Genomic DNA, 57671 nt, shown 5'->3' with positions numbered 1-57671 from the left:
GCATAGCTCAACTTTATCGGTCATGGACATGGCCAGAGCCTGCATAGCTGCAACGTAGGAGGCATCTTCAAAGCCAACATAAAATCCGGCAATCATGCGACTGAAAACATCAATCACAAGATAAACTGTTGGTCGTCCAACAATATTTCCCCGGTCACTGTCTGACACCAGATAGATATCAGCAATAGTGGCATCTATCTCAAACCTGGACCCAGGCCCCAATACCTGAGTGTTAGCGGTTGCCGATAAGGGTCTGATATCTTTATTGAACTCAATCCTGGTTGCTTGTTTCTGGATCTTCTCAACCTGGTCATACTCCCTCTTGAAGAAGTGCATCATCTGCCATTGGGAAGGTATTTCTGACTCAGGTGTATCCGGAAAATAATTTTCATAAAGAGTTTTAAACTTCCGGTGCGCTGCTGGAAAAGACCTTTTTTTCTCATTGAGTACATAACGGTCAATCGCGATACGAAACAGCTTCTCAACTTCAGCATCAACAATCGCGCCAACACCCGGCGTGTACTCTCTTGGTCTTCCCAGTTTCTTACCAGAAGAGTGTCGCTTTTTTCCTTTACCTCCGGAGTTTTTATAGTCAGGCAGTAAAGCATTCGGCGTTTGCCCGCGTTGCCAGTAACGTCTGGCCAGGCGGTACAGAGTCTGTTTGGTAGAACCCTTTTCTTTGATAATGGCCTGAATGATATGCGATCTGACCTTCGGGTCATAAAAATCCGGAGCACTTACCAATGGCTTTATTAGCTGATAGTTGCTTTCGCGCTTTACATATGCTGCTGTCCCTTGCTCAGGGGACAAGTATGAAAGTTCTTCATATGGGTCATCTATGCGAGTAAGTGTTTCATCAATAATGGCTGCTTCTAATTCATTCTGGAGTACTAGCGAAGGAAACGAAACTTCATCTTCATCTTCAACTTTGATCCAGACTAAATGATCCTGAAGCAGTTTCAGCACCCGATATTTCTCAGCGTCGAAATGCAGCACTTCATTGACTCGAAACACTCTGTACCTCCTCTGACACAACGGCTCTACCAACTCGGAGGTCGGAAGATTTGAGCTTTGTATGTGGAATAAGGATATCGAATATCAAACTGCGTCTTGCCATGAGTTGCCGGATTTCCAAAAGGGATTGCCCTGCTGGCAGGTCATAGGCCATATCCAACTGCTTTGCGACTTCTATTAGAGGGTCATGGGGCTTTTTGTAGAAGTGGTGAGTGTAGAAATCCACCCTTTCCAGTACTGTTTGGCTTTCCAATTCATCCCGTTGCGCAGGATATAACCAGCCAATATTTTGAAAGACGACTTTCGGGATGTCTTTTTCAGTAACCAGCATCCATGGAACATTTTTCTTTATCCAGTAACGACGTTCAAGCTCCAGCTTCTCTACGGTTCTGGTGTCATGAAACGCTTCTTCATACTTTGCCTGAAGCACAAATTTTGGATTTATCCTGTCAGAAGTATTCACCAGAAAATCAGACGACATAATCTGATTGACACCACGCAGAGATGGATGGGCAATACCGGCCTCAACGGCTACGGACAGGGTATCTTCCAGACGAAGAGGAAATTGTTCTCTGATATCTGTAGTTTTGGTAGACCACTCAAGCAGCAAAAAGACGGCAAGCTCAAGATCAGATAAAAGGTGATGAGTTCGTTGCGATTTGTGACCAAAGACACGGTGAGAGCGACCCTCTGATGGCAAATCCCTGACCGTCAACCAAGGTTTATAATCTTTGCCTCGACCAGAGCCCCGGCCTTCTTTTATCCATCGCCGGTTTTTCGCCTCTGAGTTACCGTACTGCTTTTTTGCCATAACAAAAACCGTCCAGCCCAACCCTCAAGTAACATAGGGTAACGCTGGACGGTTTCAGTATGCAACTTTATTACTTGGTATGATACTTTATTACTCAGTATGATACTTTATTACTTGCCCACAACATTACTGCCACCAAATACCCGAATTATTCAACCGTCACACTTTTGGCCAGGTTGCGCGGCTGATCAACATCGGTACCCTTGATAATCGCCACATAATAAGAGAGCAGCTGCAGGGGAATGGTGTAAAGAATCGGGGCAACCACTTCCGGCACCTCGTCCACGGGCAGAACCCGGACACCTTCGGTCTCGGTCAGGTTGGCCTGTTTATCCGCAAAGACAAACAGCTGCCCGCCTCTTGCCCGCACCTCTTCCATATTGGATTTCAGTTTTTCCAGCAGGTCGTTGTTCGGTGCCACCACAATTACCGGCATATCGTTATCGATCAGGGCCAGTGGGCCATGCTTCAGTTCACCGGCGGCGTAGGCTTCGGCATGGATATAGGAAATCTCTTTTAGCTTCAGAGCCCCTTCCATGGCGATGGGGTACTGGGTACCACGGCCCAGGAACAGACTGTGATGTTTATCGGCAAAGGCTTCCGCCATGGCTTCAATGTCATCACTCAGGGCCAGGGTACTCTTCAGGATGTGTGGCAGATTCCGTAACGCTGAAACAACATTGGATTCCTGTTCCGGAGTCATTCCCGTATGTCGGCCAATGGCCGTCACCAGCATCAGCAGTGCCGTTAACTGGGTGGTAAATGCCTTGGTGGATGCCACACCAATTTCTGCACCGGCCCGGGTCATCATGGCGATATCCGATTCCCGCACCATGGACGAGCCCGGCACATTACAAATGCTCAGTGAAGCCATATAGCCCAGTTCTTTTGCCAGTTTCAATGCCGCCAGCGTATCGGCGGTCTCACCGGACTGGGAGATGGTGACAAACAGGCAATCCTCCGGCACAAAGAATTTCCGGTAACGGAACTCAGAGGCAATCTCAACACGGCAGGGAATACCCGCCAGCTCTTCAAACCAGTAGCGAGCCACCATACCGGCATGGTAACTGGTACCGCAGGCAACGATTTGCACGGCACGGGTTTTATTGAGGATCTCCTGACCTTCTTTGCCCAGGATATCGAGATTCAGCTGATGCTCGCCCAGTCGACCTTCCAGGGTATTGGCGATGGCTTCCGGCTGCTCATAGATCTCTTTCAGCATGTAGTGGCGATAAGGGCCTTTATCACCAGCATCATGTTCTATGTCGCTGTCCCGGGCATCTCGCTCAACAGGGTTGCCAGCAGCATCCAGAATCGTCACCCCGTTGCGGGTCACTTCCGCTACATCGCCTTCTTCCAGGAACATGAATCGGCGGGTCACCGGGAACAGTGCCAGCTGGTCGGATGCGATAAAGTGTTCGCCAATACCGACCCCAATCACCAGTGGGCTGCCGGAACGGGCAACCACAAGACGTTCATTGTCGTTGCAGTCCATCACCACCATGCCATAGGCACCTTCCAGCCTGGCTACCGCTTTCTGCACGGCGTCGAGCAGGGAGTCGCTGCCCTTGAGTTCCAGGCTGACCAGATGGGCAATAACTTCCGTATCGGTATCCGAGGTAAAGACATAGCCTTCGCCCTGCAGAAACGCTCTTAATGTTTCATGGTTTTCAATAATGCCATTATGGACAACGGCAATATGATCTTCTGATACATGAGGATGGGCGTTACGCTCACTGGGTGCCCCATGGGTGGCCCAGCGGGTATGGGCAATACCGGTGCCGCCCCGAAGCGGGTTCAGAGAAACCGCTTCGGCCAGCTCAGATACCTTGCCGGTACGCCTTTCTCTGTGAAGTTTGCCATTGTCGTTAATAATAGCGACACCTGCTGAGTCATAGCCCCGGTATTCCAGACGACGAAGCCCTTCCAGCAGAATATCTGCGACATCTCTTTGCGCTACAGCACCAACAATCCCACACATAGTTGTCGATCCCCTGGGTAATCATAAACGTTGCAAAAATCATCGGGGAGTGGATGACCTGAGAGTCATCTCCCCCCTTCCTGTAAATCTCAGTCTTTCTTTACCGGGCGCTGCCAGCCTTCGATATTGCGCTGCTTGCCACGTGCCACGGCCAACTGATCATCGGGAATATCTTTGGTAATGGTGGAACCAGCACCGGTGGTTGCACCACGCCCAATGGTCACAGGAGCCACCAGCGAACTGTTGCTGCCGATAAAAGCGCCATCGCCAATCACCGTCCTGAATTTATTGACACCATCGTAATTGCAGGTAATAGTGCCAGCACCAACATTCACCTCATCGCCAACTTCAGCGTCGCCCACATAGCTGAGGTGATTGACCTTGCTGCCTTTACCAATCACGGTTTTCTTGATTTCCACAAAGTTGCCAACCCGGGCTTTTTCCTTAAGTTCGGTGCCTGGCCTCAATCGGGCAAACGGACCAACCTCACACCCGGCAGCGACAACCGCATCTTCAAGAATGGAGTGTGCCTTGATAATGGCACCTTCCCCGATAACAGAGTTGCGAATCACACAACCGGGTTCGATATAAACGTTATCTGCCAGCTCAACCTTGCCTTCGAGAACCACATTGATGTCCAGGGTAATGTCATGGCCAGTCTTGACGTCGCCACGAATATCCAGACGATGTGGGTCAATGATCGTGACACCATTCACCATCAGGTTATTGGCCAGCTGATGTTGCCGAGCGCGTTCCAGCTCCATCAGCTGGACACGGCTGTTCACACCTTCCACTTCAATTGGGAGCTGCGGCTGGACATGAATGACCGGGGTATCTTCGGTCACGGCCATCGAGACAATATCGGTGAGATAGAACTCATGCTGGGCATTTTCATTCTTCAGACCATTGACCCAACCACTGACCTTATTGCCGGGAATGGCCATGATGCCCGTATTCACTTCATTAATGGCCAGCTGCTCCGGGCTGGCGTCCTTATCCTCAACAATGGCCTGAATGTTGCCAAAGCCATCGCGGATAATCCGGCCATAACCGGAAGGGTTGGCCAGGTTGATGGTCAGCAGGCCGAGGCGCTCACCGTTACTGGCCGCCAGCAGTGACTGCAGGGAAGAGGAGTGAATCAGGGGAACGTCGCCATAGAGCACCAGCACCACATCGGCACCTTTGCAGCCCGGCAGTGCCTGCTGCACAGCATGGCCGGTACCCAACTGCTCTTCCTGAACCACCCAGTTCAGATCGTAGTGGCCCAGTGCCTGTTTTACCTGCTCTGCGCCGTGACCAATCACCACGTGAATCTTGCCATCACCGACTTTTCTCTGCGTGTGCAGGGCACTGAGGATCACATGCTCCAGCATGGGCTTGCCAGCGATACGATGCAGCACCTTTGGCAGTTTGGATTTCATACGGCTGCCCTGCCCGGCAGCAAGAATAACGATATCAGCTCTCATGGTAGCCTCGGTCGACAAAGTGCCCCAACGGGAGCATCTGCTTTATAACTGTTTCGTCTGGTAACGTAAAAACAGAAGCACTTTCAGGTATTAAGCCTGATAAATCGGAGTGCTCTTTGGGAGAAAGGTACCAGAACAGAAATTATGTTTTTCTGAAATGTCAGGAATATTGAACGGTTGGAGTCATTGGAATGACTGTCACAGTTATCCAACCACTGACTCCTGAATGCTCGAAAATCTACTTCACATCAGTAGGTTAATCACAGTGCGTAAAAAGACAACCCTTTATGTCATAAAATAATTGACAACAGTGCAAGCAACAGCAGTACCGACAGCACGGTTTACCCGGTGTTTGACCCGGGTGTTCCGGCAACAGGATTCATACTTTGCCTGACCACTTTTTCCAGCCGGTCAAGCTCATGCACAATCACTGGTTGTCTTTTATAATAAGTCCTGCATTCAGCAATTCTGCACAGGGGATTGACGCCTGAGAACTCTTCATCAATGGTATGCTCACCGGTCTGATCACTGATCAGGCGACCATAGTCAAACTTTAATTGCTTCACCAGATCCCTGACCTCTCGGGTGGTAAAATTCTCCGGCTTCAGACGGGCAATGGCCGCAGAAAAACCTTCCGCTTCCCGGTAGATAACAGAAACCGGCAAATGGTCAGATAACCCGCTTTCCAGATCATCAGCAACATCCAGCCCCAGTTGCCGTATTTCGGTATGGGATGCCCATTTTTTTTCAATGTCTCTGTAGACCAGCTGGCGGTCATAAATACAGTGCCTTGCCACCTGGGGATGTGCTTTCCAGCGCTTGCTGCCCCACGGGTAACGCACTTTGTTTCCGGCTCCGAGATACCATGACCCATCCGGCTCCCGACGATTTGCCGTCTTGATGGCTGCCTGGTCGCTATTGACAAAAAATGACTCGCTGCGCTCAACCAGCCGGGTATCATTTCCTTCATCATGGGTCTCGTAGTAACTGTCAGTAAATTTTTCCCCCAGTGCTTTCCTGCCCTGTTGATACTGTTCGTTTTTAATGCCCCCCCCCCCCCTGCTCATCTGACCGGGCAATGTTCAGGTCTCCCATCAGGAAGATGCCATGATGGTGTCTGTTATTCTGCCTGTCGTTCTTGCTATCCGCCTCAACCCACCGTCTGATCTGCTTCAACTCACCAACGCGGATCGCATCATAGGTTTGACCGTCCTTAGCCTGAAGGTGGGTATTGTAAACCACGGCCGTTTTATCGTTACCGAGATCCAGTACGATGCGCAGCAGCCCTTTATTGGCCAGCAGGTCTTCTGCGGCCAGATCAGAGAACGGCCGGAATGACACCTCCTGAACGGGATATTTGCTGGCAATCGCCAGGCCACTGTTCAACCCGGTTTCCCGGGGGGCGACACTGTGCACAATATGATGGTAGTGGCCACTGAGCTCCTGACAGAGTCGCTTCGCCGCCTGCTGGTCAAACACTTCCTGGAAGCAGACAACATCAGGGATAACGTCAGGATTGCGGGTTAATGCTGCGGCAATCTCCCCACTGCGCAGCTGTGATGAGCGCAGGTCGTTGAGATTACGGATAAACGACGGCATCAGGCCGGTGTTGTAGGTCATTAAATGCAGGCCCCGCTCAGGATAATAGACGGCGGGTGGCACATAAGACTGAATCAGGGAAATGTCCTTCCTGAACAGGTTGCCAATCATGCGCAGGGAGAACCCCAGGATTCCCAATGCCAATGAAGGCACCAGAAATAAGGTGACGGCAGTCACCCGGGCTACTTTCCTGGCCCACAATGATAGATTTTGCGTCTGTTTTTCACCCTCGGAAGACGGGCTGCTTTTGCCGGGTTGGTCATGGGCAAACAGCCTGGTTGCCGAATCGGCGACCAGAGAAACCGGTCGGGACAGAAACCGGCCAAGGTAATGGCAACCACGGCCAAAGCGGTTGTGAGAATAAACATAGTGATTATCTCTGGAAACATAATCGGTCTGAGCTTGCGCTGGCCGGACTTCAGGCATGAAATCTCCACGGGTTTGTCTGCTGCTTATATCAGCCATCGACAATTACGCTCACCACTTAAAAGACTGCCGCACCGTTTTGCCTCCAAACTGCCTGCACCATCGAAAAAATACGATTCCCGGATATTTTTTCAGCAAGAAACAGTAAGAGGGCTATTCTTGCCCAAGGTCAAAAACCTTTGGCGCGCCGGGCTGGTTGCCAATCCTCCTGCCCTTGGTGAAAATGCGGGTTTTCTGACAGGCACTGTTTATGACTCCGACCACATTAACCCGATACCCGCGCTATGAATCTTGATACTCTGGAAAATCTTGGTCTTAGCCAACGGGAAGTCAGTACTTATCTGGCCCTTTTAAAACTTGGCTCAGCATCCATCCGGGATATTGCTGCGCAAACCGGCATCAATCGAGGCACCACCTACGAAACCCTGAAAGACCTCGCTGGCAAAGGTGTTGTCAGTTACTTCCCGAAAGGTAAGCGTCGCATCTTCTCGGCTGAACCTCCGGAAAAGCTGCTGGAGCTGGCGGAGGAAAAACGACAGTCTCTGGACACTACCATTGAAGAGATGAAGCTCAGGCTGATCCCGCAGCTGAATCATCTCAAGCCGGATTTCAGTGCAGGGAATGTCCGCTTCTACGAAGGAGACAGTGGCATTGAGTTTGTACTCAAAGACATTCTCAATACGGTAGCCCGGCAACAAGACCGGGAATACAGTGTCTTTTCCTCCAAATTGATTCGCCAGCACCTGTACCGCCCGTTTCCCAACTACACACAGCAGCGTATCCGCAAGAATATCAAGGTGCGGGTGATTGCCATTGGTGAAGGCGGGGAGGATGCCGGGCTGTCTGAGCGCAAGTGGATTGACGCCAAAGGGCGCATGGATGCCAGCTATATTGCGATATATCCACCAAAAGTTGCGATGATTTCCCTGGGTTCCAGAAATTACCCGGTCGCTGTCGTGCTGGACTCACCGGAAATTGCCGCCGCTCAGCAAATTATCTTCGAGACACTGTGGAGTACGCTTTAATTGGCCACTCTGGATTGATCGGGCAGCTGGCAAGAATTCATCAAAATCTTTTCTATACTTGTCACACATTGGGCCTGTGTTACTAGTACATGGTTTCAATGAGTTTGAGGTGTACAATCTCCGTTCACCCTGAGCGGAGTCGAAGGGTGCTTGGCACGATCTATCAGAGTCCTGAGTTTCCGCCTTTAGGCCCTATGGGTCCTTCGACAGGCTCAGGACGAACGGAGTGCGGTGGCACGGCAACCCGTCAAACTCGTTGAAACCATGTACCATGAGGTTTCACAGGCTCCCCTCTTCAATGTCACTGCTCACTGTTGAGTCTGAAACGGAGTCTGATTGTGAAAAGCTACTGCCTGAAATTATGGTGGCTAATCTGTGTCGCCGCTCTTGTTCCCCTGCTTACTCCCACCGCCCTGGCCACAGACCATAACGATGGAACGCCCCTCAGTAATGACTTCAAGTGGATGAATCTGAACCTGATGTATGCCTACAAAGAGCTACCTCGAAGAGAAGATGAAGCCAATGATGGGCATGACTATCTGGAGTTGGAGTTTGGTGGGCGTTCCGGCATTCTTGATCTGTATGGGTATGTGGATGTGTTTAACCTGACCAATCGGGATAACAGTGATAAGAAAGACAAACCCAAAATGTTCATGAAGTTTGCCCCACGGTTATCACTGGCAGGGTTATTTAATAACTTGCCCTGGGGGCCGGTGACAGATATTTACCTGGCTACCCTGTTTAACTGGGGTGGTGGGGGGTGGCGCTAACTTCGACCCTGACAGTGAAAGAAACATTCCGGGAGAAGATGCTAACAGCTCATTCTGGGGTATTGGCTCCGACCTACAGGTTCCCTGGTTTGGCAAGATGGGGCTCAACCTGTATGGATTTTATGATCTCAATCGAAAAGAGTGGAATGGCTACCAGGTTTCCACTAGCTGGTTTACGCCATTTTATACCTTTCAGAATGGCTCATTTATCAGTTACCAGGGATACCTTGATTATCAGTTTGGAGGTAAACAGAACAAGACTCTCTATCCCAACAGTAAAAATCCTGACAAGGATCATGCAACCAGCGGTGGGGCAATGTTCAATGGTCTTTACTGGCACTATGACAAGTTTGCACTGGGTTATGGTTTAAAACTGTATTCAAATGTTTACCTGATAAAAGATGGAGGTAACGCATTTGGAGCCAAAACCAAAGCAAGCGGCACCAGCCATTTCTTTGCGATCAGCTATAAATTTTAATAACCATTGCTGATAATTCTGTTCCTTTCATTTTACCCGGCAAGGATGCCAGCCTTGTAGAATCCCTATTCAAATCGATAATTCATTGCTTACAGAATACTTGCAGGATAATTAACTCATAAAGACACAAGTACCAGGGAACAGATGTTATATTGGAGATAACTCTTCCCGGAAGTCATCTTTATGCAGTCAAAACCGGCGTGTACAGCAGTTACGCAGCATAAATCCTGGCCGAAACTGATCATCAATGCCTTATTAGCTTCTGTGCTTGTTGCATTGGCTTATTTCTGGGTCCCACAGGAAAACCAGAAACCCGGTTACATTTATGATAAGACTTACAAGCTGACCATTCTTAACACCAGTGAGCTTTCCCACGAATATGACAATGGAAAGTCAAACAGCGGTGATCAACTGATTCAACGCCAAGAGCTGATCAATAAAATACGCAAAGAAGTAGAAGCCGATGGCGGGAAATTATTGTTACTCTCCGGAGGAGAACTCAGCACCAATGATGACATCCTGAACCTGAAACAGCTGAACCAGCTGGGCTATAACGCCATGGCGGTGAGCCCATTATTATTTGATGAGCCGCTGAACAATATCCGTAATCAGGAAGCCGCTGCTGACTTTCCTTTTTTGTCCGCCAACCTTTATGAATCTGAAACAGGCCGCCCCGTGTTTGATGCCTATGCCCTGTTTGACTTCGATGGTCTGCGCATTGCCGTTATGGGGATTACCAGGCCGGGCGCTGTTAATGATGTCATTTCAGAGTACCGCCGGGGTATTGAACTGATTGATCCGGCACTGGCAACGTCGGAGCTGATACCCTATCTGAGAAGACAGGCAGACATCGTTATCGTTGCCACTCATGCCATCCATTACCCAAAACTGATCAAATCTGGCAGTAAGCCAGTGTTTCCGGTAGCCAAAATGGAAGGCATTGACCTGCTGGTAGGTAATAGTGCCCTACCCCACCATGAGTCTTACCATAGGAATGAAACCGGTACACCTTTAAATGCATCTGAATGCTGCTCAGCCATTAAAAGAATTGATCTGGAATTTCGTAATGGGGAGTTAAAGAAAATAAACTCGTTAAAAATCAATCTTATTAGCCAATTAGAATCCGGACCTGGCTATTGAGTACACCATTTAATTCAGGCATGGTTATTAATGAGACTATAGTAATAAAATATTTTTTACATCCGCTGAATCAAACACCATTATCTTATTCTATCGGTTAATTTCTCTCAGCTTTTGATAAAGCATCTATACTTGCTCTACTCAATCACAATCATTGATTAAGCAGGTATCTATTTTGACCCGTTTAAAACCCTATTTATTATCTTATGCTGTTGCTCTTTTCAGTGTGCCTGTTATAGCCAGTGACAGTTATGATTCATTTATCAGTGATGCCAAAATCGATGGCAAAGTACAGAGTTTATTTTTCGATGATGAGAATACCACTGACAATATAAACAAAGGTGCATGGACAGGTGCTGTATGGCTTAATGCAGAGACCGGCTACCTTGCTGACGTTGTCAGTGTTGGAGGCTCGGCCTACCGGGTTGCCAAACTGGATATGAAGCATGGTAACGCCACCTCCAGCAACCTGCTGAATGCTGATAACGAAGGCTTTGGTAAAATCGGTCAGATATGGGTGGATTTCAAACTGCCTGACAGCTACGAAGGCCTGTCTGCCGATGTCAAAATTGGTCGTCAGCTACTTGAAACCGGTCTGGTCACTATCTCAGGCTCCCGTTCAGTTCCCAGTGCCTGGCAGGGAGTGGATGCCAGTGTTGCAATGGACGGTTTCAAAGGCAAGATTGCCTGGTTAAATGAAGTTTCCGGAAGAACTCAGTCAGGCTTTCACCCTATTGTGAATGAAGACGGTGATAAAATTGACTGGGTAATGGGCATGCAGCTGGGCTACACCTTTGAATTAGCCAACCAGAACAGCCTTGAACTCCAATATCGTAATGGTCTTGCAGATAACTATTTAACGGCTCATAACGGTAATGTCTGGTTAAAAATGCCCCTTTATGATGGTTCAGAGCTGACTCTTGGAGGGATGTACTTCTATGCCAAACAGGATGGAGACCTCTGGGGAGCAAGTGAGCGGGATGGCTCATTTGAAAACAAGGCGGAATTAGGAAATCTGAATGCAACCCTGAACAGCGGTCCATGGACATTTAATGCAGCCTTTAATTATACAAAGGCCAACACAGCATCTAACTCTAATGGTTATCACACTATAGGCCATTACAACTATAACTTTGGTGATAACACCCACGGTGTCTGGGATGTCCCCACTTCCGCCAACATATCCGACTTTAATTTCAATAAAGAGAAAGCCTGGCTGATTGGGGCTGAATATGATTTCAGTGATATTGGGCTTGAAGGTTTATCACTGAGTTACAACTTCGTCTATGGATCAGGAATGAAGGCAAAAGAACTGAATGGTACTGCACATGACGTTGCCGAGCACGAGCATGACCTGACCATGAAATACAATTTTTCCCAGTGGGGAATGAAAGACCTGCAATTCAAACTTGAATATGGCTATTACAGGAATGATGAGGCATTCCGTAAGGCTACAGGTCAGAATGAATCAGAAAAACTGCGAGCCTGGTTAAGCTACAACTTTACTATCTGATCAGTTATGTCCATCTGATTCGTTTTATCAGGCAGCTCTAGCTCTGTAGAGCTGCTTTTTTATCTACTGATTTAATTCAATATTTTGGGTTTTCAGATACTCTTTTGATAGCTGACAGGCACTATAATCAGCGATAATTATCGTTATTTTTTTGTCTTAAATCGGTAGCCTGCCGGAGTTATCAATGAAAATTGCGCAGTTTGGGGTTGTAGTAATGTCTGTACTTCTAACCGCCTGTAGTACCCTGCCTGAAGGTCGATGGCAGGAAGTCAGCCCTACCCCCATTACCCTGGATATCAAAGATGATCGCATTGCTGCCCATGCCGGGTGCAACCGTCTGATGGGTTCGGTCAAAATGCATGGTGATCGGCTGGTCGTAGAGCAGCTCGCCAGCACACTGATGATGTGTCATGGTGAAGAAGCCGAAAAGGAAGAAGCTTTAAAACAGCTATTGGGTGAGAAACCCAGGGTTCATATGTCCGGTGATCAACTGATACTCAGTACCAATACTTCCAGCTATGTCTTCAACAAGCAGCCCAACATGGAAGATGGCGTGACCCGCTTTATTTATGTTGCCCCGGAAAAAACACCCTGTACTGGCGTAGCCCCAATGGAGTGTTTGCAGATTCGTGAGTCTAAAGAGGATCCCTGGACCCTGTTTTACGGTGATATCGAAGGTTTTGAGTTTACGCCCGGGATTGCCTATCGCCTGCGTATCAAAGAATTTGATATTCCAAACCCGCCAGCTGACGCCTCCAGCAAACGATGGATATTGGACCTGGTTGTAGAGCAAGAGTGGTTTGACAATCAGTAATCCCTCATGTCCATGCAGAGCATGGGAACGAAGGGATAAGGCACAGCCCCTGAATAAAGACTGAAGCAACCACCCTTTCACTCCGCTCAAGGTGAGCGGAGGTTGACCTATCAAACGCATTGAAATTACAGCAGGGACTTCAGCGCAACTTCAATCATCTCATTGAACGTTAACTGACGATCTTCCGGTGGCAGTGCTTCTCCGGTACGGATATGGTCACTGACAGTACAGATGGCCAAACCCTGTGCGCCAAACTCAGCACAAACGCCGTACAGGCCAGCCGCTTCCATCTCGACACCCAGTACACCGTATTTCTCCATGGTATCAAACAGGGTTGCATCCGGGTTGTAGAACAGATCCGCAGAGAACAGGTTGCCCACTTTCACTGGCAGGTTCATGGCACGGGCAGCATTCACGGCATTTTCCAGCAGCCCATAATTGGCAATTGCCGAAAAGTCGTGGTCCCGAAAACGCATGCGATTCACTTTGGAATCCGTACAGGCCCCCATACCGATCACAATGTCGCGAACCTGAACGTCCCTGGAAATAGCCCCACAGGAACCGACGCGGATCAGACTCTTAACACCGAACTCGGTAATCAGCTCCTTGTAGTAAATAGACGCCGAAGGAATGCCCATACCAGACCCCATAACAGACACCCGGACACCCTGGTAGGTGCCGGTAAAGCCCAGCATGTTACGCACATCCGTTACCTGTTCGGCACCTTCCAGGAACGTTTCGGCGATATGTTTGGCCCGCAAAGGATCCCCTGGCATCAGGCAGACATCAGCAAAGGCACCGGGCTTGGCATTAATATGAGGTGTCACGGTTAAATCCTCGTTCTCGATAAAACACGACGATCAAAGTGCATCAGGAATGGTTTCCTTGACGCGGATAAGGAATTGTCCCGAACTAATTTCGACATTTTGAACTCGATCTCCGTTCATCCTGAGCTTGTCGAAGGATGCTTGGCACGATCTATCAGAGTCCGGAGTTTCCGCCTTTCGACAGGCTCAGGACGAACGGAGTGCGGAGGCACGACACCCCGTCAAGCTCATTGAAACCATGTACTAGCAATGGCCAAACTTAGCCCTGCCTGAAGATCTCAGGCAAAAACGATGTGCCGTAGTCCATAGGCTCAAGCTCAAAATAGCTGGCCAGTGTCTGACCAATATCGGCAAAGGTTTCCCGCTGACCCAAGGCACATGGCATCAACTTTTTACTGAATGCCAGAACAGGAATGTGTTCACGGGTATGATCCGTTCCGGGCCAGGTTGGGTCACAACCATGGTCTGCCGCGATAATCAGAAGATCATCGTCGTTCATATAATAAAACAGGTCCGGCAGCATGGCATCCAGCTGCTCCAGTGCACCGGCGTAACCGGCTACATCTCGGCGGTGCCCGAACGAGGAGTCAAAATCCACAAAATTGGTGAAGATAATGGTGCGATCACCCGCTTCAATCAATGCTTCACGGGTTGCTTCAAACAGGGCTGGAATACCCGTTGCCTTGACCTTTCTGGTAATCCCCTGATTGGCAAAATATCGGCAATCTTGCCAATACTGACCACTTCGCCGCCACTGGCTACCAGCTTATCCAGTACCGTGGGTGCCGGGGGCAATACAGAAAAGTCCCGACGGTTGCCGGTGCGCTGAAAGTCCCCTGCATCATCACCAATGAATGGTCGGGCAATCACACGTCCGATGTTGTATGGTTCAAGAATCTCACGGGCAATCTTGCAGACGTCAAGCAGACGATCAAGGCCGAATGTTGCTTCATGGCAGGCAATCTGAAAGACGCTATCGGCCGATGTATAGACAATCGGCTTGCCGGTTTTCATGTGTTCTTCACCCAGCGCTTCCAGAATGCTGGTACCCGAGGCATGACAGTTACCCAAAACCCCCGGAAGTTCGGCTTTGTCGATCAACTCATCCAGCAGTTCCTGCGGGAAACTGTTTTTCTCATCGCGAAAATAGCCCCAGTCAAACAGCACCGGAACACCTGCCATTTCCCAATGGCCGCTGGGTGTGTCCTTGCCACTGGAGAGTTCTTTGGCATAGCCATAAGCACCGATAATCGGCATATCATTGACCATCCCCTTGGGGAACTCACCACAGGCGTCCCTTGCCGCATGAACCAGGCCAAGACTGGACAGCTCCGGAAGGGTTAACGGGCCTTGTCGACCAATATCTGCCTCGCCATCGGCACAAGCCCGGGCAATATGTCCAATTGTATTGGAGCCAACATCGCCAAATTTATCAGCGTCTTCCGTAGCTCCAATACCGAATGAATCCATAACAAGGATAATTGCACGTTTCATTCGCTACTCCTGACCTGCAATGGTTATGACCGCTATTTGTTGATAAAAATGCACCTTCCGGCTTGTTTCCAAACCCGTGACCAGGAGCCTGACCGAGAATAGACTGCCCTACTGCGGTGGCAGCAAATTGGTCTAAAAAGTCGGAAATTTTTAGCAAATAGAACCACTATTCACTAAAAATTTCCGACTTTTTATCCTCAATTTTCTGCCATCCTCGCTACGGGCGCTATTCTCGGTCAGCCTCCTAGAAGGTGCATTGTCAGCTTAAAGCTGTTGGTAAACCAGAGAATGGGTTGGCGGCACCTGTTCAGTAAAACTGAGTGCACCGCGAAGCATATCTGCCGCCTGGTTCCATGACGTTTCTGAACTGGCATGAAGCATGGCAATGGGCTGTGAAGGATCAATCCTGTCACCCAGTCGGCAAATTTCCGTAAAGCCTACTCCATAATCAATGGTATCAGAAGCAACTTTTCGACCTCCACCCAACTGCACCACGGCCATGCCCACTTCCCGGGTATTCATGGCGGCAAGATAACCCTCGGCTTCCATATACACGGGCTTAACGATGGCCGCAGTGGGCAGGTAATGGTTGTACCGTTCAACAAAGTCCGACGGACCACCAAGACCGTGCACCATTCTGCCGAAGACATTAGCCGCCTGACCATTGTCCAGTACTGACTGCAGCTTTTCCCTGGCTTGCTCAATTCCGGCAGCAAGCCCACCGGATACCAGCAGCTCTGCGGATTGCGCCATGGTAATTTCCAGCAGACGGTCATTGCGATATTCACCCGTAAGGAACTGCACGGCTTCACGCACCTCAACCGCATTGCCGGCAGAAGAGGCAAGGCACTGGTTCATATCCGTCAGCAATGCCGTTGTTTTCACCCCGGCCCCATTGGCTACCTGAACGATACTCTGCGCCAGCTCCACCGACTGCTCGAAAGTTGGCATAAAGGCACCGCTGCCCACCTTGACATCCATTACCAGGGCATCCAGCCCTTCTGCCAGTTTTTTCGACAAAATAGAGGCGGTAATCATGGCAATGGATTCAACCGTTGCCGTCACATCACGAACACCATAAATCCGTTTGTCCGCAGGAGCCAACTCGCCAGTCTGGCCGACAATCGCAACACCGGTCTCCCTGACCACTTTCCTAAACAGCAATTCTGAGACGCTGGTCGTATAGCCGGGAATACTGTCCAGTTTGTCCAGCGTGCCCCCGGTATGCCCAAGACCACGGCCTGAAATCATCGGCACAAAACCACCACAGGCGGCTATCATGGGGCCAAGCATCAGGCTGACCACATCGCCAACACCGCCGGTGGAATGTTTATCCAGTATGGGGCCCGGGAGATTATCTGACGACCAGTCCATCACCTCGCCGGAATCACGCATGGCACAGGTCAGGGCAATTCGCTCATCAATATTCATCCCCTGAAAGTACACGGCCATGGCGAGCGCGCCGATCTGGCCCTCCGACACCGAGTTATCCGTGACACCGGCAATGAAACTGCGAATCTCCTGCTCGCTGAGAGCCTCACCTTCCCGCTTACGTCGAATAACTTCCTGTGGCAGAAACATATCAATACCCTTCTTTGCTGGCTTCACCCTGTTTCAGGCCCAGGGCAATCAGCAGATTTCCCAGCAGACTGCTGGCTCCAAACCGATAGTGACGTGAGTTTACCCAGCCATCGCCCATAATTTCATCCGCCATGTCCAGGTGTAGTGCCGCATCTTCTGCGGTTCTGATACCTCCGGCAGGCTTGAAACCAACCTGTGTGTTGCCACTGTCGCGGATGGCTTCCAGCATGATCCGTGCAGATTCTGGTGTCGCATTGACCGGCACCTTGCCAGTCGAGGTTTTAATAAAATCAGCACCGGCTGCAATGGCGATATCGCTGGCCTTACGAATCAGGTCAGGATCCTTTAGCTCACCGGTTTCAATAATCACTTTCAGCAGGACTTGTTTCTGGCCACTGTCGTCAACACCGCAAACATCTTTGCAGCGGCGAACCAGCTCGGCACCAACTTCTTCGTTGCCCGCCATCAGCGCCCGGTATGGGAATACCACGTCAACCTCATCAGCACCATAGGCAATCGCAGCCCTGGTTTCTGCGACAGCGATTTCAATATCATCATCACCGGCAGGAAAGTTGGTGACCGTGGCAATAGCAACGTCGTTCAGGCCGAGGGCGTTCAGTGTTTTACGGGCAAGAGGGATGAAACGGGGGTAGATACAGACAGCCGCCGTGTTTCCGGCTTCGGTATGGGCCTGATGGCACAGAGCAATGATTTTCTCCGGGGTATCATCGTCATTCAGGGAAGTAAGATCCATCAATTGCACAGCCTGACGGCTACGGGCATTAAGATCAGTCATGGGGCAACCCCTCTGGATAAATGGACATTGACGGGTAGTTGAGAGTAGCAATGAACGGGAAGCCTCACTTCCATTCATTCGCCAGTGGAGCCTGATTCAATAGTATACCAACCAGTAATCTAAACCATTTTCTTTTATGAAATTTGTAGTGAAAAATTCTGAATAGAAACAACGCCGATCAGGTATTATTGTCAGCCTTATCTACTCAACTCATTGTCGCCTTCTATGATCCCAACGGAAACGCTACAGATTGTTCGGGCAGTTGCCCATTTTCGTAACTTTACGGCGGCCGCCAGGCATCTGCATAAAGTGCCCTCAGCAATCAGCTATACCGTTCGGAAACTGGAAGACCGCCTGGGCGTACAGCTGTTTCTGCGTGATAGCAAACGCGTTGAATTGACACCTGCCGGTGTACACTTTATCGAACATACCGATAAACTGCTTGCCGACCTGGAGGAGCTTGAAAACAGCACACGACAACTGGCTACCGGATGGGAGAAGGAGCTGCGTATCGCCCTGGATAACGTGGTCAATCAGGGCAAGGTCTACGACCTGGTCAATGATCTGCAGGAAGTTCGACCGGAAACCGAGCTGGTGATCAACACCGAAGTCTATAACGGTTCCTGGGACTCCCTGTTTCATGGCCGCTGTCAGATTGTGATTGGTGCCCCCCAGGATATCCCGGAAGCCATTCTCAACCAGGATCGTTTTGCCTGGCGCTCAATGGGTAATATGACCTGGGACTTTGTGGTTGCGCCAAACCACCCCCTGGCCGGGCAAAATGAACCTCTTTCCATGGCAGAGCTTCAGGGGCACCGCTCCATCTGTATCCAGGATACCTCGCGGTTTTTCCGTCATGGCTACAACCTGCTGCTGGAAAACCAGCAGGTGCTTCTGGTACCCAGTTTCAGAGCCGCTATTGAATGCCTGCTAAGAGGACTGGGGGCCACTATTCTGCCCAACCACTTTGCCAGACCCTATATCGAAGCAGGCTTGCTGGTTCGCAAAGAAGTGCCAGACCTGCACTATAACGACGGCTGTCTGCTGGCCTGGAACCAGGAAAACATGGGGCAGGGCCTGAAGTGGGTTCTTGACTGGCTGGGCTCTGAGGCATGGCTGAATAAAGTCTGGCTGCAGTACGATGAACGGATGCCAATGGGCTATCACGTCCCCTGAATGGTGTCACCCGCAAAAAGTCAGTAATACTGGCGGAGTTGTTAGACAATCTGCTGCAAAATCAATGATATAAATGACTGACATTGACTTGCAGGGGAGTACCGCCATGGAATCGATCAGGCCATTTTTCGGTCAGCAGAAGTTAACCATACAGGACCTGAGCCAGGATATGGTTGGCCTGCACAGTATGGATAGTATAGATAACCCGCTGGGCTGCCATGAGAGCACACTGGTGCAGATTGAGATGTACAGCCGGATGATCTGCTACGGCTTCAATAACCCATTCCCTCATTCACGTCTGCACCTTGCTTTCGCACTTCTCAGCATTAAAAGCCTGTTGCATCAGATCAGTCTTGCCGAGCTGGTGATGGGTTCTGCCGAGATTAAAGAGACACCGGTCAAACAGGTACGCCCGGATATCCAGCATATGGAAAAGCTTGAAAAGCTGTTGGACTGTCCGATGATTGCCGGCAGTCTGCCAACGCTGAGAGAAGCACTTCGGTTTGTCCACAGCAGGGACCAACAGGAAATTTACAACATTCTCAGGCGTAAGCTGAAAGGAGAAGGTTAAATCCAAATGGGGGCACTTGCCCCCTTGACTACCGACTTAACGTGCCGCAACCACTTTCACACCACAATCATTCTCAACAGGCAGGCTTGCGTCCATTGCCGTCAACAACGAACCCGTGCTATTCAACAGGCGGAACTGGTTAAACAGCAGATCATAACGGGCATTGATTTCACTCTGACGGGCAGATGTGTACTCATTCTGACTGTCCAGCAGATCAATGAGCGTACGGTTACCAATCAGGAACTGTTTGTCATAAAGCTCTCTGGATTTGCTCGCCTGAACCACATGCTCTTCCAGCGGCCGCAAACGCCGGGATCCATAATCAATCGCCACCCAGGCCAGACGAATCTCTTCCTCCACCTGACGACGAGCCCGGTTGCGCACTTCCATCGCCTCATTCACCAGTTTGCTGGTCTGGCTGCGGCGAGCCTTATCACCACCGCCGTTGTAGAGGTTATACGTCATATTCAGTTTAGCTACATGGCTATAGGTATCCCCTTTGCCACCATTGGCATCGGTATCCCAGTTGGCCCCCACCTCCAGCTCCAGGCGGGGCATAAAGGCACTCTTACTCGCTTCATATTGAGCTTCGGCCGCCTGCACATCTGCGCTGGCCAATTTCATCACCGGATGAATTTCTGTGCCCAGCTTTAACGCTGCCTCCAGAGAAGCCGGTGTACCTGCTGGCACTTCAGGCAACGTATAAGAAGCCGGGAGATTACCCACCAGACGCTGGTATTGTGTTTTTACATCACGAAGTACAGACTCGGCACTGATCTCATTGGCCCTGGCCAGCACCAGACGACTCTGAGCCTGAGCCACATCGGCCTCATTACTGCGGCCTTTGCGCCCCTGTTTTTCAATCAGTTCAACAACACGTTCATGCTCAGCAGAATTGGCCTGCATCAGCTCAACAATGGACTGCTGACGCATGACATTGATATAGGCCTGGGTCACCTGCAGTGCCGTATTACCGGCGACTGAGCACACCTCCTGGGCAGCGGACGCTTGCCTCGCCTTCTGACGATCCACCTCACTGTCAACCGCAAAACCATCAAACAACATTTGACGTGCAATCAGGGAGGCATCCCGGCGGGTTCTGTCCTGGTCTTTACTGTCAGCATCGCCCGCATTAAACGCACCAATCGTTGTACTGTTACGGCTGTTCTCATAACCAATCCCAGCCGTAAGATCCACACTGGGCAGATACCCGGCCTTAGCCTGGGTAATTTCATCCTTACGGGCATCCGCTTCGGTAGTACGGATCAGAATTTCCGGATTGGTCGCCAGCGTCTGGTTGATGGAATCCAGCAGGGTATCTGCCCGGGTATTGGCGGTTAACACTGCGGCAGACAACAGTGATACTTTTAAAAACGTCGGAAACATCCTTTTTTCGCTCCTTTTTCTGATTCGAACTGTGGTTAGTTTCTATTTTGTCTTTAAACAATCAGCTGGCCGTTGTTAATCAGCTGTTGAAGTACATCATTGCCATCAATACTGCCGGACTCATTCAGGTCATTCCAGCCCGTGGTGTTGTCAAAAACAATGGTGAGTTTGTCTCCATCACCATCAAGGGTATCTGCTGTAAACTCGATAAATGCCTTGCCGTTTTGGTAAGTTGCAGAAATTCCCTTCGCCTGAAGAGTCTCTGGATTAACAATTTCCTTAACACCAAAATCAACAAGACCAGAAAGATCCAGAACATCCGCATCACTGTTGTCGCTCAGGGGGTCGCCCAAAACAAAATCGGTGATGGTATCCATCTGCACAGTTTCTCCATCCAGCAAGTCTGCAATTTTGAAAATAAACAGATCAGAGCCATCACCGCCAGCCAGTGTATCGTTTCCTTCACCCCCATCGATAAAGTCCTTACCTGCACCACCATTAATCGTGTCGGCCCCCTCATCACCACTGAGTATATCGTTTCCACCATTTCCATTTATGGTGTCATTACCAGCAACGCCATTAATGGCGTCGTTGTTTTCATCACCATCCAATGTCTCAGCACCTCGAGTACCTGTTTCACGACTCCCCGGAAGAACATCCGGAAAAATAGTGTAGTTAAGATCAAGCACGCTTTCCGAACTGGTATCACCATCTTGATCCTGCGCAACCGCCGTAAAGGTCAGAGACACATTTCCAACAAAATCGGGTGCTGGTTGTAACTCCAGGTTGGCAAGAGTCCAGTCACTAATATCGATGGAAGTGGAATCTTCCATAGCAGTGAACGAACGAGTCCCATCCGTTAGGGTAACGCCCACAGGAATATCTGAAACAGTAAGAATCAGAATATCATTGTCGTTTGCTTTCTCTGCGGTGATATTAAGAGGAATACTGGAAATTTTTTGGTAACCGACCGTCTCAACCCGGATATTGTCAATGATTGCACCAGTGGTATCAGCTCCATCACGATCGGCAGCTAATATCTCGAAACGGGTATTTTCACCGGTAGCCACAAAATAAAAGGTGTGTGTCTTAAGATCAAAGAGATTTCCCGGAGTAATGGTCGTAATCTTAGTCTGTTTAGTGACATTGCCGTTTGAATCCAGATCAGAGACCAGGACGTCTATAGCAGACTCAAAGCCGCCTTCGAACTCACGTGCTGCATGGTCGAAGGTGAACTGAAATACTTCACCAGATATAGTCTCGATATCTGCAAATATATTGTAATCCCCGGGATCGGCTTTCAACTCCAAAACATGGTTTTTATCACTTTCTCCTCCATAAAAATTTTCTCTACCAATTTCCAGATCACCTCCTGCATTGTCTGTCTGATAGCCTAAAGAGTCAGCTGCGACATCAATACGATACCCTACCTCTGGAACCGGAACCTGAAAGTCAGTGTACAGGCTGGTACCTCTGGTATTTGCATTAATACTGGGAGCTTCAGGTGTCAATTTGACTATAGACGTCACCGGATCACTGTTATCATCTCCATCGCTAACCTCCCAGGTGATGGTCCGGTCACCGGTGTCGGGGTTTTCACTGCGATTCTCGTAGGTCACCTTTTCCAGCAACTGTTCGAACTCCTCCGTGGTCACCGTCCCGGCCTGTTTCGCACTGATGGTCAGGGTGCCAGCATCAAAGCGAATCTCAACCTTGTCCACCAGTGCACCGGCCTCCAGGCTCAGCAGGTCTTCACCCGTCTGGTAGTTGCCACTGATGGTGACGGTGGCACTTTCGAGGTGCGTGTCATCTACATCGCTCAGGGCCAGGGTGCTGTCGATGACCCTTGCGCCATCGTTCTCGGTGTATTGCAGCAGGCTGGTTTCCTGTGCCGTGCCAGTCATCAGGATGGGACGGTCATTGGCCGCCGTGACCTCAATGGTCGACGTCACCGCCGTACTGTCAGCCGTGCCATCATTCACCACCCAGCTGATGGTCCGGTTTGCCGTGTTCGGGTCTTCGCTGCTGTTGCTGTATTTCACCTGCTCCAGCAACTGTTCGAACTCCTCCGTGGTCACCGTCCCGGCCTGTTTCGCGCTGATGGTCAGGGTGCCCGTGTCGGCGTCAAAGCTGATCCCTACCTTGTCCGCCAGTGCACCGGCTTCCAGGCTCAGCAGGTCTTCACCCGTCTGGTAGTTGCCACTGATGGTGACGGTGGCACTTTCGAGGTGCGTGTCATCTACATCGCTCAGGGCCAGGGTGCTGTCGATGACACTTGCGCCATCGTTCTCGGTGTATTGCAGCAGGCTGGTTTCCTGTGCCGTGCCAGTCATCAGGATGGGACGGTCATTGGCCGCCGTGATCTCAATGGTCGACGTCACCGCCGTACTGTCAGCCGTGCCATCATTCACCACCCAGCTGATGGTCCGGTTTGCCGTGTTCGGGTCTTCGCTGCTGTTGCTGTATTTCACCTGCTCCAGCAACTGTTCGAACTCCTCCGTGGTCACCGTCCCGGCCTGTTTCGCGCTGATGGTCAGGGTGCCCGTGTCGGCGTCAAAGCTGATCCCTACCTTGTCCGCCAGTGCACCGGCTTCCAGGCTCAGCAGGTCTTCACCCGTCTGGTAGTTGCCACTGATGGTGACGGTGGCACTTTCGAGGTGCGTGTCATCTACATCGCTCAGGGCCAGGGTGCTGTCGATGACCCTTGCGCCATCGTTCTCGGTGTAGGCCAGCTTGCTCGGGCCTTCGTTCACTGTGCCGCTGTTGGTCTGCAGGACCGGTTTGTCATTACCCGCAGTGACCTCAATGGTCGACGTCACCACCGTACTATCAGCCGTGCCATCATTCACCACCCAGCTGATGGTCCGGTCCCCGGTGTTCGGATTGTCGCTGAGGTTCTCGTAAGTCACCTTTTCCAGTAACTGTTCAAACTCCGCCCTGGTCACCGTCCCGGCGTGTTTTGCGCTGATGGTCAGGGTGCCAGCATCAAAGCGAATCTCAACCTTGTCCACCAGTGCACCGGCCTCCAGGCTCAGCAGGTCTTCACCCGACCGGTAGTTGCCACTGATGGTGACGGTGGCACTTTCGAGGTGCGTGTCATCCACATCGCTCAGGGTCAGGGTGCTGTCGATGACCCTTGCGCCATCGTTCTCGGTGTATTGCAGCAGGCTGGTTTCCTGTGCCGTACCAGTCATCAGGATGGGACGGTCATTGGCCGCCGTGACCTCAATGGTCGACGTCACCGCCGTACTATCAGCCGTGCCATCATTCACCACCCAGCTGATGGTCCGGTTTGCCGTGTTCGGGTCTTCGCTGCTGTTGCTGTATTTCACCTGCTCCAGTAACTGCTCAAACTCCGCCGTGGTCACCGTCCCGGCCTGTTTCGCACTGATGGTCAGGGTGCCCGTGTCGGCGTCAAAGCTGATCCCTACCTTGTCCGCCAGTGCACCGGCTTCCAGGCTCAGCAGGTCTTCGCCCGACTGGTAGTTGCCACTGATGGTGACGGTGGCACTTTCGAGATGCGTGTCATCTACATCGCTCAGGGCCAGGGTGCTGTCGATGACCCTTGCGCCATCGTTCTCGGTGTATTGCAGCAGGCTGGTTTCCTGTGCCGTGCCAGTCATCAGGATGGGACGGTCATTGGCCGCCGTGATCTCAATGGTCGACGTCACCGCCGTACTGTCAGCCGTGCCATCATTCACCACCCAGCTGATGGTCCGGTTTGCCGTGTTCGGGTCTTCGCTGCTGTTGCTGTATTTCACCTGCTCCAGCAACTGTTCGAACTCCTCCGTGGTCACCGTCCCGGCCTGTTTCGCGCTGATGGTCAGGGTGCCCGTGTCGGCGTCAAAGCTGATCCCTACCTTGTCCGCCAGTGCACCGGCTTCCAGGCTCAGCAGGTCTTCACCCGTCTGGTAGTTGCCACTGATGGTGACGGTGGCACTTTCGAGGTGCGTGTCATCTACATCGCTCAGGGCCAGGGTGCTGTCGATGACACTTGCGCCGTCGTTCTCGGTGTAGGCCAGCTTGCTCGGGTCTTCGTTCACTGTGCCGCTGTTGGTCTGCAGGACCGGTTTGTCATTACCCGCAGTGACCTCAATGGTCGACGTCACCACCGTACTATCAGCCGTGCCATCATTCACCACCCAGCTGATGGTCCGGTCCCCGGTGTTCGGATTGTCGCTGAGGTTCTCGTAAGTCACCTTTTCCAGTAACTGTTCAAACTCCGCCCTGGTCACCGTCCCGGCGTGTTTTGCGCTGATGGTCAGGGTGCCAGCATCAAAGCGAATCTCAACCTTGTCCACCAGTGCACCGGCCTCCAGGCTCAGCAGGTCTTCACCCGACCGGTAGTTGCCACTGATGGTGACGGTGGCACTTTCGAGGTGCGTGTCATCCACATCGCTCAGGGTCAGGGTGCTGTCGATGACCCTTGCGCCATCGTTCTCGGTGTATTGCAGCAGGCTGGTTTCCTGTGCCGTACCAGTCATCAGGATGGGACGGTCATTGGCCGCCGTGACCTCAATGGTCGACGTCACCGCCGTACTATCAGCCGTGCCATCATTCACCACCCAGCTGATGGTCCGGTTTGCCGTGTTCGGGTCTTCGCTGCTGTTGCTGTATTTCACCTGCTCCAGTAACTGCTCAAACTCCGCCGTGGTCACCGTCCCGGCCTGTTTCGCACTGATGGTCAGGGTGCCCGTGTCGGCGTCAAAGCTGATCCCTACCTTGTCCGCCAGTGCACCGGCTTCCAGGCTCAGCAGGTCTTCACCCGTCTGGTAGTTGCCACTGATGGTGACGGTGGCACTTTCGAGGTGCGTGTCATCTACATCGCTCAGGGCCAGGGTGCTGTCGATGACACTTGCGCCATCGTTCTCGGTGTATTGCAGCAGGCTGGTTTCCTGTGCCGTGCCAGTCATCAGGATGGGACGGTCATTGGCCGCCGTGATCTCAATGGTCGACGTCACCGCCGTACTGTCAGCCGTGCCATCATTCACCACCCAGCTGATGGTCCGGTTTGCCGTGTTCGGGTCTTCGCTGCTGTTGCTGTATTTCACCTGCTCCAGCAACTGTTCGAACTCCTCCGTGGTCACCGTCCCGGCCTGTTTCGCGCTGATGGTCAGGGTGCCCGTGTCGGCGTCAAAGCTGATCCCTACCTTGTCCGCCAGTGCACCGGCTTCCAGGCTCAGCAGGTCTTCACCCGTCTGGTAGTTGCCACTGATGGTGACGGTGGCACTTTCGAGGTGCGTGTCATCTACATCGCTCAGGGCCAGGGTGCTGTCGATGACCCTTGCGCCATCGTTCTCGGTGTAGGCCAGCTTGCTCGGGCCTTCGTTCACTGTGCCGCTGTTGGTCTGCAGGACCGGTTTGTCATTACCCGCAGTGACCTCAATGGTCGACGTCACCACCGTACTATCAGCCGTGCCATCATTCACCACCCAGCTGATGGTCCGGTCCCCGGTGTTCGGATTGTCGCTGAGGTTCTCGTAAGTCACCTTTTCCAGTAACTGTTCAAACTCCGCCCTGGTCACCGTCCCGGCGTGTTTTGCGCTGATGGTCAGGGTGCCAGCATCAAAGCGGATCTCAACCTTGTCCGCCAGTGCACCAGCTTCCAGGCTCAGCAGGTCTTCACCCGTCTGGTAGTTGCCACTGATGGTGACGGTGGCACTTTCGAGGTGCGTGTCATCTACATCGCTCAGGGCCAGGGTGCTGTCGATGACCCTTGCGCCATCGTTCTCGGTGTATTGCAGCAGGCTGGTTTCCTGTGCCGTGCCAGTCATCAGGATGGGACGGTCATTGGCCGCCGTGACCTCAATGGTCGACGTCACCGCCGTACTGTCAGCCGTGCCATCATTCACCACCCAGCTGATGGTCCGGTTTGCCGTGTTCGGGTCTTCGCTGCTGTTGCTGTATTTCACCTGCTCCAGCAACTGTTCGAACTCCTCCGTGGTCACCGTCCCGGCCTGTTTCGCGCTGATGGTCAGGGTGCCCGTGTCGGCGTCAAAGCTGATCCCTACCTTGTCCGCCAGTGCACCGGCTTCCAGGCTCAGCAGGTCTTCACCCGTCTGGTAGTTGCCACTGATGGTGACGGTGGCACTTTCGAGGTGCGTGTCATCTACATCGCTCAGGGCCAGGGTGCTGTCGATGACACTTGCGCCATCGTTCTCGGTGTATTGCAGCAGGCTGGTTTCCTGTGCCGTGCCAGTCATCAGGATGGGACGGTCATTGGCCGCCGTGATCTCAATGGTCGACGTCACCGCCGTACTGTCAGCCGTGCCATCATTCACCACCCAGCTGATGGTCCGGTTTGCCGTGTTCGGGTCTTCGCTGCTGTTGCTGTATTTCACCTGCTCCAGCAACTGTTCGAACTCCTCCGTGGTCACCGTCCCGGCCTGTTTCGCGCTGATGGTCAGGGTGCCCGTGTCGGCGTCAAAGCTGATCCCTACCTTGTCCGCCAGTGCACCGGCTTCCAGGCTCAGCAGGTCTTCACCCGTCTGGTAGTTGCCACTGATGGTGACGGTGGCACTTTCGAGGTGCGTGTCATCTACATCGCTCAGGGCCAGGGTGCTGTCGATGACCCTTGCGCCATCGTTCTCGGTGTAGGCCAGCTTGCTCGGGCCTTCGTTCACTGTGCCGCTGTTGGTCTGCAGGACCGGTTTGTCATTACCCGCAGTGACCTCAATGGTCGACGTCACCACCGTACTATCAGCCGTGCCATCATTCACCACCCAGCTGATGGTCCGGTCCCCGGTGTTCGGATTGTCGCTGAGGTTCTCGTAAGTCACCTTTTCCAGTAACTGTTCAAACTCCGCCCTGGTCACCGTCCCGGCGTGTTTTGCGCTGATGGTCAGGGTGCCAGCATCAAAGCGAATCTCAACCTTGTCCACCAGTGCACCGGCCTCCAGGCTCAGCAGGTCTTCACCCGACCGGTAGTTGCCACTGATGGTGACGGTGGCACTTTCGAGGTGCGTGTCATCCACATCGCTCAGGGTCAGGGTGCTGTCGATGACCCTTGCGCCATCGTTCTCGGTGTATTGCAGCAGGCTGGTTTCCTGTGCCGTACCAGTCATCAGGATGGGACGGTCATTGGCCGCCGTGACCTCAATGGTCGACGTCACCGCCGTACTATCAGCCGTGCCATCATTCACCACCCAGCTGATGGTCCGGTTTGCCGTGTTCGGGTCTTCGCTGCTGTTGCTGTATTTCACCTGCTCCAGTAACTGCTCAAACTCCGCCGTGGTCACCGTCCCGGCCTGTTTCGCACTGATGGTCAGGGTGCCCGTGTCGGCGTCAAAGCTGATCCCTACCTTGTCCGCCAGTGCACCGGCTTCCAGGCTCAGCAGGTCTTCGCCCGACTGGTAGTTGCCACTGATGGTGACGGTGGCACTTTCGAGATGCGTGTCATCTACATCGCTCAGGGCCAGGGTGCTGTCGATGACCCTTGCGCCATCGTTCTCGGTGTATTGCAGCAGGCTGGTTTCCTGTGCCGTGCCAGTCATCAGGATGGGACGGTCATTGGCCGCCGTGATCTCAATGGTCGACGTCACCGCCGTACTGTCAGCCGTGCCATCATTCACCACCCAGCTGATGGTCCGGTTTGCCGTGTTCGGGTCTTCGCTGCTGTTGCTGTATTTCACCTGCTCCAGCAACTGTTCGAACTCCTCCGTGGTCACCGTCCCGGCCTGTTTCGCGCTGATGGTCAGGGTGCCCGTGTCGGCGTCAAAGCTGATCCCTACCTTGTCCGCCAGTGCACCGGCTTCCAGGCTCAGCAGGTCTTCACCCGTCTGGTAGTTGCCACTGATGGTGACGGTGGCACTTTCGAGGTGCGTGTCATCTACATCGCTCAGGGCCAGGGTGCTGTCGATGACACTTGCGCCGTCGTTCTCGGTGTAGGCCAGCTTGCTCGGGTCTTCGTTCACTGTGCCGCTGTTGGTCTGCAGGACCGGTTTGTCATTACCCGCAGTGACCTCAATGGTCGACGTCACCACCGTACTATCAGCCGTGCCATCATTCACCACCCAGCTGATGGTCCGGTCCCCGGTGTTCGGATTGTCGCTGAGGTTCTCGTAAGTCACCTTTTCCAGTAACTGTTCAAACTCCGCCCTGGTCACCGTCCCGGCGTGTTTTGCGCTGATGGTCAGGGTGCCAGCATCAAAGCGAATCTCAACCTTGTCCACCAGTGCACCGGCCTCCAGGCTCAGCAGGTCTTCACCCGTCTGGTAGTTGCCACTGATGGTGACGGTGGCACTTTCGAGGTGCGTGTCATCCACATCACTCAGGGTCAGGGTGCTATCGATGACCCTTGCGCCATCGTTCTCGGTGTAGGCCAGCTTGCTCGGGCCTTCGTTCGCTGAGCCACTATCGGTCAGCAGGACTGGTTTGTCATTTAAACCTGATATCTGAAAAATAATCTCAGCAGAATCAGAGCCTCCTCTTCCATCACTAACGGTATATGTAAAGACCTCATTACCAACATCATCAGTTCCTAAAGCACTTGCGCTATCTTGGTTGACGATATAGTCATAACTACCATCTGCATTTACAATCAACGTTCCATATGTACCAACCATAGGCTGACCAACTACCCCCTCTACGCCACCTACGCTAATACCGGTTACGAAAAGAATGTCGCCATCGGAGTCAATATCATTGGAATTAATTACACCGTTCAGACGATTAACCGATAGCGCTCCACCTTCACTCAAAGACCTAATATCATCTGCGGCTTGTGGGGCATCATTTTCATCAAGGCTCAATAACTCATTGCCAGTAAAATCTGTACTATCTTCTATCGCTGCTTCAGGCTCAAAAGTATCAAAACCAGCCTCCGGATCCACCTGAATACCGCTGAGATCGAGAATAGTCTGGCTGCCAAAACCTGAATTAACCTGACTATCCGGCTGGCCTGTTGCAGGTAGAGGAGTATCCGGGACTGGCGGAAGTTCAAACTGCTCCGCTTCTATTTCTATTTCTGCATCGTCTGGCAGAAAATTCTGATAGAAGGCGGTAAAGCTGAACTCATCGTTATTGCTCAGCTCAAGTACCTGGCCATCAAACAGGTCGATATGAATAAAACCGTCGGCTCCGGTTATGACTGTTTCGTTTGGGTAGACGACATCACCAGCCTGAAGTACACGACGATTTCCTTCAGGGGTAATGGCCTCGACCTTGCCAATGGCAAAGTGAATGGATCCGGCAGATTTGCTGGCAGTAGCTTCCTGAATAGTGTCCACGACTGGCTCCTTTTTATTGTTACCGGGCAACTCCGGCCCTGTGTCAGTTGTTATTATCAGATCAAAATTTTTATCGTTCACTGAAGGCCAGCTGTCTGGCTCTCAACACCGGCTTTAACAGGTACTCAAGGAGTGTTTTCTTGCCGGTTAAAATATCTACTGAGGCAACCATTCCGACGATAACGGGGCGGCTGTTATCACCTTCATTGCCCAGGTGGCTCTTGTCGGTTTTGATTCTCGCCAGATAAAAGCTTTCGCCCTGTTCATCCGTGATGGTGTCGGCACTGATATGGGTCAGTTCTCCATCAAGACCGCCGTGGATAGTAAAGTCATAGGCGGTAAAGCGAACCGTGGCTTTCTGACCCGGGTGCAGAAATGCAATATCCTGTGGCCGGATTCTGGCTTCTACCTCCAGAGTGTCGTCTACGGGGATAAGTTCCATCATCACCATACCCGGCTGGACAACACCGCCTTCGGTGTTGACAAGAATCTGCTTTACCACGCCTTTCATTGGTGCCTTGACCCGGGTACGTTCCACCTGGTCACTGACGGCGGTTTCTTTTGCGGTTAGTTCATGCAATTGGGCAAGGGTTTTGTTTAACTCTACTCGCGCTTTATTGACGAAGTTCAGCTGTGCTTCATTAATTCGTTGTTGTGTCTCTTCCTGTTGTGCAGCGATCCGCTCCAGATTTTTCTCGGCAATGATTTTTTCACCCCGGGTATCACTGACCTGTCGTTCAAGACGGAGCACTTCGACTCTGGACACTGCGCCTTCTGCAGACAGATCACGGGCAAGCTGGAGTTCCTCATCCAGTAACGCAAAACGGCGTGTCAGCATCTCCCGCTGCGCTTTTGTCTCAAGTGCCTGTTTCTTCTGCTGGGTCAGCTGTTGTTGATAAACACCAATACTACTGGCCAGTTCCAGCTGGCGATGATGAAAGAGTTCCTTCTCCCGGTCGGCAAGCACCGGCACGTTTGCTGTCAGCAACTCAGGCATGACCGGCTCTCCGCCTTCCACTTCTGCCAACAAACGAGCCCTTCTGGCCATCAATGCATGACGGTTGGCCAGCTGGCCCTGGCGGGTAGAGGTAAACCGGGTGTCGTCCATCACCATCAGCACCTGCCCCTGTTCCACCAGTTCACCTTCAGAAACCAGAATATCATCAACAATACCACCCTCCATATTCTGGACATTCTGCACCTGGCTGGAAGGAATCACTTTGCCTTCTCCACGGGTAATCTCATCCAGCTCACACCAGCCTGCCCAGAGGATAAAAGTCAGAAGACAGAGGGCAACTGTCATGATCAATGGACGGCTTCCCCGGGTGATTTTATTGATTTCCGCCTCGCTGGCAGCATGCCAGCCAGAGCCTTGATGGTTGGTGAGGTCACTCATTTCAAGTCACAACCTCCTCTGCGGTCTTCGGTGCAGAGTGTTGAGCCTTGTTCGCCCCCCTTAACACATCATTAGTACTGCCACTGACACTGATTTTTCCCTGATCAAGCACCACAATATGATCCATCGCATCCAGCAGATTCATTTTGTGTGTCACCAGTATGACGGTGGTCTCTTTCAGTTCCAGAAGTAGCTGGCGAAAACGTGCCTCTGCCTGTGAGTCCATGGCACTGGAAGGTTCATCCATAATAATGGCCAGCGGGTTTGTCACCAGAGCCCGTGCCAGGCCAACAGCCTGAGCCTGACCACCGGACAGATGCCGTCCGCCCTCACCCACCATAAAATCCAGGCCTGCACTGCCTGCCTGGATTATGTCCTGCAAACCGGACAGCTCCAGTGCTCGCACAATATCGCTGTCGCTGATCCCTTCACGGTGCATAGTGATGTTGTCACGTAATGAGGCGTTAAACAGTTCTGTGCGTTGCCCAACATAGCCTACGTGACGACGGAACCAGTTCGGATCAATCTGACGAAGATCCACACCATCGACACCAATCAACCCTTTGCCAGGCTCCCGGAGCCCCATCAGCAGTTGCAGGAAAGTGCTTTTTCCAGAACCCATCCGCCCGAGAACGGCCAGCCTGGTTCCCGCCGGAATCTGCAGATTTATATCACTCAGCAGGTCAGGAGCATTCGGGTAGGCAAACGACATATTATTAATATAAAAATGCCCTTGAAACCTATCAGGCCGGAGCAGTTTGCGCTCCTCTGGATACTCCTGGGGAAGGTTCATGATCTGCCCGGTATGATCCAGTGCCTGCACTGTTTTTTCATACTGGTTCAATAAACCAATCACCTGTGAGACAGGGGCAGCACAGCGACCGGAAATCATCATGATGGCGATTAACCCGCCCATGGAAAGATCACCCACACTGATGAGGTAAACACCGGATATAACCAGTGCAACGGTGTTCAGCTGAAGCATTAATGTGGTGACCTGGCCGGTAATGGTCTGCAGATGACGTATTTTAAGCGAGGCATCGGCAACCTCGCGGTTCATTTGGCTCCACTGCTTCTGATGCTGGCTTTCAACATTACAGCTCTTCACCGAAATCAGCCCGAGTAACAGCTCCATTAAAAAGTTCTGCCGCTGGGCTGAGGCCCCCTGCTGCCGGGCAATAACGGACTGAAGAGGCCTGTTCAGCAGCCAGGCCACAGTCAGGGCAATACCAATGCAAACAATCGGAATGATGATCAGCCAGCCACCCAGCCAGACCACCAGCCCAAGAAACAGCACAACAAACGGCAAATCGATGAACGCCATGACCGTTGTCGAGGTAATAAAAGAGCGAACGCTGTCAAACTCGGCCAGCTGATTGATAAGATTACCAGCACTGCCGGGGCGACTGGATAGCTTCAGCCCTAACAGGCGATCCATCAGGCGTGAAGACAGGGTGAGATCAACCTGTCGTCCAGCCAGGTCAATATAGCGGGATCGGATCAGTCGAATAACGGCCTCAAAAAAGAACGCAAGGACAACGCCGGTTGCCAGCATCCACAGGGTTTCAAATGCCTGGTTAGGAACAACCCTGTCGTATACATTCATAACAAACAGAGGGGATACCAGGGCAAAGAGATTAACCAGCAAACTGGCCAGCAGCACATCTCTGTAAACACGCCAATAAGGTGCAAGGGCATGCCAGAACCATGGGTAGAGAGAAGCCTGCTTATGGTTATAAGTGGTTTCTTTGTTGGTTGTATGCACTTTAATTCTTGTCGTTAGTTGAAACGTGGCTACTGCTGGATGTCGGGTAATCTACGGCTCTGGGCACGGCAAATTATCCGTTGTACTAAAAAATCCGGTTTTGGCATTATCAGTGGATCCAAGCAACCTTAGCCAATCCGTAAAAAATGTGAATTCGTGCACATTTTTACCATTTTATAAGTATTATTACCACTCGAACTCACTTAACCCGGAAAAGTTAGCCGATTGAGATCAGCAGAGTTTTTCTGTGGCGGAAGGAATAATTAAAACTTATGGATGATAAGCAAAAGACAGGCAGTAATACTTTTATGACGGGTGCGGCCAGAACTCCATGATCAGTTCGGAGGCTCGCTCTTCTTCAATCGGGCCAACAACATCGATAGTCGGGTGACAGCATTTAAAAATCTCATGGCAATCTATATCAATAGACTGTCCTGATAGTTGCTGGAGTGTTTTGCCACTGCAACCAAAGACGACTTTAGAGATACCTGCCCAGTAAATAGCGCCAGAACACATGGCGCAGGGCTCAGAATTTGTGAACAGAGTGCACTGTTCCAGCTCATGCTGAGAGAGTATCTGGTGAGCCCTGGAAATCAGATTCATCACTGAATGCCGGGTCACATCATTATCGGCAATGGACGTGTTTCCCGCTTCTATGACTACACGACCTTCCTGAGCAAGCAGTGCTGAAAATGGCAGCTGGCCATGATCAGCACTTTGCCTTGCCAGTTCTATGCTGTGTAACAGCAAAGATGAATACTCATTCATACAACATGACTCATGTTTAACAGCAACTGTAAACCAGCAGTGTAGACTGTATAAAACTGTCGTGCAGGTTAATTTTCATGCATTCATGCCTGTTCACATGAGATTGTAGGATTCATACTTTTCAATCAGTCTGGCAAGAAAATTAATTTGAAAAATTAAGTTTTCTGACTTTTGGACAAGCAAATTTACTGATAGTTCAATTTATATCCTGATACCTTTTCCTTTCATTAAATCCGTTGTCAGGTTAGCGGCCCACTTAAATAGTTAACCAAATAAAACATATTTTATGACCACATGATCAGTCACTCCCGGCAACTGCTCCTGCGCTCGCTCCTGCACCCATGCAGTCGTGCGGCGTTAGAACTCTGCGGGAGGCTGACCGAGAGTAGACTGCCCTACTACTTAAAGATCCTCAGCCCATGGCATTTCCGGCAGAGCATCCAGGTTCGTGTTATACCGCTGTTCATTGAACGCCGTCTGATGATTAACCACATCCAGCAGCTCAACACACAAGGCGCAGGCGATGTACTGAATGGCTTCTTCCCGCTCAACGCCTTCCAGCATCAGCCTCATCAGGGTCTCTTTTACCCTTGGTGGGTTATTTTCTGCCAGCTGGTTTTCAACTATTTCGATGATGGCTTCACCACTCATCAAATCGTCACTATCGATCATTACCATACACCCTGGAATTTTATAGAAAGCCTGCATTCTATCGAGAGTGGCATTTGAATGCTCACTATAGATAGAAAATGAACAATGTCGTTTACTGGTCTACGTAGCAAAAGGGCAGCTTATCGCCCAATGGCACTGACTTAAGGGTGAAAGCCTTGTCATACGTGGGCTTTAAGGCACCCGGCGATTGGAACCACAAAGCACACAAAGAGCACAAAGGAAAAGAAAAGCTCTTCTTAGTGCTCTTTGTGTGCTTTGTGGTTCCAATTCAAATCTCTAAACCCGTATCAATCCCCATGTTTGCGGGGCTTTTAAGCTTAAGTCAGTGCCATTGGCTTATCGCCCCATTCTTCTTCCACAAAATAGACTTGCACCGTCTTCGAATAAAGAGTACCAATGTCGGACAAAATTTTGGCAAACAGGAGGAAGCCTGTGTACAAAGTTTACGGAGATGCCCAGTCCGGCAACTGCTACAAGATCAAGCTGCTGATGAGCCACCTGGATATTGACTGTGAGTGGGAACACACCAATATTCTGGGTGGCGGAACGCATACCGATGAGTTTCTGGCCATGAACCCCAATGGCAAGATTCCGGTCATGGCATTACCCGACGGGAATTACCTGTGGGAGTCCAATGCCATTCTGAACTATCTGGCTGACGGCACTGACTATCTCCCTTCAGACCCTTTCCTCAGGGCAAAAGTTCTCCAGTGGCAGTTTTTTGAGCAATACAGTCACGAGCCTTATATTGCAACGGCCAGGTTTATCGTGAAATTCCTTGGCAGACCGAAAAAGCATGAGGCTGCTCTGCAGGCCAAGAAAGCCAGTGGCTACAAGGCACTACAGGTAATGGAGACGCACCTGGAGCATCATGACTGGCTGGTTGGTGACCAGATGACCATCGCTGATATCAGCCTGTATGGCTACACCCATATTGCACCGGAGGGCGGGTATGGTCTGACCGATTTTCCTTTTATCATGGCCTGGCTTAAACGGGTCAGGGAACATCCAAAGCATGTGAAAATAGGGTAATGGCTTTAACCCTCAGCAAAGCATGTATAAAGGTAACGGATACTGCTAGACTCCCCGCTCAGCACTTTTTACCTAACGCTGAGGTTAACAATGGGGTTTCTTGATCGGGTTCAGGCTGCCATGGAGAACAACAACACACTGCTGTGCGTTGGCCTTGACCCTTCACCCGAGCGCTTTCCTGCCGCTATTCAGGCGATGGACAAGCCCATCTTTGCATTCAATAAAGCCATCATTGATGCAACTGCCGACCTGGTCTGCTGTTATAAGCCCCAGGCGGCCTATTATCATGCCCATGGTGCTGAAGATCAGCTGGCCATGACCATTGATTACATTCGTACTCAATATCCGGCTATCCCGGTCATTCTCGACTCCAAGCGTGGTGATATTGGCAGCACTGCCAGCCAGTACGCCATTGAAGCCTTTGAGCGTTATCAGGCCGATGCGGTGACCGTAAACCCCTATATGGGGATTGACACCATAGAGCCATTCTCAGGCTATGCCGATAAGGGAACGGTGGTTCTGTGCCGCACCTCAAACCCCGGTGCCGCAGCTATTCAGAACCTGTCGGTCCGTCAGGCCAATGGTGAGTCGGCCATGCTGTATGAAGTGATTGCCCGGATGTGTCAGGAGCAGTGGAATAAGCATAACAATATCCTGCTGGTTGTTGGTGCCACAAACCCAACGGAGCTAAAGCGTATTCGGGACATTACCGGAGATATGACGTTCCTGGTGCCGGGCCTTGGTGCTCAGGGTGGCGATGTGGAAGCAACCGTTAAAAATGGCCTGAACAGCAAAGGCCAGGGAATTATTGTGAACTCATCCCGTGGCATTATTTATGCCAGTGGTGGCGATGACTTTGCTGAAGCCGCAAGAAACGCAGCGGTGGCATTACGGGATCAGGTAAACCTCTATAGATAACCCATGCTGATGGCTATTAACGAGAGTCGTTAATAGCCATCGGTAATTTAGCAAAAATATTCTCACGTCGGCATGAACACCACGATCAGATTGATGTCTCTTTCATGGGTAACTTCTTTAAATTTGCCTGACAAGGTAGTTCCATGATGGACCGATCGTCGCCAACACCCTTCCCTGTTGACCACTCAACCGCTTTTCCTGATCGCCAACCCTTGACAGGCAAGCAATCGGAAGTAACAGCACTAAACAAGAGTTTGAGAAGAGAAGAGCCGGAAAAAATGCTCCCGGATGGTCAGACCAGGGGAGGCCATTATCAATTAAAATCTTTAGCGTCTTGGCGAGCATCCCGGCATACAGATCCGCAAGTATCAGTCCGTCAGAAACCATCGACAACAACTCCTGCAGCTGAAGATTCAGCGGAAAAAGTCAAAGACAAAAGATTATTTTTTGAAGGAAAAATAGCAGAACAACAGATCCAGACATGTCAACCCAGGCCGTATAGTTCCCCTCACTTATCAAATCAACACTGTCAACCGGCAAAAGTCAGTGCCGAAAGCCAGAGCATGAAAGACCTTCGTCATTATAGTGATCACGCTTGTGCGCCATGGGAGCAAGAGCTCAAGACCATTGACCAAAACCCCACAACATCAGCGATCACACACCAGCCAACAGAACCATCGGCCAAAACGCCTGAAGAGGTGAAGCAAGAGTTACAAAACGTGATTGATGATCTTCATGGATACCTTGTGCAATTGGGTGTCAGGCCGGAGGGTGAGTGATCAGGATATAAATCTGTGTCTTGTTTTATTTTTTCAAGTCAGATGCAAAAGACCCGGTTACCACGCTTACGCAGGAACCGGGTCAGGGATGGAAAACTACCTGCTTATTGTTGTGGTTGTTGTTGTGGTTTCACGCGGATGCGCTCCTGCCATTGCAGATAAATGCCGGTGGCCAGGTTTTCATCCTCGGTCATAATCACGGGTTTGTTGCTGACGGCGGTATTGGTGGCAATGACCACGTCACCGGTTGCAGCCAGACGGTCTAAGATCAGATCAGAGTCATCAACCGGGAAGTCAATGGTCAGCACCCCGCCGCTAATGCTCCAGTCCATGGCATTGTCAGTATCACCGTCCATCACCACCGTTGTATTACCAAAAGCAAATTCAACGATCATTGGATCAGCGTCATCGGTGGTACTGTCATCGTCAACGTAATACCAGGTTTTACCGGTCAGCTGCGCCGCAGTCCAGCCCGCATTGGTGAAGGGCGCTTTTGACCAGGCAATCAGATCACCGGAATCAATGGGAACGGCAAAGGCATTCTCTTGAGAGACATAAAGGAACTGATCGGTTTCTTCTCCTTCATCATCAGTAGTCGTCAGCCGGTCACCATCCACAGAGAATGGAAAGCAAACATTAGATCCGTTATCAGCCTTCTGGCAGGCCTGGCTCCCAAAGAGAGAAGCCTCAAGAACACCTTCGTCACCAAACTCCACTTCGTTCAGACTCGCTATAAAGCGGTAGTCAGTGTCAGAGCTGCCGAGCAAAAAGCTGTTCAGGCCACTCTCCGTTACTTCAGGCAGATAGTTCTGCTGGATGTTGAAGTACAGACTGCTCATCTCCGCTTCGAGGGCATCATGGGCATAGGCTATCACGCCAAGAATCTGGTCTTCCTGGGTTGAGCCGAAAATATCAAAATCGACGTAACAGCTGTCTGCATCCTCGCCATCCCAGAATTGGGTGGCAACACTCAACGGATCAGTCAGGTCACTTTGAGCAATCTCAAATCTGCTAAACAGGTTTTTGACCCGGGTTTCACAAGTGCCGCTGGTAGGCAGGCCATCAAAATACAGATCGATATCAAGATCTCCATTATCAGACCCAGGCAAGCCCAAAGACACGGAAACCTCACCTAATTCATAGCTGTTACCATTTTTCCGGTAGTACTGGAAATCACCATTTTCTTCCGGCATGGCGCTGGTCAGCTGGATTCTGGCTTCTGCGTTGGCCTTGTTTTTAAACCAGGTCAGTGCTTCGGTTCCTTCACCTGTTTCAAAGTACTGTACCAACGTACCGTTATCGGAGGAATCAGTGGATGCAAAACTGTCATCGAGCAATGAAAGCTCAGCTGTTGAATTATCAGACCAGGTTATCTTTATCTTGCCAGACTCAACTCTGTAACTCCCGGCTATGGGTGGCGTATCCGTACACGTCGTGCGATTGGCAGCGGTGCGAGTATTCAGGTAGGCCATGCCACCGGCAAACTGCAACGTGTCACACCATACACGAGTGTAGTCGTTTGTATTATCACCATCACCATCATCGGAACCTCGCTCAATCTGGTACCAGACTGTGTCTTCAAGCGGGTGTGAGCCTATACCTTCTAGAATGGTCAAATTGAACTCGGCTGCAATAGTATCAACATGTACGCCATCACCAGCACTGACCAAAAATGACAATGGGTTATTTACAGTGTTGACTGTAGGGGTGCCGCTGAAGACCAGCTGGTTATTGTCGTAGTCAATTTGCAGTCCGGCAATATTCTCATTGACAGTAATGGTCAATTCATCGCCGTCATCATCGGTAAAAAGCCCGACAATAGAGACAGTTTGATTAGCCTCGATACCTTGTTGCAGCCCAAGGTCGTTGATCACAGCCTGGATAGAATTTTTTTCATCATCATCTACCATGGGCGGCGTATTGGGTGCGATAACGTTCAGGTCAAAAACAGCAGGATAGGAGCGAACGCCTTCGGTATCCTTGGCATATACATAGATTGTGTAAGTGCCTGCGGCAGGCTTTTTTCCAGTAATAGAGCCAGAGTTTTCGTCAATTTCAAGGTTAGAACCTGACTCCGGAACAATCTTCAATTCGTATTTCAAATCCGAGTCGTTGTCTTCTTTATCTTGGAACCAGTCTGCCACCGATAATGAGAATGACTCACCAAAATCAATTTCCTGAGCTCCGCTGCTCGCATTCCCGGTTACGGTTGGAAGACTGTTTGGCGTTGAAGTCACCCTACCATCATTAGCAACTAAAATAACCGGTTTGAAATCGTCAATATCGGTAGAGTCGATGGCGTTCTGCGCATCTTCCGACACCTCTTTAACAATCGCCAGCTTCTCTGTTAGTGTCAGGTCGGAATCTTTGGCATCTTCCTCATACAGGATCTCAGCAATAATATTGATTGCCTTCCCTTTATCATCGCCGCTCTTTTTTGCTGCAACAAAATCCCCAAATACATCCTCAGCGGTGACACCAGTCAAACCAACAAGCTCTTCAATTACTTTATTTTTAGCTTCATCTACTGTTAAAGAATCATCCTCTTCCAGTTGCTCTACTACCAGATTGGTCAACGGGCTGACAACGGTCTCACCGGCGGGTGCTTTTAATTCGAGAGGACGTTCAACAGGGCCCTGGTCTTCATCAATCGTTTTACCGACTATGGTTTTAATACAAATGGTACTGTCCTGATACTCGATGGGGATATTCACGAGACCGCCATCACCGGTTTCCAGCCCCAAATCCAGTTCACAACCATCATTAAGGTCGTTATTAGCATCTACCCACACATCGGCATTTTTCAAATACCCGTCCATCGCGGTAATACTGAATGTACTGGCACTGGATCCTGTGCCTGAAGAGCTGCCGCCCCCACCACAACCGGTTAATACCAGGGCCGACGCCACTGCCGTTGCCAGCGCAGCAAGATTCCTTTTTATTGTTAACAATTTAATCCTAATGGTTATTTCGTTATTATTTATTTGCCACTACATTCTCTTTTTAAATGACGAATGTCGTCAAGTGTGTTCTGCAACTTTCATAAGCCCTGTAGTGATAATAAAGTATTTATTGAAGGGTTCTGAATCATTCAATCTGCTTCAGGACGAACGAAGTTTGGTGACTCCAAAATGTGGAAATGATTCAAGACGATTCCTAAGCAGCTTCATGCTGCCTGCTTTTCTGCACTTTTTTCCTGACCCTGGGTTTAACCATGGGTTCAACCTTTCTTTGCTTCTCATACAGGAATTTCAATACTTCGGAACGCAGTCGTGTATATTCCGGATCCTGTGCCAGCTCCAACCGGCCCCGGGGTCTTTCCAGGTTGATCTCGAGAATCTCGCCCACCGTTGCAGCGGGGCCATTGCTCATCATCACAATACGGTCGGATAACAGAACCGCTTCGTCTACGTCATGGGTGATCATGATGACGGTGTTATTCAGCTCCTGCTGGATTTCCATCAGAGAGTCCTGCATATGGGCGCGGGTCAGGGCATCCAGGGCACCAAAGGGTTCGTCCATCAACAGGATGTCCGGCTGCATGGCCAGTGCCCTGGCAATACCCACCCGCTGTTTCATGCCGCCACTGATTTCATCCGGGCGTTTATGCATGGCATGATCCATATGCACCAGCTGAAGGTTATGCTCAATCCATTCCTTGATCTCTGCCTTGCCTTTGGTACGGCCAAACACCTGTTTCACCGCCAGTTCAACATTTTGGTAAGCGGTCAGCCAGGGCAGGAGTGAGTGGTTCTGAAAAACCACCGCCCGGTCCGGGCCGGGCTCGGACACCTCCCGGCCATTTAAAATCACACCACCACTGCTGGCCTGCAGAAGTCCTGCGACAATATTCAATACCGTTGATTTACCGCAGCCTGAATGGCCAATCAGCGAGACAAACTCCCCTTTGGCGATTTTCAGGTCAACCCCTTTGAGTGCGGTAAAAGGGCCTTTCGGTGTATCAAACACCATATCGATATGACTGATATCCAGCAGTGTGCTCATGAGCAGGGTTCCCTTTATTAATGAGTGGCTTTGCTTTTATCCCAGGAGGCAAAACGCTGGATGGCCAGCATGGCACGATCAAGGCCAAAGCCAATCACACCAATGACGATCACGGCAACCATAATGCGTGCCAGCGAATTTGAGCTGCCATTTTGAAACTCATCCCAGACAAATTTGCCCAGTCCGGGATTTTGAGCCAGCATTTCTGCCGCAATCAGCACCATCCAGGCTACTCCGAGGGAGAGTCGCATGCCGGTAAAAATCATCGGTACCGATGCGGGCAGTACAATTTTCTGAACGTGTTTCAGGGCAGGCAGTCGCAATACACGACTGACGTTTATCAAGTCACGGTCCAGGGAAGAGACACCCACCGACGTGTTAATCACCATGGGCCATAGACAGCAGAGCATCACGGTGATCATCGAATTTAAAAAAGACTTGGCTACCAGAGGATCAGGGCTGATGTAGAGCGCACTGACAACCATGGTCACCAGCGGCAGCCAAGCCAGGGGTGAAACCGGTTTGAATATCTGAATGATCGGGTTCACTGCCGCATTCAGGGTTTTATTAAGACCGATGGCGATACCCAGGGGTATGGCAACCAGGGCTGCCAGCAGAAAACCGCTCATTACGGTGACCAGGCTGGTAACGATCTGATCAAGAAAGGTTTCCTTGCCGGTATAGGCCCGGATTTTTGGCACATAGTCAGGGTCTTTGGCGACACGGGCAGCATTGCGTTTTTCCTGCCGCTGATAGAAGGCTTCTGCCTTTTCCCGTTCGGTGACATGCTCCTGGTAGAGAGAGCCAAACTGCTCCCACACTGCTGCTGGCCCGGGAAATTTGCCCAGCGAAGTATCAATATTGCGTGCAGCGCCAGACCAGATCAGCAGAAAGACAACGATGCCAATAATAGGCATCAGTACCGTGCTGAACACTTTACCGGGATTCACCGTAATGCCCAGCCCGGCAAGAAAAGACAACGGTGATGACTTGCTCTCATTGACCGACTGACTGACAACCGAGGCATCCGTCATAATCCACTCTCCTTCACTTCCCTTAAAAAAGGTAACAGGATCAAATCCTGTCACCCTGCTTCAGACCGATGTTGAACTGGTTGATGTAGTCGTTTGGCTTTTTGCCGTTGTAGACCAGGTTGTCGATAAAGTGCGTTTGTGGATCACGGAAACCATCTTCCGACTCAAAGTCCGGAAAGTCCTGCAGCTTCACCAATGCTTCATCCACCAGCGACAGGGCCGCTTTTTCATAGATGTCCGGGCGATAGACTTTGGCTGCCAGCTCCTTGTACCACTCATCACTCTTGTCTTCTGCAATCTGTCCCCAGCGGCGCATCTGGGTGAGATACCAGATGGCATCGGAGTAATAGGGGTAAGTGGCGTTGTAACGGAAGAACACATTGAAATCTTCTACCGGTCGTTTGTCGCCTTTCTCGTACTCAAAGGTGCCGGTCATACTGTTGGCAATAACTTCATAGTCCGCACCAACGTAATTGGATTGTGACAGGATTTTCACCGCCTCAGGCCGGTTGGCATTGTCATTGGCATCCAGCCACTGGGCAGCACGGATCAGGGCCCGGGTCAGACGGATGGTGGTATTGGGGTACTTTTTATAGAACTCCTCGGTAATCCCGAACACCTTCTCGGGATTGTTTTTCCAGATCTCATAATCGGTTACCACCGGCACGCCGATATTCTTGAAGACCGCCTGCTGATTCCAGGGTTCGCCGACACAGTAACCATAGATGGTGCCAGCTTCCATGGTAGATGGCATCTGTGGCGGTGGAGTGACGGAGAGCAGGGCATCGGCATCGATCTGGCCAGAGGTATCCCCTTTATGAGGCGCATAAAACCCGGGGTGAATACCGCCGGCGGCCAGCCAGTAGCGAAGTTCATAATTGTGGGTGGAGACCGGGAAAACCATGCCCATATTAAACGGCTTGCCTTCCGACTGGAATTTCTCAACCACCGGTTTCAGGGCATCCGCCTTGATCGGGTGCTGAGGTCGGCCATCGGCCATTTTGGGGATATTGGGTTTCATCTGGGCCCAGATCTCATTGGACACCGTAATCCCGTTACCATTCAGGTCCATCGAGAATGGCGTAATGATATTGGCCTTGGTACCAAAGCCCATGGTGGCCGCCAGAGGCTGTCCAGCCAGCATGTGGGCACCATCCAGACGCCCGTCAATCACGCCATCAAGCAGCACCTTCCAGTTTGCCTGGGCTTCGATGGTGACGTAGAGCCCTTCATCTTCAAAAAAGCCCTTCTCGTAAGCAATGGCAATGGGTGCCATATCGGTCAGCTTGATAAAGCCAATGGTCAGCTCTTCCTTTTCCGGATAGCCAAGCTCAAAGTCTGCCTTGGCGCTGGCTTGCCCGGTGAAAGCACTCACCCCCATGAAGGCACTGATGGCAGCAACCTTACCTAACCTAACCGATGCCTTCTTAAAAGGCTTGAACCACTTCATTATTCCCCTCCCCTGTATAACGGATCTCTCTGACTTGAACTGTGATCACCGTAATCAGGCATCACTCTTTTCCGGTATCAGTCAACGCACAGAGATCGACTGCCGGTGGTTGAGCAGAAAACATGCCAAATACCAGAAAACCTGATAACCAGCTGAATTTACTAGTGTTAGTTTATTCTGGCGGACAAATGCCTTGCCTGTTTAAGCCCGTAAGAAAACTTCAGAGATAGCAACAACGGTGCAGCTACATCCGCTGCCCCCCAGAGCTTGCACTAATCTGGAACATCGCCACCGCATGCCCCGGTTACAAACCTCTTACATTTGAATACTGGTTTTGCCAGAGCGGAGTTGCTATAACGTTTTCCAGTTATGGAACCGAAATATGGATCAGGAAACTATGTCCAGTCTGGCAAACCTCCTTGAAAACAATAACCAATGGTCCAAGTCCATTCGTGAAGAAAAGCCCGGCTTTTTTGAACAACTCTCTGAGCAGCAGGCACCCAAGTATCTCTGGATCGGGTGTGCCGACAGCCGGGTCCCTGCCAACGAAATCGTCGGCCTCCTTCCAGGCGAACTGTTTGTGCACCGAAACGTCGCCAATGTGGTGGTTCATACCGACCTGAACTGTCTGTCCGTCCTTCAATATGCTGTGGACTACCTGAAGGTAGAGCACATAATTGTCACGGGGCATTACGGCTGTGGCGGTGTGCGCGAAGCCATGAACAACTCCAAACTGGGGCTGATCGATAACTGGCTCAGGCATGTGCAGGACGTTAAGAAGAAGCACACTGAGCTGCTTGAGAGTGCTGGCAGTGATGATGAGCAGTTTCAGAGAATGTGTGAACTGAACGTTCTGGAGCAGGTGCTGAACGTCTGTCAGACAACCATCGTTCAGGATGCCTGGGATCGCGGCCAGAAACTGACCGTAAACAGCTGGGTTTATGGTTTGAAAGATGGCTTGGTCAGGGATCTCGGCCTGAGCGTTGGTTCCAATGAAGATATTGATGTGCAGTACCCGGCAGCGATTGAGAGCATCGCCAGTAAGCTGGAAGGGTGATTGCCCTTAACATCTGTTGGCATTAGACGGGGGCGGGTGGCACGATGCATTGTGATCCGCTTTCATCTGGTCACATAAAAAATTTGCTGGCTGCTGAAATTTACCAGCCTCTCGGCCTACATGATGATTGTATTATCAATCCCATCACACCGTCGTCTCTACCTTTTGATAATCCCTATCCTGCATCGGCCCCGCTGCTTCAACAGGTCGACTATACACTTCATCGTCATAGTAATATCCGGTCTTTTCATTCACTACAGCGCCATGGTTAAAAACACCACTGCGAATATAGGGGGAGCAAGCAGCAGCAATGATGCCTATACCCGCGCCGACGGACACATCAATAACATCATGTTTGGCTGCAAGAACCCTTAATGCCCCAGCCAGGGCTCCAAAACCCATGGCACTCGCAAAGGCAATAAGTCGTTTCCCAGCCGGTGAAGAAAGCGGCTGGTTTGAGAAGGCTGCCATTTTTGACAGCAAGCGCTTGAAGGCCTGGGAAGACATCGCCGCAGTATCTATAACGTTAAGGACAACCTGCGACCAGGCAATAGCCGAAACTGACGCATGCCCCGAGGGCATGGCCTTGAAATCATCCGGATCCATGCACAGCTTTCTATGGATATAGTCAGGATTCAGGACATAGGGACGTTCTCTATCAATTTTCATTTTCAGATAATCAATAACGCCGACGACACTTGCCACCAAGACCACGGATTTCACCACTTCACTGGCCTCTCTACGGAGCATCTTTTTCGCCAGCTCCTTGACATTATTTTCCATACGACCCGGCTCCGGCACCTGCTCACTTGACTGTTTACCGGCATACAGCCGTGCTACGAATCTGGCAATGTGGCTGGCAACCACCATCGCACAGCCACCATACAATACAACATCACTTGCCCCATCGGCCCACTCCACTTCCGGCTCAGGAAAACCGAGGTGAGGATTCGCCGACAGTGTTCCATTGCGTGAGCCTGAACACCCCCATTCACACTGTTTGTCACACCCATTGGCGGTGGGCAGGCTATTGATGATCAGCAAGGAATAAACAACAGGAACCGCAGACATCAGGCGAGTCATGAGGCGATTGCCCGCTTCCTGTGCCTGTCGGAGCCAGAGTTGGTCATCCGCCCCGGCCCGTTGCAATATAGACGTGACCCCGGATCTGAGGACAGCACCAAATCCTCTGAACTGTTTGACATCATCAGGCTTGTGGATGGACTGGTCAAAAGCGTTTTCTGAAACTTCACCACTTGCTTGCAATGGTGTTGTTGAGACAATATTCATAAGCAAAGATCTAACATTATTTGCCTACTCGTTAGTCTCGGATTGCCACCACAAAGTTCCTTGCCTGAAGCGAAAAGACTCAACCAGGATTTTTCAACAACGTTTACGCTTTGAGACGAGCTGCTTTGAGACGAGCTCTATGAATTGATATAGCACCAAAACACTATAATAAATTATGATATCCATTAACTAAAAAAAGCAGGGCAAACCAATGAGCAACTCTGATAAATACCCCGTACTCATGCGCCTGATGCACTGGACTGTCGGTCTTCTTATTTTGGGCATCATTGGTGCTGGCTGGTATATGGTCGGCCTGGAAGACAACGTCAGCTATAAATACGACATTTACCACTTACATAAATCCTTCGGTGTTCTGGTGATCTTCCTGTTGTTCGCCCGTCTGGTGATTCGCTGGGCCAGCACGATTCCGAAACTACCGGACAGCATGCCGACTTATCAGAAAAAACTGGGAACACTGGTGCACTGGCTCCTCTACCTCTTTATGTTCCTGGTGCCGGTGAGTGGCTACCTGATGTCTGACGCTGCCGGTCGTAAGGTGCCGCTGTTCAACCTGGTCATGCCCAGCTTCCTGGACAAGAATCCTGAGCTGGCGGGCCGACTCCACGATATCCACGTCATTATTCCCTATGTTCTGCTGGGCATTGTGGTACTGCACATTCTGGCCACCATTAAACATCGTTACTTCGATAAGCCTGAGCATGATGTTCTGCATCGGATGCTTTAAAAGCTCCCCGGGTCAGCTCCGGTTAAGGTGCTGATCCGGGAAAACAGAAAATACGATTTCACTTGGTTAACTATTTATAATCACACCTTCTGAAACTATCGACTCTGATATTGGTCTAAACGCTTTTAACGTGTCTAAAATTGAGGAGGATATTTTGGATACCAATGCAAAACCGTTCTTATCTGCCCCCACTTACGAAAATAGATATCCCTCTATCAGTGAGGCCAATAGTGGTTCAGGCAGTGCTGCCAATCGTGGTGCAGGTCTGGAAGAGCGACTGGCAAGCATTACGACATCCTGCCATCAAGCCGAGAGGGATGAATCTCACCAGCGTACTTTACCCCAAAGAGCTTTGTATCCCACTGAGTGTCCACCTAAATTACCTGTAAACACTCAGTTACAGTTACTGACCTTAATTGGGGAATATCCTGATCAAGATGGGGATGCTCTTTTACATATGGCAGCAGTGCATGAAAAACTGCCAGTGGCTCAATTATGGAAAAATGCCGTACCTCAACATTTTAAAAGTGATTTAAATCAACAAAATCATTTAGGACAAACACCATTACATGTTGCGATCCATAATAATGACCTTCAGATGATCAGTTTTTTACTTGAAAATGGTGCCTCTGTCTTAATACATGAGGGAAGTGGTAGAACAGCCATTCATTTTGCTTGCCAGTACGGGACGACAGAAACGCTTAACCTGATACTTCAACATATCGAACAGAGCAGCTTGCCCGCCGTTCTCAATGCAGAAACATGCAATGGGGGCTTAAATAGTCTTCTTTTTTTTGTAAGCCAACATAACCCTGTTAAGGAAGATCAGTTCCCGGTTGTTGATTTACTGATTAAATGTGGTGCAAATCCCAATCATCAGGACAAATGTTCTGGAAAAACGCTCATTCATTACCTTGCTGACCAAAATAATGTTGCACTTTATCAATACCTGCAAACCAACTACGGCTCAACAATAGACTGGCATGCTGCTCGATATGATGGAGGCCGGGTTTACTTGCAGGACGGCATCTTTGTGTTTGAAAAAGAGGAGCTTTAGAACACGCTCAGATCAGGAAAAGTCATAGAAGCCACCTCGCTCACAAGAGATGACTTCTTTACTGGTTTACTTTCCTTCGCCGTTTTCGCCCTGCCCGATCAGGGATTATTACACTTTTGCCACTGGGCACCACGCCCTCTGCCTACTGGCTCCAGCAAACCTTCAGCGCGCATCTGCTGAACCACCTTTTTGACCAGTTCCCGACTGACCGTAGGGATTTGCAGGCAGATATCCGCAATGGAAAAAGCATGACTGGTCTGCTCAATGGCCATCTTTACCAGCTGCGATTTAGGCGCACGACTGCCCTGCCACTGCAGAGTATGAATTTTATCTTCCAGTTCATCGTAAGCCCGAATCAGGGTATTCAGGAAAAAATCGATCCATGGCATCGGATTGTGCTGCCCTTCATGCCAGCCTTTTACACTCAGCTGTAACGCCCTTTTATAGGCCTGTTCATGCTTTACCAGAACCCGCTCAAGGCTGATCAGCTGGGCCACCTGATAACCGTTCAGCGCCAGCATCATCGCCATGATCAACCAGGCGATACGGGCATTGCCATCGCTGAAAGGGTGAATACAGAGAAAATCCAGGACAACCGTTGGTATCAGTAACAGGGGCTCAACCTGGTGCTGAAGCCCTTCATGGTAATTGGCAACCAGCTGTTCCATGGCTCCGGCAATGGCCCTGGCGGGCATGGTTCGATATAGAACACCGATTCTTTGCCCCTTGCTGTCCCGCTCAACAATCTCTTTATTGGTAACCCGCCAGCGTCCGCCTTCGTGGGGCACATGGGCATATAACATGGCATGCAGCTGGCGGATAAGGCTAACCGACAGGGTCATGTGTTCGCCCGGCTCAACCACCATCTCCAAGCCATCACGGTAGCCGGCAACCTGCCTCTCAACCGGTGCAGTCGGACGGTATTCCCGGTGCACCAGCTTACGAACCAGCTCTCTGGAAGCGACAATGCCATCCAACCGGCTGCTGTATTCCACAGACTCCAGTACCGCAACCTGACGGAGCGTATCCAGAACCTCCGGCTGCTGACGAATAGTGACCAGCTGGCGGCCTCTGAACTCTCCCAGCTGCCTGAACAGGCCCAGCTGATAACTGCTGAAGACATAACCGGATAAATGCTGCAGTGTTTTCATACAATACGACTAAAAATATAATAGGTATTTATCGGGTACAATGCTGAGAAACAAACCGCAGCTTTAATTATTACCCATTAAATTCAAAAATCTAAGAAAAATTCATAAATAGGATATTTATTGGATAATATTTAATCAAACTCGTAAAAACACCTATCCAGAAGCAGGACGGAGGTCAGACAAACACGTCAAGGGGAAATTTAAGGAAGGAGAAAGGTCGCTCGCAAAACCAAAAAGATGACTTTGCGAGATCGATGGATTAAAACTGACAGACTTGCACACACATCAAATTGCACACCATGGCGTCCGGGTCATTTCGACAGGATGATGCGCAAGGGTTGAATTTACCGCCCAGTTGTGTGCAGGTTTCTTCTGCCATGAACTCGCACTCCTGGTGCTCTTCCAGCCAGCGGCTCCCTTCCGTAGCGATGCAGGCCAGAACATTCTCAGGTCCGGTTGCGGTGATCCGGGCAGGAATAGAGCGGGTCATGCGCACATCCTTCAGGACACCTGCCTGGCTCAACGCCATCACCTGCTGCATAACGGGATCCGGGGTCATGGTGGAACCGGTAAACTGACGGGTTACGGCTGCTTCCGGCTTTTCTGCATTAACCGGCTGTGACTCCTGGGTTGATGCACAACCAGCCAGAAAAATTGCCAGCGACACCAGCATTCCAGAGATGATGTTTTTCATTGGTATACCTCAATCCGACAAAAAGGGCATTTATACCGTGGGATTTGGCATTGTCCAGCCAAATCGCTGCAAAAGTTGCTCAAAAACACTATCCATCGGCGCATAAAAAGCGATGGGCTTAGCGGTAACCGGATGGTTCATTGCCATGACAGAACAGTGCAACAGTAATCGGTTCGCAGCAAAGTTCTCGGCAAAATATCGATTATGGTTTCCCTTGCCGTGTTTTGCATCACCAATAACAGGATGGGCAATATGCTTCAAATGCCGACGAATCTGGTGCTTGCGCCCGGTTTTGGGCTTTGCCTCCACCAGCGAATAGCGGCTGCATGGGTATCGATCAATGGCTATTGGCAGCTCAACCGTCGCCAGCCGATGATATTCGGTGACCGCTTCCTGGGCAGGTTTATCCTGGCGAGCCTTGCGATCGGCTATTTTATCCAGTTTTTCCTTCAACGGGTGGTCAATCACACCGGACTGGGGCACATAGCCCCTGACAATGGCATGATAGATTTTACTGATCCGGCCTTCCTGAAACTGTCCACCTGCCCGTTTGGCAACTTCGGACGACAGGGCAAACACAAGCACTCCAGACGTTGGTTTATCCAGTCGGTGGAGGGGAAACACAGGTTGACCGATCTGATCCCTCAATAGCTGAATGGCAAAGCGGGTTTCATGACGATCAATCATGGAGCGGTGCACCAGCAAGCCGGAGGGTTTGTTGATAGCCACCAGCCATTGATCCTGATAGATAATATCAAGTTGTTCCGCAGGCGCTTCGATCATGCCTTTTGTCCGACAAAAAAAGTCCACAAGAATAACTGATTAATCAGAACAGTGCTGGAAAAGTCACAGTTAAAAAAAGTGATTATTTGCCGCTTATTGTCATTAACTATCCCGAAACTCTTTCACTTTTCTGCTCTTTGGTCGCTATACATCTTCACTATTGCTTAACCCCTTAATAACAGGGGCTGGGAATAGGTCGTCTGCTTACTATCAACGGAGAACCCCCATGAACAAGACACTATCAGCCATCGTATCTTCTTCTGTCATTCTTTTCAGCGCCAATGCTTCAGCAGATCAGGACTATGCTGCTCAGGCCATGGAAAGACATGGCATGGAAAAACCGGTATCAATGCCGGTTATGAATGTGGTGAATGCGATGAGTACCAGAGAAGCACTGGACTCTATTACGGTTCCTACAAAGCAGGAAGAGCTAGAGGCCAGAATGGCAGAGCTTGCTGAAAGAAGAGAAAATTAATTTTCTCTTTTTAGCAATATGGTTGTGGTCATCACAACCATATCTTGCCATTTCGGTATCTCCCACCTTCCAGCCAGGCTCTAATTCTTTGTTGTCTGGAAGTAGGTATCCAGCTTCAGAGCAGATCAGCAACATCAGCCCTTAGCAGGGGCTCCTTGCCCAGATCAAAACCGGCAACTGCAATATGCAGGGTAAACAGTTGCTTCAGGGTGGCAAAGTCTCTTGGCACGGGCCACTTGTCTTCATCCTCAGTCCACACAGAGAACTCATTCTCCAGAATGGCGTGCGCTTCTTCGCTGACACCATCCAACAGACTCTCTTCAGATTCATGCTCGTCAAACAGATAAGCACCACCTTCAAAGTCCCACGTCTGAGGTAGCTCGGCATCCAGGCTTGTTACCCAATCGATAAATGCTGTTTTTGGCTTCAGGGTTATGACACAACGGTTAATAAACTTCATTTTTTACCTGTCTAATCAATCGGTAAAGTAGTGAGATCAATAATATATCTCGGCAGATTAGCACTCTTTTGGGAAAACAGGACAGGAAAGTCGACAGTGCATTATAAAAGTGTTGGACCCGTTGTCAGCGACTAAAAACTCAGTTATTTCACGAAACCGTACCACCAGAGGATGATCTACTGCATCAGAGTGTTCATCCCTGATGCAATGAAAAACGGGACACCAGGAGCCTGCCCGTCTAAAGAGTTTTCATGTATGGAGTGCTCCCATAAATTTCCACTAATTTTTCTTGCAAAGCTTTAATATCTTTATTCAGCTGCTTTAGCTCTTTGGATATTTCTTCATTCTGTGATATGAGCGATTGTTTTTTATCACGAAGCAATTTGTTATCAGTTTTAGATCTGGTTGTTTCATCTGACTTTCTTTTTCTGCAGTTTCGGGCGGCAATTTTATTTTTACCCCTTCTTCTAATATCTTTTGCCAACAGGCAAATCCAATGATCAGTTTCTCTTTCAATAATATTATTGAATTTTTTAATATCCATATCAGCAATATCCTGAATACTATAGTACTGATTGTTAGTTATTATCCCTGCTACCAGTGACCTCATAGCTTTAACACGTTCAGCTTTGACTACAATGGTTTTTTTGGACTTTAAAGGAGTACACGAAGGGCTTTGACTGACAGGTTTGCTGTTCAGTACAGCATTAGGATTAATATCCATTTCTGCCGGTGGATCAGTGGGTATCTGCATTGTCTTTTTAACAGAAGATAAATCCACTGCATCTTTCGCAGAACCTGAACCATTTTCAATGTTATCCTGACCTGGGCAGGGATTATTATCATCTAGCGGCATTAGAGGTGTTCCCAGATAATAATCTGGATCAAGTAGATTCTGCGTGCTTTTATCGGCTGCGCGTAAAGCTTCATCAAATTCACCCACCAAATCAGGTTTATATCCAGCAGCATTTGATAACGTTGGACTGCATGGTAATTCACTGTTATTTACTGGCAATGTCGTTGGCGTAGTCACAATTTGGATAGAATAATCAGCCAAATGCCTATTGTACGGATCGATTTGGTTACCCAAATAACCGATAAATCTTTTAACAACAGGTACTGTGACAACGTCACTTAATCCAGAATGATCCAGGGCAGTTGGAACGTTTGATAGATGTCCCATAAATGCATCTGATACAGGTCTCGGCATTGTTAACCTCCTTGTCATTTATTATCTTGTAGTTTGTTGATAATTAAAGCAATAAACTGATTCTATGTTGATCGCTTCACTACCAAAAATTATTATTGCTCTTAGGGCCTGTGAAGTTCACAAAACACACCACTGCTGATAGTTAGTACCTTTTTTGAGACATTAGTTCCGCAAAAAGTTTAAGATGCCAGATGACCAAGCATACCTGTGAAGCTAGGAGCCTGTCCGAGAATAGCGCCCGTAGCGAGGATGGCGGGAAATTGAGGATAAAAATTTCGTTTTGGGAGGTGAATAGCGGGGCTATTTGCCAAACAAAACGGAATTTTTAGACCAATTTGTTGCCACCGCAGTAGGGTAGTCTATTCTCGGACAGGCTCCTAGTCCAAAGCAGAAAAATTGAGTTTTCAAGGGCTTAACAATATTCAGCACTTTCGGTGACTGCCATTTCAGTAACCATCAGGTTGCCCCACACTGCCTGCCCGGACTTGAACTTTTTCCAAAAATCGCAGTCTAAGAGTACAAGTAACTCAGAGGTTGGTGATAAGGTGTTAAAAGAACATGAATATAAAGACGCTCGGCTCCCTGAATCAACAACGTCCGCCAAAAGAAGATAAAGACCCACCACCTCCTGCGAAGCACAAAGTAATGGGTGAAATCAAAGCGGTTAAGAAAGAGAGTAAATCCCCATATTTCACTTACAATGGCAACCAGATGATTGAAGTGGATGATAATTCACTATATGGGGACTTGAACCGATTATTCAGAAAACTCAGGATCAACAAGACAGTGGGCAATATAACGCTCAAAGAACCCGATAAATGCTAAGTTGTCTGGCTGAGCAGATGGCTGTTCAGAATATGGTCGATGGTTTCAAGAACGCCCTCTTCATTATTGCCCGGTGCTGAATAACGGGCAACCTGTCGGACCGTGTCATTGGCATTATTCATGGCAAAACTGAAACCTGCCTTTTGCAGCATTTCCAGGTCATTGCCACTATCACCAAAGGCAGCCACTTCATGGTCAGCAATGTGCCACTGTTCCTGCAACAGATGAATACCATGTGCCTTGTGAACACCGGGAATGATCAGGTCAATCCACTCGTGGCCACTGGTAACTGACACCAGCACATCCCCCAGTGTCTCTTTAGCCCCTGCCAATACGGTATCGTGTCTGGCTGGAGACATTTTGATGGCAATTTTAAGAATTGTGTCGTCGATATCCTGATAGCCTTGTATCAGCTCAAGACGCTGGTAATGATTGCGGGCATTGGCTACTTCTTCAGGATCAGCCGTATGCAAAACATAGGCACTGTTGCGGCCGCAGATAATGGCAGTTACCTCTTGCAGGCTTTCCAGAAACGGGTAGACACGGACCAGGGTTTCCGTGGCAATATCCGCAACAAACAGCTCCCGCTGCCCGTCGTGTACATAGCCGCCATTTTCTGCAACATAGGCAATATCACCAGCATCAATATCCTCAAAATAGGAGCGCAACTTGTAATACTGGTTGCCACTGGCCACGACAAATTGAATGCCCCGGGCTTTCAGGGTTTTAAACTGCTCCAGAAAACGTTCACGGTTATACGTTTTGTTATCATTCAGAAACGTGCCATCCATATCGACAGCGATCAATTTAATTCCGTTGTAGCCTGTCATTCTGTTGTAGCCTGTCATTCTATTGTTATCTCTGAGGGTAAAATTGGCATGATATAGCGCAAACTACAGCAGCCTGATCCGGCTTTAAATAGGGAAAATTACCGCTGATTTCAGGGCATTGCAGCATTAACACCGCAAACCTGGTGGAAACCGGTTTTGCCATCCAGACTTATCGAGCCATGGGCAGTGACTACCTGTGACTTTAGTGGCCCTTATGGGTGCAAGTACAAACACATAACGACACTGTGTTTATTCCAGCGTAAAAATCACGTAACCTCCCTCCCCCTTGGCGCATACGCCCTTAAAGACACACACAACACAACGGAGAAGACATTATGAAAGTGCAAGGTTTCGCACGTTCACTGATTGCCATTGCCATTGGCACAACCCTCAGCAGTTCGGTAATTGCCAGTGACATGGCATCACAGGTGGTGGATAAAGGGCTGACATTCACTGTCGGTGGTGCCTGGAACGATCTGGACAGCAATCGCGGCCTGGATAACGCATTGGCACCGGAAATCGGTATTGGCTATCGTCTGAACGACCGCTTCAGTGTTGAAGGCATCTACTCTCAGTACTCCACAGAGCAGAAGACAGGCCCGGATGCAGACCTTAAAGAATTCCGTCTGGACGCATTCTACGACCTGACCCCATGGGATGGTTCCCTGACCCCTTACGTGGTTGCCGGTATTTCTGAACTGGAAGCCGATTATGAGATGGGTGGTGAACACGACGACACCCGCATGAATGCCGGTTTTGGTTTGAGAAAGGCATTTACTCCAAACCTGGCCATCCGTGGTGATGTCCGTGCCGTTCGCACTCTGGATTACGCCCAGACAGAAGCCATGGCTAATGTTGCCCTGACCTGGACTTTCGGCAGTGTCGCCAAGGCAGCAGAACCTGTTGCCATGGTTGAGCCGGTTCAGGAAGAAGTGGTTGCCAGCGTTGAACCTGCTCCGGTTCTTGATGCTGATAACGACGGCGTACTGGACAAGGACGACCTGTGCCCGAATACCGCCGCAGGCATTACCGTTGACCAGACGGGCTGTGAGCCAATGACAGCCATTGACCTGCTGGTAAATTTTGATTTCGACTCCGAAACCATTAATCCGGAAGGCATTGACCAGATCGCCAAAATGGGTGAATTCCTGCAGCGTTACCCGAACGTTCGCATCCGTATTGAAGGCCATACCGACGCACAGGGCAAAGCGACTTACAATGAACAGCTGTCTGTTCGTCGTGCCGACATCATCCGTCAACAGCTGATCGACACACACGGTGTCGACGCAGGACGTATTGATGCGGTGGGTATGGGTGAGAGCAAACCTGTTGCCAGCAACGATACCGCCGAAGGCCGTCAGCAAAACCGTCGTGTAACTGCTGAAGTGATTGGTTCTTAAAAGTATCTGAGAGGCTGTTCGGGAATAGTACCCGACAGGGTGACCTGCCACGCAGGGCAGCCTCACAGCAATCACCTGGGAGCGCTGGCGTTTTTGGCCTGCTTCGGCAGATAAAGCGCAATATAAGCCTCCCTGATATGGCAGCCGCTCATAAACACCTGACAGAAATCAGTGATATCATCGATACTGGACGAACACTGGACAGATACCGATTTTCTTTTCATATTCACCAGGTACAGTTGGTCCCCATCACAGGCCAGCACCAGAATTTCATCAGGTAAAGAGAGTCCCCAAGGTTCCAGCTGGATCTGAATATAGCCTGTTGTTGCCAGTGATCCATGAATCTTTTTCACACAATCGGCCACTCGCCGTTGCAGACGAATTTTTTCTGCCTGGGTTTCTTCCCTGCCGAACATTTGCGAAAGCTTCAGCCCGGAACTGATGATTTCATCGTGGTCCGGGAAATAATCAAGGTCGTTTAGACGGGCCATCAGGTCCTTGACCGTCAGTTGAGCGTTGCGAAATTTGCCGTCAATCAGCTTATCCAGCAGCACAACCTTGCTTGCATCCTCTTTTTGGATACGTTGCATGCCAAGGCTCTGGGCAGCGGCCAGAAGAATTCCCCGGTAATTTTTTGACTGTCCACCGACGCCCATATCCCTGGGGGGGGAAACGCTGAATAAACTCCCTGATATTGATGTTATCCAGACCGTCGGCATCCGATTCTCCTTTATTGGTCGATCGGACAAACATAACCTGGTCAGCTTCACTGGTCAGAATAAGAAACCGAAGGTATTTCACTAGCTGGGTACCGCTGGCAAAGACCCCAAAAATCAGGCGACCATGGGGATGTTCCGCTATTGGCTCATCGGCAGTAGTTAGCCATATCAGACGATTGTCAGATGGGTGACGAAAAATTTGTGACACTGGTGAGAGCTGTTGTGGCAAACCCGTTATTTTATTCTGAAATGAACAGACGAAAGTAACAAAGAGCCGATGGGACGGTGCCAGCTGATCCAGGTGATGCTGCATAGTGGTAAAAAATGCATTGGTCTCATCAGGCTGGTCAATGTTCATCTGCTTGCCACAAAGATGGCCTTTGCTATCGCATATTTCCTGCCATTCAGGCACCACACCGGCGTCCATCATCTGTGTCACAAAATGATACCCACTCTGCACTGTCAGAGCTTCCATCTCTTCCAGCATGAAGGGCTCGGCAAAAAGACGTGCAAAAGTACCGGTCATGCTGTACAGATCGAGGTTATTTGAGGGGAGAATGGCAGGTTGGACAAAATAATCAGCCCGGAATGACACCGCTTCCTGAGTATCCAATCGCGCTTTCTTGAACGTTTCCCGTTGGGACACTCTTCCGGCATCAATATATGGCTGAGTTTGGGGCCCCGATAGCCCGGATGGACCCGGAATCGCCACCAGAGATCCTGTTTCTTCACGGGTGAGATCGATGACAGACTCGGTCGATGCACGCTTGCCAGCAGCTACTTGACTCGCTGATTGAAAAAGACTCCAGTCGTATTTTTTTACCTCTTCGGCAAACTGCGTATCCTGGTAAAAATTGACATAAGTTGCCCGGCAGCCTGAGCACCCAAGCACATCCCTGGTCGCGAGAGAACAGCTATTGTGGTACATGTGTTCGCAACAACGGGATACCATAAAGGGAGGAGACTCAATAAATTGTCCGCATAGTTGACAAGATCGACGCCGGACAATGGCGTCGGGTGGTCGTTCCAGCCCCATGGTTTGAGCGCTGGTACCTGGAACT

Annotated in this window: 46 protein-coding genes and 1 pseudogene (2 of these 47 running past the window's edge); 17 read left to right on the top strand and 30 right to left on the bottom strand. The window is 50.3% G+C overall.

Translation table 11 applies throughout. The features are described from left to right. The 6 genes from O3276_RS16190 to O3276_RS16165 all read right to left on the bottom strand — a co-directional run. A protein-coding gene (locus O3276_RS16190; RefSeq protein ID WP_269672255.1) for a TnsB C-terminal domain-containing protein crosses the window boundary here: on the bottom strand, positions 1-1014 show its beginning. Its footprint begins 1071 nt before the window's first position; the window shows 1014 of its 2085 coding nt (coding positions 1-1014); its start codon is at positions 1012-1014; the stop codon falls past the left edge of the window. After that, entirely contained in the window at positions 998-1825 is an 828-nt protein-coding gene (locus O3276_RS16185) for a TnsA endonuclease C-terminal domain-containing protein (protein WP_269672254.1), read from the bottom strand. The genes O3276_RS16190 and O3276_RS16185 overlap by 17 nt, the downstream gene beginning before the upstream one ends. Positions 1826-1973: 148 nt before the next feature. Next, positions 1974-3806 (bottom strand): glutamine--fructose-6-phosphate transaminase (isomerizing), encoded by a 1833-nt coding sequence (gene glmS, locus O3276_RS16180; RefSeq protein ID WP_269672253.1) that lies wholly within the window; start codon positions 3804-3806, stop codon positions 1974-1976. Between the two features lie 89 nt (positions 3807-3895). Next, on the bottom strand, positions 3896-5272 hold the full coding sequence (glmU, locus tag O3276_RS16175) for a bifunctional UDP-N-acetylglucosamine diphosphorylase/glucosamine-1-phosphate N-acetyltransferase GlmU (RefSeq protein WP_269672252.1): 1377 nt from the start codon (positions 5270-5272) through the stop codon (positions 3896-3898). A 341-nt stretch (positions 5273-5613) separates the two neighbouring features. Beyond that, on the bottom strand, positions 5614-6351 hold the full coding sequence (locus O3276_RS16170; protein ID WP_269672251.1) for a hypothetical protein: 738 nt from the start codon (positions 6349-6351) through the stop codon (positions 5614-5616). Beyond that, positions 6314-7336: an endonuclease/exonuclease/phosphatase family protein gene (locus tag O3276_RS16165; RefSeq protein ID WP_269672250.1), complete on the bottom strand. Its 1023-nt coding sequence runs from the start codon at positions 7334-7336 to the stop codon at positions 6314-6316. The genes O3276_RS16170 and O3276_RS16165 overlap by 38 nt, the downstream gene beginning before the upstream one ends. A gap of 245 nt (positions 7337-7581) precedes the next feature. Here O3276_RS16165 and O3276_RS16160 point away from each other — a divergent pair, with 245 nt between their 5' ends. From O3276_RS16160 to O3276_RS16135, 6 genes are all read left to right on the top strand, one after another. Continuing rightward, entirely contained in the window at positions 7582-8322 is a 741-nt protein-coding gene (locus O3276_RS16160) for a TrmB family transcriptional regulator (RefSeq protein WP_209278052.1), read from the top strand. A gap of 338 nt (positions 8323-8660) precedes the next feature. Beyond that, positions 8661-9092 (top strand): outer membrane protein OmpK, encoded by a 432-nt coding sequence (locus O3276_RS16155; RefSeq protein WP_269672249.1) that lies wholly within the window; start codon positions 8661-8663, stop codon positions 9090-9092. After that, the gene (locus O3276_RS16150; protein WP_269672248.1) at positions 9073-9570 is read left to right on the top strand and encodes an outer membrane protein OmpK; all 498 of its coding nucleotides are present in this window, start codon (positions 9073-9075) and stop codon (positions 9568-9570) included. The genes O3276_RS16155 and O3276_RS16150 overlap by 20 nt, the downstream gene beginning before the upstream one ends. 183 nt (positions 9571-9753) lie before the next feature. Then, complete coding sequence (locus O3276_RS16145) at positions 9754-10710, top strand: bifunctional UDP-sugar hydrolase/5'-nucleotidase (protein WP_269672247.1); 957 nt, start codon at positions 9754-9756, stop codon at positions 10708-10710. A 175-nt stretch (positions 10711-10885) separates the two neighbouring features. Further along, complete coding sequence (locus O3276_RS16140) at positions 10886-12223, top strand: OprD family outer membrane porin (protein WP_269672246.1); 1338 nt, start codon at positions 10886-10888, stop codon at positions 12221-12223. Between the two features lie 214 nt (positions 12224-12437). Further along, positions 12438-13037, top strand: a complete 600-nt coding sequence (locus tag O3276_RS16135) for an META and DUF4377 domain-containing protein (protein WP_269672245.1) — start codon at positions 12438-12440, stop codon at positions 13035-13037. Between the two features lie 125 nt (positions 13038-13162). Here O3276_RS16135 and deoD read toward each other — a convergent pair whose 3' ends face one another. From deoD to deoC, 4 genes and pseudogenes are all read right to left on the bottom strand, one after another. Next, positions 13163-13864, bottom strand: a complete 702-nt coding sequence (deoD, locus tag O3276_RS16130; protein ID WP_269672244.1) for a purine-nucleoside phosphorylase — start codon at positions 13862-13864, stop codon at positions 13163-13165. Positions 13865-14123: 259 nt separating this feature from the next. Further along, positions 14124-15358, bottom strand: a pseudogene (locus O3276_RS16125) (phosphopentomutase). A gap of 264 nt (positions 15359-15622) precedes the next feature. Continuing rightward, complete coding sequence (gene deoA / locus O3276_RS16120; RefSeq protein WP_269676003.1) at positions 15623-16939, bottom strand: thymidine phosphorylase; 1317 nt, start codon at positions 16937-16939, stop codon at positions 15623-15625. A 1-nt stretch (position 16940) separates the two neighbouring features. Beyond that, the gene (gene deoC / locus O3276_RS16115) at positions 16941-17735 is read right to left on the bottom strand and encodes a deoxyribose-phosphate aldolase (RefSeq protein WP_269672243.1); all 795 of its coding nucleotides are present in this window, start codon (positions 17733-17735) and stop codon (positions 16941-16943) included. A gap of 225 nt (positions 17736-17960) precedes the next feature. On the opposite strand from deoC, the gene O3276_RS16110 reads away from it, so the two are divergent. Further along, positions 17961-18911, top strand: coding sequence for a LysR substrate-binding domain-containing protein (locus tag O3276_RS16110; RefSeq protein ID WP_269672242.1), 951 nt, complete (start codon positions 17961-17963; stop codon positions 18909-18911). A 73-nt stretch (positions 18912-18984) separates the two neighbouring features. Further along, positions 18985-19482: a hypothetical protein gene (locus tag O3276_RS16105; RefSeq protein ID WP_163370482.1), complete on the top strand. Its 498-nt coding sequence runs from the start codon at positions 18985-18987 to the stop codon at positions 19480-19482. Positions 19483-19518: 36 nt separating this feature from the next. On the opposite strand, the gene O3276_RS16100 is transcribed toward O3276_RS16105, so the two are convergent. The 6 genes from O3276_RS16100 to O3276_RS16075 form a co-directional block, all read right to left on the bottom strand. Then, a complete protein-coding gene (locus O3276_RS16100) occupies positions 19519-20868 on the bottom strand; it encodes a TolC family outer membrane protein (RefSeq protein WP_269672241.1) in 1350 nt (449 codons plus the stop codon). Positions 20869-20921: 53 nt separating this feature from the next. Then, positions 20922-30176 (bottom strand): cadherin-like domain-containing protein, encoded by a 9255-nt coding sequence (locus O3276_RS16095; protein ID WP_269672240.1) that lies wholly within the window; start codon positions 30174-30176, stop codon positions 20922-20924. Then, entirely contained in the window at positions 30166-31491 is a 1326-nt protein-coding gene (locus O3276_RS16090; RefSeq protein WP_269672239.1) for an HlyD family type I secretion periplasmic adaptor subunit, read from the bottom strand. Before O3276_RS16090 ends, O3276_RS16095 begins: the two co-directional genes overlap by 11 nt. 1 nt (position 31492) lies before the next feature. Further along, positions 31493-33256 (bottom strand): type I secretion system permease/ATPase, encoded by a 1764-nt coding sequence (locus tag O3276_RS16085; protein ID WP_269672238.1) that lies wholly within the window; start codon positions 33254-33256, stop codon positions 31493-31495. A 306-nt stretch (positions 33257-33562) separates the two neighbouring features. Then, a complete protein-coding gene (locus tag O3276_RS16080) occupies positions 33563-34024 on the bottom strand; it encodes a nucleoside deaminase (protein ID WP_269672237.1) in 462 nt (153 codons plus the stop codon). A gap of 402 nt (positions 34025-34426) precedes the next feature. After that, positions 34427-34696: a hypothetical protein gene (locus O3276_RS16075; protein WP_206679410.1), complete on the bottom strand. Its 270-nt coding sequence runs from the start codon at positions 34694-34696 to the stop codon at positions 34427-34429. Between the two features lie 432 nt (positions 34697-35128). Between O3276_RS16075 and O3276_RS16070 the strand changes: the two genes are divergently transcribed. Next, positions 35129-35728: a glutathione S-transferase family protein gene (locus O3276_RS16070; protein WP_269672236.1), complete on the top strand. Its 600-nt coding sequence runs from the start codon at positions 35129-35131 to the stop codon at positions 35726-35728. A 90-nt stretch (positions 35729-35818) separates the two neighbouring features. Continuing rightward, entirely contained in the window at positions 35819-36646 is an 828-nt protein-coding gene (gene pyrF, locus O3276_RS16065; protein WP_269672235.1) for an orotidine-5'-phosphate decarboxylase, read from the top strand. Between the two features lie 117 nt (positions 36647-36763). Here the strand turns inward: pyrF and O3276_RS16060 are convergent, their stop codons facing one another. Next, positions 36764-37033, bottom strand: coding sequence for a hypothetical protein (locus O3276_RS16060; RefSeq protein WP_269672234.1), 270 nt, complete (start codon positions 37031-37033; stop codon positions 36764-36766). A gap of 176 nt (positions 37034-37209) precedes the next feature. On the opposite strand from O3276_RS16060, the gene O3276_RS16055 reads away from it, so the two are divergent. Next, positions 37210-37425, top strand: coding sequence for a hypothetical protein (locus O3276_RS16055; RefSeq protein ID WP_269672233.1), 216 nt, complete (start codon positions 37210-37212; stop codon positions 37423-37425). Positions 37426-37529: 104 nt separating this feature from the next. Here O3276_RS16055 and O3276_RS16050 read toward each other — a convergent pair whose 3' ends face one another. The 4 genes from O3276_RS16050 to O3276_RS16035 form a co-directional block, all read right to left on the bottom strand. Beyond that, entirely contained in the window at positions 37530-40376 is a 2847-nt protein-coding gene (locus O3276_RS16050; protein ID WP_269672232.1) for a putative Ig domain-containing protein, read from the bottom strand. A gap of 205 nt (positions 40377-40581) precedes the next feature. Next, on the bottom strand, positions 40582-41430 hold the full coding sequence (locus O3276_RS16045) for an ABC transporter ATP-binding protein (RefSeq protein ID WP_269672231.1): 849 nt from the start codon (positions 41428-41430) through the stop codon (positions 40582-40584). 17 nt (positions 41431-41447) lie between these two features. Beyond that, positions 41448-42464 carry an ABC transporter permease gene (locus O3276_RS16040; protein ID WP_269672230.1) on the bottom strand — a complete coding sequence of 339 codons (1017 nt, stop codon included), beginning with the start codon at positions 42462-42464 and terminating at the stop codon, positions 41448-41450. A 40-nt stretch (positions 42465-42504) separates the two neighbouring features. After that, entirely contained in the window at positions 42505-43914 is a 1410-nt protein-coding gene (locus O3276_RS16035; RefSeq protein ID WP_269672229.1) for a CmpA/NrtA family ABC transporter substrate-binding protein, read from the bottom strand. Positions 43915-44296: 382 nt separating this feature from the next. On the opposite strand from O3276_RS16035, the gene can reads away from it, so the two are divergent. Next, positions 44297-44971, top strand: coding sequence for a carbonate dehydratase (gene can / locus O3276_RS16030; RefSeq protein ID WP_269672228.1), 675 nt, complete (start codon positions 44297-44299; stop codon positions 44969-44971). A 144-nt stretch (positions 44972-45115) separates the two neighbouring features. Here the strand turns inward: can and O3276_RS16025 are convergent, their stop codons facing one another. Further along, the gene (locus tag O3276_RS16025; RefSeq protein WP_269672227.1) at positions 45116-46261 is read right to left on the bottom strand and encodes a phosphatase PAP2 family protein; all 1146 of its coding nucleotides are present in this window, start codon (positions 46259-46261) and stop codon (positions 45116-45118) included. Between the two features lie 211 nt (positions 46262-46472). Here O3276_RS16025 and O3276_RS16020 point away from each other — a divergent pair, with 211 nt between their 5' ends. Together O3276_RS16020 and O3276_RS16015 are read left to right on the top strand one after the other, a co-directional pair. Then, a complete protein-coding gene (locus O3276_RS16020) occupies positions 46473-47006 on the top strand; it encodes a cytochrome b (protein ID WP_269672226.1) in 534 nt (177 codons plus the stop codon). A 154-nt stretch (positions 47007-47160) separates the two neighbouring features. Next, a complete protein-coding gene (locus tag O3276_RS16015; protein WP_269672225.1) occupies positions 47161-48063 on the top strand; it encodes an ankyrin repeat domain-containing protein in 903 nt (300 codons plus the stop codon). Between the two features lie 98 nt (positions 48064-48161). On the opposite strand, the gene O3276_RS16010 is transcribed toward O3276_RS16015, so the two are convergent. The 3 genes from O3276_RS16010 to truC form a co-directional block, all read right to left on the bottom strand. After that, positions 48162-49214: a Fic family protein gene (locus tag O3276_RS16010; protein ID WP_269672224.1), complete on the bottom strand. Its 1053-nt coding sequence runs from the start codon at positions 49212-49214 to the stop codon at positions 48162-48164. 259 nt (positions 49215-49473) lie between these two features. Continuing rightward, complete coding sequence (locus tag O3276_RS16005) at positions 49474-49908, bottom strand: hypothetical protein (RefSeq protein ID WP_269672223.1); 435 nt, start codon at positions 49906-49908, stop codon at positions 49474-49476. 30 nt (positions 49909-49938) lie between these two features. Further along, positions 49939-50691: a tRNA pseudouridine(65) synthase TruC gene (gene truC / locus O3276_RS16000; RefSeq protein WP_269672222.1), complete on the bottom strand. Its 753-nt coding sequence runs from the start codon at positions 50689-50691 to the stop codon at positions 49939-49941. 226 nt (positions 50692-50917) lie between these two features. Here truC and O3276_RS15995 point away from each other — a divergent pair, with 226 nt between their 5' ends. Next, complete coding sequence (locus O3276_RS15995) at positions 50918-51166, top strand: hypothetical protein (RefSeq protein ID WP_269672221.1); 249 nt, start codon at positions 50918-50920, stop codon at positions 51164-51166. A gap of 115 nt (positions 51167-51281) precedes the next feature. Here the strand turns inward: O3276_RS15995 and O3276_RS15990 are convergent, their stop codons facing one another. Together O3276_RS15990 and O3276_RS15985 are read right to left on the bottom strand one after the other, a co-directional pair. Continuing rightward, positions 51282-51626, bottom strand: coding sequence for a hypothetical protein (locus tag O3276_RS15990; protein WP_269672220.1), 345 nt, complete (start codon positions 51624-51626; stop codon positions 51282-51284). A gap of 238 nt (positions 51627-51864) precedes the next feature. Further along, complete coding sequence (locus O3276_RS15985; RefSeq protein ID WP_269672219.1) at positions 51865-52836, bottom strand: hypothetical protein; 972 nt, start codon at positions 52834-52836, stop codon at positions 51865-51867. A gap of 558 nt (positions 52837-53394) precedes the next feature. Between O3276_RS15985 and O3276_RS15980 the strand changes: the two genes are divergently transcribed. After that, entirely contained in the window at positions 53395-53661 is a 267-nt protein-coding gene (locus O3276_RS15980) for a hypothetical protein (RefSeq protein ID WP_269672218.1), read from the top strand. On the opposite strand, the gene O3276_RS15975 is transcribed toward O3276_RS15980, so the two are convergent. Further along, positions 53658-54491: a Cof-type HAD-IIB family hydrolase gene (locus tag O3276_RS15975; RefSeq protein ID WP_269672217.1), complete on the bottom strand. Its 834-nt coding sequence runs from the start codon at positions 54489-54491 to the stop codon at positions 53658-53660. The genes O3276_RS15980 and O3276_RS15975 overlap by 4 nt on opposite strands. Positions 54492-54826: 335 nt before the next feature. Between O3276_RS15975 and O3276_RS15970 the strand changes: the two genes are divergently transcribed. Next, on the top strand, positions 54827-55891 hold the full coding sequence (locus O3276_RS15970; protein WP_269672216.1) for an OmpA family protein: 1065 nt from the start codon (positions 54827-54829) through the stop codon (positions 55889-55891). Between the two features lie 71 nt (positions 55892-55962). On the opposite strand, the gene O3276_RS15965 is transcribed toward O3276_RS15970, so the two are convergent. Beyond that, complete coding sequence (locus O3276_RS15965) at positions 55963-56481, bottom strand: hypothetical protein (protein WP_269672215.1); 519 nt, start codon at positions 56479-56481, stop codon at positions 55963-55965. Beyond that, positions 56432-57671, bottom strand: partial view of a hypothetical protein gene (locus O3276_RS15960; protein WP_269672214.1) — the 3' portion only. The gene runs 35 nt beyond the window's last position; only the last 1240 of its 1275 coding nucleotides appear in the window; its start codon lies beyond the right edge, outside the window; it ends in the stop codon at positions 56432-56434. Before O3276_RS15960 ends, O3276_RS15965 begins: the two co-directional genes overlap by 50 nt.

The organism is Endozoicomonas sp. GU-1, assembly GCF_027366395.1.
In the GTDB taxonomy this organism is placed as follows: domain Bacteria; phylum Pseudomonadota; class Gammaproteobacteria; order Pseudomonadales; family Endozoicomonadaceae; genus Endozoicomonas.
This window is presented reverse-complemented; position numbering and strand designations above follow the sequence as displayed.

Excerpts from the sequence above, each read along its gene's own strand:
- O3276_RS16185 (WP_269672254.1), bottom strand. The coding sequence starts at position 1,825 with ATGGCAAAAAAGCAGTACGGTAACTCAGAGGCGAAAAACCGGCGATGG.
- glmS (WP_269672253.1), bottom strand. The coding sequence starts at position 3,806 with ATGTGTGGGATTGTTGGTGCTGTAGCGCAAAGAGATGTCGCAGATATT.
- glmU (WP_269672252.1), bottom strand. The coding sequence starts at position 5,272 with ATGAGAGCTGATATCGTTATTCTTGCTGCCGGGCAGGGCAGCCGTATG.
- O3276_RS16165 (WP_269672250.1), bottom strand. The coding sequence starts at position 7,336 with ATGGCTGATATAAGCAGCAGACAAACCCGTGGAGATTTCATGCCTGAA.
- O3276_RS16160 (WP_209278052.1), top strand. The coding sequence starts at position 7,582 with ATGAATCTTGATACTCTGGAAAATCTTGGTCTTAGCCAACGGGAAGTC.
- O3276_RS16145 (WP_269672247.1), top strand. The coding sequence starts at position 9,754 with ATGCAGTCAAAACCGGCGTGTACAGCAGTTACGCAGCATAAATCCTGG.
- O3276_RS16135 (WP_269672245.1), top strand. The coding sequence starts at position 12,438 with ATGTCTGTACTTCTAACCGCCTGTAGTACCCTGCCTGAAGGTCGATGG.
- deoA (WP_269676003.1), bottom strand. The coding sequence starts at position 16,939 with ATGTTTCTGCCACAGGAAGTTATTCGACGTAAGCGGGAAGGTGAGGCT.
- deoC (WP_269672243.1), bottom strand. The coding sequence starts at position 17,735 with ATGACTGATCTTAATGCCCGTAGCCGTCAGGCTGTGCAATTGATGGAT.
- O3276_RS16110 (WP_269672242.1), top strand. The coding sequence starts at position 17,961 with ATGATCCCAACGGAAACGCTACAGATTGTTCGGGCAGTTGCCCATTTT.
- O3276_RS16105 (WP_163370482.1), top strand. The coding sequence starts at position 18,985 with ATGACTGACATTGACTTGCAGGGGAGTACCGCCATGGAATCGATCAGG.
- O3276_RS16100 (WP_269672241.1), bottom strand. The coding sequence starts at position 20,868 with ATGTTTCCGACGTTTTTAAAAGTATCACTGTTGTCTGCCGCAGTGTTA.
- O3276_RS16090 (WP_269672239.1), bottom strand. The coding sequence starts at position 31,491 with ATGAGTGACCTCACCAACCATCAAGGCTCTGGCTGGCATGCTGCCAGC.
- O3276_RS16080 (WP_269672237.1), bottom strand. The coding sequence starts at position 34,024 with ATGAATGAGTATTCATCTTTGCTGTTACACAGCATAGAACTGGCAAGG.
- O3276_RS16075 (WP_206679410.1), bottom strand. The coding sequence starts at position 34,696 with ATGATCGATAGTGACGATTTGATGAGTGGTGAAGCCATCATCGAAATA.
- pyrF (WP_269672235.1), top strand. The coding sequence starts at position 35,819 with ATGGGGTTTCTTGATCGGGTTCAGGCTGCCATGGAGAACAACAACACA.
- O3276_RS16060 (WP_269672234.1), bottom strand. The coding sequence starts at position 37,033 with ATGGTTTCTGACGGACTGATACTTGCGGATCTGTATGCCGGGATGCTC.
- O3276_RS16055 (WP_269672233.1), top strand. The coding sequence starts at position 37,210 with ATGAAAGACCTTCGTCATTATAGTGATCACGCTTGTGCGCCATGGGAG.
- O3276_RS16045 (WP_269672231.1), bottom strand. The coding sequence starts at position 41,430 with ATGAGCACACTGCTGGATATCAGTCATATCGATATGGTGTTTGATACA.
- O3276_RS16040 (WP_269672230.1), bottom strand. The coding sequence starts at position 42,464 with ATGACGGATGCCTCGGTTGTCAGTCAGTCGGTCAATGAGAGCAAGTCA.
- O3276_RS16035 (WP_269672229.1), bottom strand. The coding sequence starts at position 43,914 with ATGAAGTGGTTCAAGCCTTTTAAGAAGGCATCGGTTAGGTTAGGTAAG.
- can (WP_269672228.1), top strand. The coding sequence starts at position 44,297 with ATGGATCAGGAAACTATGTCCAGTCTGGCAAACCTCCTTGAAAACAAT.
- O3276_RS16025 (WP_269672227.1), bottom strand. The coding sequence starts at position 46,261 with ATGAATATTGTCTCAACAACACCATTGCAAGCAAGTGGTGAAGTTTCA.
- O3276_RS16020 (WP_269672226.1), top strand. The coding sequence starts at position 46,473 with ATGAGCAACTCTGATAAATACCCCGTACTCATGCGCCTGATGCACTGG.
- O3276_RS16010 (WP_269672224.1), bottom strand. The coding sequence starts at position 49,214 with ATGAAAACACTGCAGCATTTATCCGGTTATGTCTTCAGCAGTTATCAG.
- O3276_RS16005 (WP_269672223.1), bottom strand. The coding sequence starts at position 49,908 with ATGAAAAACATCATCTCTGGAATGCTGGTGTCGCTGGCAATTTTTCTG.
- truC (WP_269672222.1), bottom strand. The coding sequence starts at position 50,691 with ATGATCGAAGCGCCTGCGGAACAACTTGATATTATCTATCAGGATCAA.
- O3276_RS15995 (WP_269672221.1), top strand. The coding sequence starts at position 50,918 with ATGAACAAGACACTATCAGCCATCGTATCTTCTTCTGTCATTCTTTTC.
- O3276_RS15990 (WP_269672220.1), bottom strand. The coding sequence starts at position 51,626 with ATGAAGTTTATTAACCGTTGTGTCATAACCCTGAAGCCAAAAACAGCA.
- O3276_RS15985 (WP_269672219.1), bottom strand. The coding sequence starts at position 52,836 with ATGCCGAGACCTGTATCAGATGCATTTATGGGACATCTATCAAACGTT.
- O3276_RS15980 (WP_269672218.1), top strand. The coding sequence starts at position 53,395 with ATGAATATAAAGACGCTCGGCTCCCTGAATCAACAACGTCCGCCAAAA.
- O3276_RS15975 (WP_269672217.1), bottom strand. The coding sequence starts at position 54,491 with ATGACAGGCTACAACGGAATTAAATTGATCGCTGTCGATATGGATGGC.
- O3276_RS15970 (WP_269672216.1), top strand. The coding sequence starts at position 54,827 with ATGAAAGTGCAAGGTTTCGCACGTTCACTGATTGCCATTGCCATTGGC.
- O3276_RS15965 (WP_269672215.1), bottom strand. The coding sequence starts at position 56,481 with ATGCAACGTATCCAAAAAGAGGATGCAAGCAAGGTTGTGCTGCTGGAT.